Origin of the sequence: Paraburkholderia sp. J7 (assembly GCF_905220155.1) — a bacterium.
Lineage (GTDB): Bacteria > Pseudomonadota > Gammaproteobacteria > Burkholderiales > Burkholderiaceae > Paraburkholderia.
On sequence record NZ_CAJMYZ010000016.1, the window covers coordinates 115,343 to 170,443 of the forward strand.

Annotated in this window: 59 protein-coding genes and 2 pseudogenes (2 of these 61 only partly in view); 34 read left to right on the top strand and 27 right to left on the bottom strand. The window is 61.4% G+C overall.

The genetic code is table 11. The features are described from left to right. The 10 genes from U5A58_RS25085 to arsH all read left to right on the top strand — a co-directional run. Positions 1-3,235: the end of a hemagglutinin repeat-containing protein gene (locus U5A58_RS25085; RefSeq protein ID WP_321963495.1), read on the top strand. It extends 6,353 nt beyond the left edge of the window; the window shows 3,235 of its 9,588 coding nt (coding positions 6,354-9,588); the start codon falls outside the window, past its left edge; its stop codon occupies positions 3,233-3,235. Next, the gene (locus U5A58_RS25090; RefSeq protein ID WP_321963496.1) at positions 3,232-3,504 is read left to right on the top strand and encodes a hypothetical protein; all 273 of its coding nucleotides are present in this window, start codon (positions 3,232-3,234) and stop codon (positions 3,502-3,504) included. Before U5A58_RS25085 ends, U5A58_RS25090 begins: the two co-directional genes overlap by 4 nt. Positions 3,505-3,571: 67 nt before the next feature. Further along, on the top strand, positions 3,572-3,787 hold the full coding sequence (locus U5A58_RS25095) for a hypothetical protein (RefSeq protein ID WP_321945783.1): 216 nt from the start codon (positions 3,572-3,574) through the stop codon (positions 3,785-3,787). A gap of 455 nt (positions 3,788-4,242) precedes the next feature. Then, positions 4,243-4,482 carry a hypothetical protein gene (locus U5A58_RS25100; RefSeq protein ID WP_321963497.1) on the top strand — a complete coding sequence of 80 codons (240 nt, stop codon included), beginning with the start codon at positions 4,243-4,245 and terminating at the stop codon, positions 4,480-4,482. Positions 4,483-4,494: 12 nt separating this feature from the next. Next, the gene (locus U5A58_RS25105) at positions 4,495-6,222 is read left to right on the top strand and encodes a ShlB/FhaC/HecB family hemolysin secretion/activation protein (protein WP_321963498.1); all 1,728 of its coding nucleotides are present in this window, start codon (positions 4,495-4,497) and stop codon (positions 6,220-6,222) included. A 266-nt stretch (positions 6,223-6,488) separates the two neighbouring features. Beyond that, entirely contained in the window at positions 6,489-6,812 is a 324-nt protein-coding gene (locus tag U5A58_RS25110) for a metalloregulator ArsR/SmtB family transcription factor (protein WP_321910977.1), read from the top strand. Positions 6,813-6,824: 12 nt separating this feature from the next. Further along, positions 6,825-7,301, top strand: coding sequence for an ArsI/CadI family heavy metal resistance metalloenzyme (locus U5A58_RS25115; protein WP_321963499.1), 477 nt, complete (start codon positions 6,825-6,827; stop codon positions 7,299-7,301). Between the two features lie 59 nt (positions 7,302-7,360). Further along, positions 7,361-7,855, top strand: coding sequence for an arsenate reductase ArsC (locus tag U5A58_RS25120; RefSeq protein ID WP_321935868.1), 495 nt, complete (start codon positions 7,361-7,363; stop codon positions 7,853-7,855). A gap of 23 nt (positions 7,856-7,878) precedes the next feature. Further along, positions 7,879-8,949: an ACR3 family arsenite efflux transporter gene (arsB, locus tag U5A58_RS25125; RefSeq protein ID WP_321963500.1), complete on the top strand. Its 1,071-nt coding sequence runs from the start codon at positions 7,879-7,881 to the stop codon at positions 8,947-8,949. A gap of 19 nt (positions 8,950-8,968) precedes the next feature. Next, the gene (gene arsH, locus U5A58_RS25130; protein ID WP_321963501.1) at positions 8,969-9,703 is read left to right on the top strand and encodes an arsenical resistance protein ArsH; all 735 of its coding nucleotides are present in this window, start codon (positions 8,969-8,971) and stop codon (positions 9,701-9,703) included. A gap of 45 nt (positions 9,704-9,748) precedes the next feature. Here arsH and U5A58_RS25135 read toward each other — a convergent pair whose 3' ends face one another. Then, positions 9,749-10,780: an NAD(P)H-quinone oxidoreductase gene (locus U5A58_RS25135; RefSeq protein WP_321963502.1), complete on the bottom strand. Its 1,032-nt coding sequence runs from the start codon at positions 10,778-10,780 to the stop codon at positions 9,749-9,751. Between the two features lie 151 nt (positions 10,781-10,931). On the opposite strand from U5A58_RS25135, the gene U5A58_RS25140 reads away from it, so the two are divergent. Both U5A58_RS25140 and U5A58_RS25145 read left to right on the top strand, forming a co-directional pair. After that, positions 10,932-11,816, top strand: a complete 885-nt coding sequence (locus U5A58_RS25140; RefSeq protein ID WP_321963503.1) for a LysR family transcriptional regulator — start codon at positions 10,932-10,934, stop codon at positions 11,814-11,816. Between the two features lie 605 nt (positions 11,817-12,421). Beyond that, positions 12,422-13,612: a succinylglutamate desuccinylase/aspartoacylase family protein gene (locus U5A58_RS25145; protein ID WP_321963504.1), complete on the top strand. Its 1,191-nt coding sequence runs from the start codon at positions 12,422-12,424 to the stop codon at positions 13,610-13,612. A gap of 10 nt (positions 13,613-13,622) precedes the next feature. Here the strand turns inward: U5A58_RS25145 and U5A58_RS25150 are convergent, their stop codons facing one another. Both U5A58_RS25150 and U5A58_RS25155 read right to left on the bottom strand, forming a co-directional pair. Next, positions 13,623-14,066, bottom strand: coding sequence for a VOC family protein (locus U5A58_RS25150; protein ID WP_321963505.1), 444 nt, complete (start codon positions 14,064-14,066; stop codon positions 13,623-13,625). Positions 14,067-14,127: 61 nt separating this feature from the next. Then, entirely contained in the window at positions 14,128-14,799 is a 672-nt protein-coding gene (locus U5A58_RS25155; RefSeq protein WP_321963506.1) for a glutathione S-transferase family protein, read from the bottom strand. A gap of 475 nt (positions 14,800-15,274) precedes the next feature. Here U5A58_RS25155 and U5A58_RS25160 point away from each other — a divergent pair, with 475 nt between their 5' ends. The 4 genes from U5A58_RS25160 to U5A58_RS25175 all read left to right on the top strand — a co-directional run bounded on the left by U5A58_RS25160 (position 15,275) and on the right by U5A58_RS25175 (position 18,283). Beyond that, positions 15,275-15,604, top strand: a complete 330-nt coding sequence (locus tag U5A58_RS25160) for a hypothetical protein (protein ID WP_321910962.1) — start codon at positions 15,275-15,277, stop codon at positions 15,602-15,604. Positions 15,605-15,823: 219 nt separating this feature from the next. Next, positions 15,824-16,879 (top strand): aromatic ring-hydroxylating dioxygenase subunit alpha, encoded by a 1,056-nt coding sequence (locus U5A58_RS25165; protein WP_321963507.1) that lies wholly within the window; start codon positions 15,824-15,826, stop codon positions 16,877-16,879. Between the two features lie 34 nt (positions 16,880-16,913). Then, entirely contained in the window at positions 16,914-17,084 is a 171-nt protein-coding gene (locus tag U5A58_RS25170) for a rubredoxin (protein ID WP_321963508.1), read from the top strand. Continuing rightward, entirely contained in the window at positions 17,081-18,283 is a 1,203-nt protein-coding gene (locus U5A58_RS25175) for an NAD(P)/FAD-dependent oxidoreductase (RefSeq protein ID WP_321963509.1), read from the top strand. Before U5A58_RS25170 ends, U5A58_RS25175 begins: the two co-directional genes overlap by 4 nt. Before the next feature lie 177 nt (positions 18,284-18,460). Here the strand turns inward: U5A58_RS25175 and U5A58_RS25180 are convergent, their stop codons facing one another. Together U5A58_RS25180 and U5A58_RS25185 are read right to left on the bottom strand one after the other, a co-directional pair. Then, a complete protein-coding gene (locus U5A58_RS25180; protein ID WP_321963510.1) occupies positions 18,461-19,381 on the bottom strand; it encodes a LysR family transcriptional regulator in 921 nt (306 codons plus the stop codon). A 170-nt stretch (positions 19,382-19,551) separates the two neighbouring features. Beyond that, positions 19,552-20,481 carry a hypothetical protein gene (locus U5A58_RS25185; RefSeq protein WP_321963511.1) on the bottom strand — a complete coding sequence of 310 codons (930 nt, stop codon included), beginning with the start codon at positions 20,479-20,481 and terminating at the stop codon, positions 19,552-19,554. A 311-nt stretch (positions 20,482-20,792) separates the two neighbouring features. Between U5A58_RS25185 and modA the strand changes: the two genes are divergently transcribed. From modA to U5A58_RS25200, 3 genes are read left to right on the top strand one after another with little or no spacing between them, the layout of a single operon-like run. Continuing rightward, entirely contained in the window at positions 20,793-21,521 is a 729-nt protein-coding gene (gene modA / locus U5A58_RS25190; RefSeq protein ID WP_321963512.1) for a molybdate ABC transporter substrate-binding protein, read from the top strand. A gap of 27 nt (positions 21,522-21,548) precedes the next feature. Further along, on the top strand, positions 21,549-22,223 hold the full coding sequence (gene modB / locus U5A58_RS25195) for a molybdate ABC transporter permease subunit (protein ID WP_321910949.1): 675 nt from the start codon (positions 21,549-21,551) through the stop codon (positions 22,221-22,223). Positions 22,224-22,239: 16 nt separating this feature from the next. Further along, a complete protein-coding gene (locus U5A58_RS25200) occupies positions 22,240-22,950 on the top strand; it encodes a sulfate/molybdate ABC transporter ATP-binding protein (RefSeq protein WP_321963513.1) in 711 nt (236 codons plus the stop codon). On the opposite strand, the gene U5A58_RS25205 is transcribed toward U5A58_RS25200, so the two are convergent. Both U5A58_RS25205 and adh read right to left on the bottom strand, forming a co-directional pair. Further along, positions 22,947-23,336 (bottom strand): DUF779 domain-containing protein, encoded by a 390-nt coding sequence (locus tag U5A58_RS25205; RefSeq protein WP_321963514.1) that lies wholly within the window; start codon positions 23,334-23,336, stop codon positions 22,947-22,949. The genes U5A58_RS25200 and U5A58_RS25205 overlap by 4 nt on opposite strands. A gap of 58 nt (positions 23,337-23,394) precedes the next feature. Beyond that, on the bottom strand, positions 23,395-24,915 hold the full coding sequence (gene adh / locus U5A58_RS25210) for an aldehyde dehydrogenase (RefSeq protein ID WP_321963515.1): 1,521 nt from the start codon (positions 24,913-24,915) through the stop codon (positions 23,395-23,397). A 201-nt stretch (positions 24,916-25,116) separates the two neighbouring features. Between adh and U5A58_RS25215 the strand changes: the two genes are divergently transcribed. The 3 genes from U5A58_RS25215 (at position 25,117) to U5A58_RS25225 (ending at position 27,941) form a co-directional block, all read left to right on the top strand. Further along, entirely contained in the window at positions 25,117-26,064 is a 948-nt protein-coding gene (locus U5A58_RS25215) for a LysR family transcriptional regulator (RefSeq protein ID WP_321963516.1), read from the top strand. 156 nt (positions 26,065-26,220) lie between these two features. Further along, a complete protein-coding gene (locus U5A58_RS25220) occupies positions 26,221-27,423 on the top strand; it encodes an NAD-dependent formate dehydrogenase (RefSeq protein ID WP_321910941.1) in 1,203 nt (400 codons plus the stop codon). Next, positions 27,423-27,941, top strand: coding sequence for an HPP family protein (locus U5A58_RS25225; protein ID WP_321963517.1), 519 nt, complete (start codon positions 27,423-27,425; stop codon positions 27,939-27,941). Before U5A58_RS25220 ends, U5A58_RS25225 begins: the two co-directional genes overlap by 1 nt. Positions 27,942-28,048: 107 nt before the next feature. Here the strand turns inward: U5A58_RS25225 and rpsU are convergent, their stop codons facing one another. From rpsU to U5A58_RS25250, 5 genes are all read right to left on the bottom strand, one after another. After that, positions 28,049-28,261, bottom strand: coding sequence for a 30S ribosomal protein S21 (gene rpsU, locus U5A58_RS25230; protein WP_321910937.1), 213 nt, complete (start codon positions 28,259-28,261; stop codon positions 28,049-28,051). Positions 28,262-28,368: 107 nt separating this feature from the next. Further along, a complete protein-coding gene (gene infA, locus U5A58_RS25235) occupies positions 28,369-28,635 on the bottom strand; it encodes a translation initiation factor IF-1 (RefSeq protein WP_321910935.1) in 267 nt (88 codons plus the stop codon). Between the two features lie 519 nt (positions 28,636-29,154). Continuing rightward, entirely contained in the window at positions 29,155-29,379 is a 225-nt protein-coding gene (locus tag U5A58_RS25240) for a hypothetical protein (protein WP_321963573.1), read from the bottom strand. Positions 29,380-29,657: 278 nt separating this feature from the next. Beyond that, positions 29,658-29,861, bottom strand: coding sequence for a cold-shock protein (locus U5A58_RS25245; protein WP_065065051.1), 204 nt, complete (start codon positions 29,859-29,861; stop codon positions 29,658-29,660). A gap of 257 nt (positions 29,862-30,118) precedes the next feature. Then, on the bottom strand, positions 30,119-31,030 hold the full coding sequence (locus U5A58_RS25250) for a LysR family transcriptional regulator (protein WP_321963518.1): 912 nt from the start codon (positions 31,028-31,030) through the stop codon (positions 30,119-30,121). Between the two features lie 207 nt (positions 31,031-31,237). Between U5A58_RS25250 and U5A58_RS25255 the strand changes: the two genes are divergently transcribed. Beyond that, positions 31,238-31,987: an SDR family NAD(P)-dependent oxidoreductase gene (locus tag U5A58_RS25255; protein WP_321935851.1), complete on the top strand. Its 750-nt coding sequence runs from the start codon at positions 31,238-31,240 to the stop codon at positions 31,985-31,987. Positions 31,988-32,174: 187 nt separating this feature from the next. Here U5A58_RS25255 and U5A58_RS25260 read toward each other — a convergent pair whose 3' ends face one another. The 5 genes and pseudogenes from U5A58_RS25260 to U5A58_RS25280 all read right to left on the bottom strand — a co-directional run bounded on the left by U5A58_RS25260 (position 32,175) and on the right by U5A58_RS25280 (position 36,396). Next, entirely contained in the window at positions 32,175-33,152 is a 978-nt protein-coding gene (locus tag U5A58_RS25260; protein ID WP_321963519.1) for a dienelactone hydrolase family protein, read from the bottom strand. Positions 33,153-33,307: 155 nt separating this feature from the next. After that, positions 33,308-33,511 (bottom strand): annotated as a pseudogene (locus U5A58_RS25265) (aldehyde dehydrogenase family protein); the annotation flags it as partial. 22 nt (positions 33,512-33,533) lie between these two features. Continuing rightward, a complete protein-coding gene (locus U5A58_RS25270) occupies positions 33,534-34,412 on the bottom strand; it encodes a PhzF family phenazine biosynthesis protein (RefSeq protein WP_321963520.1) in 879 nt (292 codons plus the stop codon). Positions 34,413-34,447: 35 nt separating this feature from the next. Continuing rightward, positions 34,448-35,164: a transporter substrate-binding domain-containing protein gene (locus U5A58_RS25275; protein WP_321963521.1), complete on the bottom strand. Its 717-nt coding sequence runs from the start codon at positions 35,162-35,164 to the stop codon at positions 34,448-34,450. A gap of 32 nt (positions 35,165-35,196) precedes the next feature. Further along, a complete protein-coding gene (locus U5A58_RS25280) occupies positions 35,197-36,396 on the bottom strand; it encodes a pyridoxal phosphate-dependent aminotransferase (protein ID WP_321963522.1) in 1,200 nt (399 codons plus the stop codon). Positions 36,397-36,678: 282 nt separating this feature from the next. Here U5A58_RS25280 and U5A58_RS25285 point away from each other — a divergent pair, with 282 nt between their 5' ends. Further along, a complete protein-coding gene (locus tag U5A58_RS25285; RefSeq protein WP_321963523.1) occupies positions 36,679-38,202 on the top strand; it encodes a PLP-dependent aminotransferase family protein in 1,524 nt (507 codons plus the stop codon). A 97-nt stretch (positions 38,203-38,299) separates the two neighbouring features. Here U5A58_RS25285 and U5A58_RS25290 read toward each other — a convergent pair whose 3' ends face one another. Beyond that, positions 38,300-38,857, bottom strand: a complete 558-nt coding sequence (locus U5A58_RS25290) for a helix-turn-helix domain-containing protein (protein WP_321963524.1) — start codon at positions 38,855-38,857, stop codon at positions 38,300-38,302. Between the two features lie 149 nt (positions 38,858-39,006). On the opposite strand from U5A58_RS25290, the gene U5A58_RS25295 reads away from it, so the two are divergent. The 7 genes and pseudogenes from U5A58_RS25295 (at position 39,007) to U5A58_RS25325 (ending at position 43,846) form a co-directional block, all read left to right on the top strand. Beyond that, positions 39,007-39,648: an isochorismatase family cysteine hydrolase gene (locus U5A58_RS25295; protein ID WP_321963525.1), complete on the top strand. Its 642-nt coding sequence runs from the start codon at positions 39,007-39,009 to the stop codon at positions 39,646-39,648. A 71-nt stretch (positions 39,649-39,719) separates the two neighbouring features. After that, positions 39,720-40,037: pseudogene (locus U5A58_RS25300) on the top strand (winged helix-turn-helix domain-containing protein); the annotation flags it as partial. A 527-nt stretch (positions 40,038-40,564) separates the two neighbouring features. Beyond that, a complete protein-coding gene (locus U5A58_RS25305) occupies positions 40,565-41,260 on the top strand; it encodes a dienelactone hydrolase family protein (protein WP_321963526.1) in 696 nt (231 codons plus the stop codon). Positions 41,261-41,486: 226 nt separating this feature from the next. Continuing rightward, positions 41,487-41,777, top strand: coding sequence for a hypothetical protein (locus tag U5A58_RS25310; protein WP_321910914.1), 291 nt, complete (start codon positions 41,487-41,489; stop codon positions 41,775-41,777). A gap of 80 nt (positions 41,778-41,857) precedes the next feature. Continuing rightward, positions 41,858-42,496, top strand: a complete 639-nt coding sequence (locus U5A58_RS25315) for a Type 1 glutamine amidotransferase-like domain-containing protein (RefSeq protein ID WP_321963527.1) — start codon at positions 41,858-41,860, stop codon at positions 42,494-42,496. 69 nt (positions 42,497-42,565) lie between these two features. Beyond that, positions 42,566-43,270 (top strand): hypothetical protein, encoded by a 705-nt coding sequence (locus U5A58_RS25320; protein WP_321963528.1) that lies wholly within the window; start codon positions 42,566-42,568, stop codon positions 43,268-43,270. A gap of 51 nt (positions 43,271-43,321) precedes the next feature. Further along, positions 43,322-43,846, top strand: coding sequence for a GNAT family N-acetyltransferase (locus U5A58_RS25325; protein WP_321945808.1), 525 nt, complete (start codon positions 43,322-43,324; stop codon positions 43,844-43,846). 7 nt (positions 43,847-43,853) lie between these two features. Here the strand turns inward: U5A58_RS25325 and U5A58_RS25330 are convergent, their stop codons facing one another. Continuing rightward, positions 43,854-44,639 (bottom strand): IclR family transcriptional regulator, encoded by a 786-nt coding sequence (locus U5A58_RS25330; protein WP_321963574.1) that lies wholly within the window; start codon positions 44,637-44,639, stop codon positions 43,854-43,856. Positions 44,640-44,765: 126 nt separating this feature from the next. Here U5A58_RS25330 and U5A58_RS25335 point away from each other — a divergent pair, with 126 nt between their 5' ends. After that, on the top strand, positions 44,766-46,109 hold the full coding sequence (locus U5A58_RS25335; RefSeq protein WP_415774289.1) for an MFS transporter: 1,344 nt from the start codon (positions 44,766-44,768) through the stop codon (positions 46,107-46,109). 4 nt (positions 46,110-46,113) lie between these two features. Then, positions 46,114-46,581, top strand: a complete 468-nt coding sequence (locus U5A58_RS25340; protein WP_321963529.1) for a type II 3-dehydroquinate dehydratase — start codon at positions 46,114-46,116, stop codon at positions 46,579-46,581. A gap of 27 nt (positions 46,582-46,608) precedes the next feature. On the opposite strand, the gene U5A58_RS25345 is transcribed toward U5A58_RS25340, so the two are convergent. From U5A58_RS25345 to U5A58_RS25360, 4 genes are all read right to left on the bottom strand, one after another. Continuing rightward, the gene (locus U5A58_RS25345) at positions 46,609-46,992 is read right to left on the bottom strand and encodes a VOC family protein (RefSeq protein ID WP_321963530.1); all 384 of its coding nucleotides are present in this window, start codon (positions 46,990-46,992) and stop codon (positions 46,609-46,611) included. Between the two features lie 214 nt (positions 46,993-47,206). Continuing rightward, a complete protein-coding gene (locus tag U5A58_RS25350) occupies positions 47,207-47,533 on the bottom strand; it encodes a hypothetical protein (RefSeq protein ID WP_321910903.1) in 327 nt (108 codons plus the stop codon). Positions 47,534-47,733: 200 nt separating this feature from the next. Further along, complete coding sequence (locus U5A58_RS25355) at positions 47,734-49,263, bottom strand: SulP family inorganic anion transporter (protein WP_321910902.1); 1,530 nt, start codon at positions 49,261-49,263, stop codon at positions 47,734-47,736. A 112-nt stretch (positions 49,264-49,375) separates the two neighbouring features. Further along, entirely contained in the window at positions 49,376-49,996 is a 621-nt protein-coding gene (locus U5A58_RS25360) for a carbonic anhydrase (RefSeq protein ID WP_321910901.1), read from the bottom strand. Between the two features lie 193 nt (positions 49,997-50,189). On the opposite strand from U5A58_RS25360, the gene U5A58_RS25365 reads away from it, so the two are divergent. Then, complete coding sequence (locus tag U5A58_RS25365) at positions 50,190-51,176, top strand: alpha/beta hydrolase (RefSeq protein WP_321963531.1); 987 nt, start codon at positions 50,190-50,192, stop codon at positions 51,174-51,176. Positions 51,177-51,238: 62 nt separating this feature from the next. On the opposite strand, the gene U5A58_RS25370 is transcribed toward U5A58_RS25365, so the two are convergent. The 4 genes from U5A58_RS25370 to U5A58_RS25385 all read right to left on the bottom strand — a co-directional run. Next, positions 51,239-51,427 carry a hypothetical protein gene (locus U5A58_RS25370; protein ID WP_321910899.1) on the bottom strand — a complete coding sequence of 63 codons (189 nt, stop codon included), beginning with the start codon at positions 51,425-51,427 and terminating at the stop codon, positions 51,239-51,241. 366 nt (positions 51,428-51,793) lie between these two features. Continuing rightward, complete coding sequence (tssG, locus tag U5A58_RS25375; protein ID WP_321963532.1) at positions 51,794-52,852, bottom strand: type VI secretion system baseplate subunit TssG; 1,059 nt, start codon at positions 52,850-52,852, stop codon at positions 51,794-51,796. After that, on the bottom strand, positions 52,852-54,726 hold the full coding sequence (gene tssF, locus U5A58_RS25380; RefSeq protein ID WP_321963533.1) for a type VI secretion system baseplate subunit TssF: 1,875 nt from the start codon (positions 54,724-54,726) through the stop codon (positions 52,852-52,854). The genes tssG and tssF overlap by 1 nt, the downstream gene beginning before the upstream one ends. A 106-nt stretch (positions 54,727-54,832) precedes the next feature. Then, on the bottom strand, positions 54,833-55,101 hold the 3' portion of the coding sequence (locus tag U5A58_RS25385) for a hypothetical protein (protein ID WP_321963534.1). Its footprint extends 226 nt past the window's final position; only the last 269 of its 495 coding nucleotides appear in the window; the start codon falls outside the window, past its right edge — the gene reads right to left on this strand; the stop codon is at positions 54,833-54,835.

Here is a 55,101-nt window from a genome sequence, read left to right on the forward strand (position 1 = left end):
TCTTGGCGGTGGCGGCGTGGTCGCAGCGAACGGCAACGTGACGCTTCAGGCCGCGAAGGCGACTTCGACTGTTGATAGCAACAGTTCGGGCAGCGACAGTCACGGCAGCTATTCGGAGTCGAAGCACACAGCCGACGACTCGCTCACGGCGACGACGCTCAATGCGGGCAATTCCCTGACCGTTGCATCGGGCAAGAACATCAACGTCACGGGCAGCGCGATCAGTCTCGACAAAGGCACGGCGACGCTTGCTGCAACGGGCGACGTGAACATCGGCGCGGCAACCGAAACGCACGTCGACAATTCACAGGAGCAGCACCAGCACAGCAGCGTTGTGAGCGGCAAGGAAGTACAGAGTTCGCGTGACACAACGACGACGCTTGCACAGGGCAGCATGGTTTCTGCTGACGCAGTACAGATCGCAAGTGGCAAGGACATCAACGTTGCGGGCAGTACCATCGTCGGCACGAACGACGTTGCGCTCAGTGCCGCGCATGACGTGAACATCACCACGACGCAGAACACGATGCAATCGTCGGGCACGTATCAGGAGAAGAATACGGGCCTCGGGACGAGTGGCCTGACCGTCACGGTCGGCACGAACAAGCTCGCGACGACCGACCAGGAATCAAGCGTCACGAACAATGCAAGTACGGTCGGCTCGATCAACGGCGACCTGTCGATCCAGGCGGGTAACACGCTGCACGTTACCGGCAGCGACCTCGTCGCAGGTGGCAACGTCTCGGGCACGGCAGCGAACGTCATCATCGACGCCGCGACCGACACCCTGCACCAGGCGCAGACGCAAAAGACCAGCAGCAGCGGTCTCGCGATTGGTCTGGCGGGCTCGGTGGGCGATGCGATCAACAACGCTTATTCGGAGTCTCAGGCTGCAAAGAACTCGTCGGGCAACGGCGACAGCCGCGCGGCCGCGCTACATGGCATCGCGGCCGCAAGCGACGCCTTTACAGCAGCGAGTGGCGCGATGACCGCAGCCGGTGGCGGCAAACCTGACATCGGCATCAAGGTCAGCATTGGTTCAAGCAAGAGCGAAAGCCAGTCGTCGGAGGATCAGGCGACACAGCGCGGTTCGAGCGTTACGGCAGGCGGTACGGCAGCGTTTGTCGCAACGAACGGCGACCTGACCATCGCCGGCTCGAACGTGAACGCAAATGATGTCCTGCTTGCCGCCAGGGACAAGGTCAACGTCATCAATACGACCGACACCGATTCGACGCGCGGCTCGAACAGTTCCAGCAGCGCGAGCGTGGGCGTTCAATACACGCTTGGCGGCGGCTTTGGCGTCTCGGCGGCGATGGCGAATGCACACGGCGACGCGAACAGCGACGCGTCGATCCAGAACGCTTCACACGTCACGGGTGCGAACAGCGTCACGGTCATTTCGGGCGGCGATACGAACATCACCGGATCGCAGATCAGCGGCAAGCTGATTGCGGCCGACGTGGGCGGTAACCTGAACATCGCGAGCGTGCAGGACGTGACGAACAGCGCTGCGCACCAGAGCAGCGCGGGCGGCGGCTTCACGATCAGCCAGGGCGGCGGCAACGCGAGTCTTAGCGCGCAGAACGGCCATGCGGATTCGAACTATGCGGGCGTGAACGAACAGGCAGGAATCTACGCGGGCGACGGTGGATTCAACGTCAACGTCAAGGGCAACACGGGCCTGACTGGCGCAGTCATCGCGAGCACCGCAGACGCTTCAAGGAACAGCCTGACAACTGGCACGCTCACCTATAGCGACATCCAGAACCAGTCGCACTACGACGCGAACAGCAACGGCATCAGCGCGGGCGTGGGCGTCGCGAATACGGGCAAGTCAGTCGGCCCTGGTTCGGTCAGCAATGGCGGCGGCGTGTCGCCGATGCTTCCGCAGAACGATAGCGGCGACCAGAGCGGGACAACGCGCAGCGCGGTCAGCGCGGGCACGATTACGGTCACGGATACGACCCACCAGACACAGGAAATTGCAGGTCTGAGCCGCGATACAACGGACACGAACGGCAAGGTCGCGAACACGCCTGATGTGAATGCACTGCTGAACCAGCAGGCCGACCGGATGAACGCGGCACAGGCTGCGGGTCAGGCCGTCGCGCAGCGTATCGGCGATTACGCGAATGCACAGGAAAAGGCAACGGGCGATCCTGAGTGGGCGGAAGGCGGAAGCAAGCGCGCAGCGATGCAGGCGGCAGGCGCGGCGGTGGTCGCGGGACTTGGCGGCGGCGTGGCGAGTGCTGTCGAAGGCGCAGCCGGTGGAGCTATCGGCTCGAAGATGGCCGGCTCGCTCAACGGACTGAGTAATTCGATTGCCGCGTCGAACCCGACCGGCGACGCGGACATCAACCAGGCGCTCGGGAACATCGTCGCGAATGTGATCGCGACCGGTGCGGGCGCTGCTGCGGGTGGCGCAGGAGCATTCTCCAGTTCGGACGTGGACCGCTATAACCGGCAATTGCACCCAGAAGAAAAGACACTCGCGAAGCAACTCGCCGACAAGAGCGGCGGCAAATATACGCAAGCGCAAATCGAAGACCAGATGCGTATCATGGGCGTCAGCGACAACGGCACGAGCGAATCTGGCGCGCCGACAACGCTGATTGGGCAGGCACCTACGGATTCGGGCGCGAAGTGGATATCTGGCGGCACGACAGCGAACGGTCAACCGATCCTGACGCAAGTGACCGCGCAGGCCGATCCGGCGTTGCAGTCCTATATTCTCTCGAACTACAACAGCGCATCGTCAGGACAAGTGCCGAGTCGGTTCACGTATCAACAGACGGGCAGCGGCTCGATGAATGTCACCGGGCCGTTTACGAAATTCGACCAGTCAGATGCGCAGTTCGTGCGAAGCACGGCTGGATCCGTCGCGGGCTTCGGTGCTACTCAACTAGACCGCACCGCTGCATTTGCGACGGCGTTTGAGGCTGCGGGCTCACCAATTCCCTACGTCTCTGTGTCGGCCGGAACCATTGCAGTCGGTGCCACTTTCGGTTCATGGCTCTTGAATGGCGTCCAACAGGCGGCTACCCCAAACACAGGAAACTACGCAGTTTCAACGGCAATCGGCCAAATGACCGGAGCACTTAGCAATCGTTATCCAGTAGCCGCACCGGTAATCAATGAATTTGGCAACATAACGAGCAACAGCGGGCAAGCTCAGAATGCGCAGGAATGGGTGAACAAAAATTGGTCGAAGCTAATAGGACATTTCCAGTGAGCAAGATTAAATTCATTGTGGACGGAAACATCTCAGAGTGGGGCCGAATCGGTCTAATCATCTTGGGGACCGGAATGTTTGGCTGCGGTCTTGGGCTTGACTTTTTGCCGCGGCCAATAGCCCTCGCATTCGCGATCTTGGGCTTGCCCATCGCCGGGATTGGCGGGTATGCCTCACGCGCGGGCGCACTCGGACTGAAGCCCTTCGACAACAGCTACAAAAAAGCGCGCAAGAGTTACGAAACGAAGGACGACGAGGACAAGAAGTGAGCGGCGGGCTAGTAGCAGCAACGGTGTGCCTCATATTTCTAGGCGTTGCATTTTTAATCAAATGACCATGCTCAAGCTGCTTGCGACGTACCTAAAGTTGTTTTTGATAGCGATAGCTGGCGTCGCCTCGATACGGGTGGTAGTCATCCTTTTCGTGACGCTGCTCTACGGCGGACATTGGCCTTGGGGACTGGGCGACGTTTGGTTCGTACTGAAGCAAGGAACTTTGTTAGCCGGTGTTTTCTGGGTCTTCGCGACGGTTTCCTACCTTAAGAACAAGTGACGGGTCTTTGGTTCATGGGTCAGATTCAATTGTCCTGCGTAAACCGGGCCTCAACCCGTCGAATTGGGCCTCGACAGGCGTATGGTCCGGTAGTGGATGGAATCTCTTCAATCCGAACTCTGCGGCTTTGGTTCTCGGTACGCTCGCGGGTGGTAGTGGTCAGGAAGTCGCGGGGGCCGCTGCCCAAAAACTTCCAAATATAAATGGGCAGTCAAAATGATACGTTGGCTCTTAGTGTTTGCAGGCTTGGTGATCGTGTGTGTCGCCGGCTTCTATGTCATTTGGCTCGGCGGGCTTCTTCTGAACTGTGCCTTCATGTCGGGCTGTTTCGAACGGCTTGATTTTTTTACGCTACTGGCCGCCGTGAATCAAAAGAGCATAGCTGTAAAAGGTACTCTGGCAGCAAACGTGGTCATGGCAATTGTGTGGTCAAGGAGGCGCCGTTAGAACAAGTCATGAACCGAACGACTATCGCTTACGGCATCTGGCGGTTGATAGAGTGCGGCATCACGCAGTGCCAGCGCGAGCATGGGCGCAAGCCTCTCTCGCTCATCCTGCATCCCGCACATACAGATGAATATAACCGCAGCTCCGAAAGCAATCCGGCCGTGCTCGACGACGTTGCTGTGATCGTGGGCCCGCTATTTTCGACGGCTGCTATCTCGGACGAAGACGGCAATACACACGAGCTGTAACCCTGGAACATCATGAAAATTCGAAAGAGGCTGGCGGCTCTGCCGCTTACAGCCCTGGTCACTCTCGCGCCCAATGTGCCGGCGCAAAGCCTGGGCGGTATCGAAACCGAACAAAATCAGCAGCAACGACGGGACGCGCAGCAGCGTGAGGCGGCCGTGTCGGCGCCCGTTGTGCGCTCCGATCTGCCGAAGATCGACGCGTATCCCGCACTTCCGCACGAGTCTCCTTGCTTTCGCGTCGACACATTCTCGCTAAAGGTGCTTGAATCCCTGCCGGCCGCGACGCAAAAGAAAGGCGCGTCGGCTTTGCCGCTCGACCCGTTCGCATTCGCCCGCGAATGGCTCGACCACTATCAAGGTCAGTGTGTCGGAAAGGAAGGTATCGACGTGCTCACAAAAGGATTGCAGCAGGCAATCTTGAGCCGTGGCTACGTGACCACGCGCGTACTCGTGCAGCCGCAAGACCTGACAGGCGGAACGCTTACGCTCGCGCTCGTGCCCGGTATCGTGCGCAATATCGCCTTCGCAGACTCGTCAATGTGGGGCACATGGAAGACCGCCTACCCGACGAGTAGCGGCGACGTGCTGAACCTTCGCGACCTTGAGCAAGGGCTTGAGCAGATGAAGCGCGTCAGCAGCCAGGACGTGAACATGGAAATCCGGCCGACCGACGTACCGGGTGAAAGTGACGTTGTCCTCACGGTCAAGCGCTCGAAGCCGTGGACCTTCGTCGCTTCGGTCGATAACTCGGGTACGGAGTCGACGGGCAAGTGGCAAGGCAACGTCAATCTTGGACTGAACAATCCGCTTGGCCTGAACGACATCCTATCGCTCGGCGCGAATCAGGACTTGTCATTCAGGAACAAGGCGCTTGGCTCTCACGGCTTCAACGGCTCGTATTCTGTGCCGTGGGGCTACTGGACCGCAACGCTTTCGGGCAACACCAACACGTACTACCAGAACATCGCGGGCGTGAATCAGACCTTCGTTTCGAGCGGCAACTCGCAGACTGCGGCGCTGCGCATCGCTCGCGTTATCTCACGCAGCCAGAACGACGTGCTCGGCGGCTATGTCCAGCTTTCGAAGCGCTTCGGCGACAGCTTCATCGACGCCACGGTGATTCCCACACAGGCGCGCAACAACACCTTCCTGGAGTTAGGCGCGACGGACCGCCATTACTTCGGTGCCACGCAGTTCGACGGCACGCTCGCCTACCGCCAGGGTATCGGCGGGTTCGGCGCGACTGCGGACCCGTATCCTGACGGCCCTACGTACCGCTTCCATATGGCCGTGCTCGATGCAAACCTGTCGATTCCGTTTGCGGTGGGGAGCCAGCGCTTTGCCTATGTGGGAACCGTACACGGGCAGTTCACGAACGACACGCTGTTCTATATCGACGACCTGACTATCGGCAGCCGCTACACAGTGCGCGGCTTCGACGGCGAAACGATGCTCGCGGCAGAGAAAGGTTTTTACTGGCGCAACGAACTGCAATGGCCTGTGTTCAACACGGGGCAGACGCTGTATGCAGGGTTGGACTACGGGCGCGTGTTCGGACCGAACACGGCGGCACTGGTGGGAACGCAACTGGCGGGCGCGGTGATTGGCATACGCGGCGGCTTGCCGGCGAAGTTTGTCGGCGTATCGTATGACCTGTTTGCGGGAACACCGATCTACAAGCCATCAGGATTCCCGACTGCCCGCGTGACAGTCGGGTTCCAGTTGACCGCGGCGTTCTAGGCGCGTGCTCCTCGCTGGACGTATGAGCGGCGTGAAACGGCCTGCGCCTCATCCATCAGCTTGAACGCCTCGTCGGGGCTCAGGCTGTCATCTGGCAGGCGGCGCGCATTTCGAGCGCAATAGCGGTATTACGGGGTATCTCCGCGTCAAGAAGTAAGACGGCGCGAACCTGCGCGATGGAAACGCCGCATCGTTCGAGAATCAGGTCGGCGTCGCATCGGAAGAGGGCGCTTGCGTCGCCTCATCATTTCGAATATATTGGAAATATGGAAGAAAAAGATATCATCCGTGCCCTCGCGGCGCTCGCCCACGAACTGCGCCTGCGCGTGTTCCGCATGCTGGTCGTCGCCGGCCCGGGCGGATTGACGCCGGGCGTGATCGCGGCGCAGCTCGATATTCCCAACGCGACGCTCTCCTTTCACCTGAAGGAGTTGATGCACGCCGGGCTGGTCACGCAGGAGCGCGAGGGGCGCAGCCTGATCTACCGGGCTGCCTATGAGCAGATGAACGCAGTCCTCGGCTTTCTGACCGAGAACTGCTGCCAGGGGCAGCCTTGTCTGGATCAGGGCGCCGGTTCATGCCAATGCTGACGGAGAACCCTCATGAAGCGGTTTCATATCCACGTCCACGTTGACGATATCGCAGCCAGTGTCATGTTCTATTCGAAGCTGTTCGGTGCTGAGCCCACGCGCGTCGAGGCGGATTACGCGAAATGGATGCTGGACGATCCCCGCGTGAACTTTGCGATTTCCACGCGCGGCGCGCAAACCGGCGTGGACCACCTGGGCTTCCAGGTCGATGACCCAGCCGAGCTGGCCGAACTCGCCCAGCGTGCGCAGGCCGCGGACATGGCGCTGCTCGACCAGGGCGAAACCACCTGCTGCTATGCGCGCAGCGACAAGCACTGGATCGTCGATCCGCAAGGGATCGCCTGGGAGCACTTTCATACGCTCGACAGCGCCGCGGTCTACGGCGAGAGCCGCCAGGGCGCGCAGCCGCAAAGCGCGCCGGCGTGCTGCGGCCCGCGCGGCAAGCCCGTTGGTGTTCCCGTGAAGCCCGCTGGTTCGGCCTGTTGTTAAGACAGCATGGCAGCCGGCACGATTTACGACCTCCTGTTGATTTGCACAGGCAATTCGCCATGACCACGAACGTACTCATTCTCTGCACGCACAATTCGGCGCGCAGCGTGCTCTCGGAGGGCATGCTGAACCACTGGGCGCGCAAACTCGGCAAGGACGTGCGTGCGTTCAGCGCAGGCAGCGCGCCGAGCGGCCGCATCAATCCGTTCGCGCTCGAAGCATTGACGCGCGCGGGCATCGATACACAGGGCTATCGCAGCAAGAGCTGGGACGAGTTCGCGCAGGACGGCGCGCCGCCCATGCGTATCGTCATTACGGTGTGCGACAGCGCGGCCGCCGAGGCGTGCCCGTTCTGGCCCGGCAGCCCGGTCAAGGTGCACTGGGGCTACGCCGATCCGTCGAATGCACCGGGCGGCGATGAAGGCAAGCGCCAGGCGTTCGAGCTTACGCGCCAGGCCATCGGCTATCGCATGTTGCAGTTGCTCGAGCTTCCCCTCGCGCGCCTGGACAATGTCGAGCTTCAGCAGGCGCTCGACGACATCCTGCAGAGCTAATCTCTTCTTTATCGAGTTGCCCCATGAGCGCCCCCAACGTCGCCGCTTCGCGCAAGACGGCTCCGAAGCCGGCCATCAGTTTCTTCGAGCGTTACCTGAGCGTATGGGTCGCGCTGTGCATTGTCGCGGGCATTCTGCTCGGCCAGGTGCTGCCCGGCGTCTTCCAGACGATCGGCCGGATGGAGTATGCGCATGTCAATCTGCCGGTCGGCCTGCTGATCTGGGTGATGATCATCCCAATGCTCGTCAAGGTCGATTTCGGCGCGCTGCATGAAGTGCGTCAGCACGTGAAGGGCATTGGCGTCACGCTTTTCGTGAACTGGCTGGTCAAGCCATTCACGATGGCGCTGCTCGCATGGCTCTTCATCAAGCACTTGTTCGCGCCGCTGCTGCCCGCCGGGCAGCTCGACAGTTACGTCGCCGGTCTGATCCTGCTTGCGGCGGCCCCGTGTACGGCGATGGTCTTCGTCTGGAGCCGGCTCACCGGCGGCGACCCGCTCTTCACGCTCTCGCAGGTGGCGCTGAACGACAGCATCATGGTCGTCGCGTTTGCGCCGCTCGTCGGCCTGCTGCTCGGCATGTCGGCGATCACGGTGCCGTGGGCGACACTGCTCACCTCGGTCGTGCTTTACATCGTCATTCCCGTGATCCTCGCGCAGATCGTGCGCCACGCGCTGCTCGCCAAAGGGCAGGCGGCCTTCGATGCCGCCATGGCGAAGATCGGTCCGTGGTCGATCTCCGCGCTGCTCGCAACGCTCGTGCTGCTGTTCGCGTTCCAGGGCGAGGCCATTCTGAAGCAGCCGCTCGTCATCGTGCTTCTCGCGGTGCCGATCCTGATCCAGGTGTTCTTCAATTCGGCGCTGGCGTACGGGCTCAATCGCGCGGTTGGCGAAAAGCACAACATTGCCTGCCCGTCTGCACTGATCGGCGCGTCGAACTTCTTCGAACTGGCCGTCGCCACGGCAATCGGCCTGTTTGGTTTCAACTCGGGCGCCGCGCTCGCGACCGTCGTGGGCGTGCTGATCGAAGTGCCGGTCATGCTGCTCGTTGTGCGCATCGTCAACCGGTCGAAGCACTGGTACGAGTGCGCCTGAAGATTCAAGGAGAACAAGTGTGCCTGAGCTGGCGAGTGACCTGACGACCGACCTCCCGCAGGTCGACCCGGTGCTGTTCCGCGTACCCGATATCAAGCGGCTGCAGGCCGCGAAAGCCTCTGTGCATGCGCCGCGCATCCTGCTGCTCTACGGCTCGCTGCGCGAGCGCTCGTTCAGTCGCCTGCTGAGCGAGGAGGCCGCACGACTGCTCACGGCGATGGGCGCCGAAGTCCGCACGTTCAATCCGAGCGGCCTGCCGCTGCCGGACGATGCACCGGACACGCACCCCAAGGTGGCCGAACTGCGAGACCTGGTGCTGTGGTCGGAAGGCATGGTCTGGTGCTCGCCGGAGCGTCACGGCGCGATGACCGGCATCATGAAGTCGCAGATCGACTGGATTCCGCTGTCTGTCGGGGCAGTGCGGCCGACGCAGGGCAAGACGCTCGCGGTGATGCAGGTCAGCGGCGGCTCGCAGTCGTTCAACGCGGTCAACCAGATGCGCGTGCTCGGGCGCTGGATGCGCATGCTGACCATTCCGAACCAGTCGTCGGTGGCGAAGGCATTCACGGAATTCGACGACGCCGGCCGCATGAAACCCTCGGCGTATTTCGACCGCGTCGTGGACGTCATGGAAGAGCTGGTGAAGTTCACGCTGCTGACGCGCGATATCGGTCCGTATCTGGTTGACCGCTACAGCGAGCGCAAGGAAAGCGCCGAGGAGCTGATGAAGCGAGTCAACCAGGCCAGTATCTGAAGTCAATTGGCTCGAAGCGCGTCCGGTTCGCCGGTCATCGAGGTTTCAACCGATGAGGTCGGCGCCTGTCGTGAGCACGATCTTGCCAAAGTGCGTGCCGGAGTCGATCAGCTCGTGCGCACCGCGAGCATCGGCAAGCGCGAACGTCTTGTAGACGACCGGCTTGACGGTGCCGCTCTCGATGAGCGGCCAGACGTGCCGTTCCAGTTCGCTGATGATGGTCGCCTTGTCCTCCGCTGTGCGCGAGCGTAATGTCGAGCCCATATGCGTGAGGCGCTTTGTCAGCATTGGGACGAGGTTGAGTTCCTTCGCCGGCCCTTTGATCACGCCCACCTGGACGATCCGGCCGTCCATGGCGGCGGCTTCATAGTTCCTGCCCACGTAGTCGCCCGCAATGATGTCGAGGATCACGTCGGCGCCTCGCTCGTCGGTCGATCGCTTCGTCTCTGCCACGAAATCGTTCTCGCGATAGTCAATCGCGACGTCCGCCCCCAGCGCGAGGCTGGCCTCGCGATGCGCCTGCGAGCCCACGGTCGTGATGATTTTCGAAGCGCCAAACGCTTTGGCCAACATGGTCGCCGTCGTACCGATTCCTGAAGCGCCGCCGTGGATCAGCACGGTTTCGCCAGCGGCGAACTTGCCGCGCTGGAACAGGTTCAGCCATACCGTCATGAACGTTTCCGGCATGGCTCCCGCTTCCACCAGCGTCAGACCGTTAGGAATGCGCATGGTATTGCAGGCGTGCGCGACTGCGTACTCCGCATAGCCCCCGCCAGGAATCAGCGCACAGACCAGTTCGCCGATGCGCAATTCAGTCACGTCCGCGCCAATGGCAACCACTTGACCCGCCACTTCGAGCCCCGGAATGTCCGACGCGCCGGGGGGCGGATCATACAGCCCCTTGCGCTGGAACACGTCCGGACCGTTGACGGCTGCGGCATGGATGCGAATGAGAACCTCGTCGGCGGCCGGCACCGGCACCGGGCGCGTAGTCGGCACCAGCACCTCAGGGCCGCCGGGTTGTTTGATCTCGATGGCCGTCATCGACGACGGGACGCGAAAAGTTGACGCAGACATGGATACGACCCCTTCTATGGATGAGGCTCGTTTGATCCGGGCGGACCAGTGAACGAGCAACTCTTGAAGCCAGTATAGGGCTCGACTTTGATGAATTCGCGCAGCATTATTCGCATCGTGGGATGCAAATTTGCATCAGGAGGGTGAGGCGATGAACTGGGACGACGCGCGCGTGTTTCTTGCGGTCGAGCGCGAAAAAACGCTTCGTGGGGCGGCCAGAACGCTCAATCTCGATCAGGCGACGGTCGGCAGACGCATCGCGGCACTGGAGCACGCACTGCGCGCCACGCTCTTTCTGCGCACCTCCGACGGATATGCGTTGACCACGGCCGGCGAGGCCGCGCTGAAATCGGCGGAAAAAATGGAGCACGCCGCGCACGAACTCGTCAGACGAACTCAAGGCACCGATACGCGGCTTGCGGGAGACGTACGCGTCACGAGCACCGACTCGATCGCGCTGGAATTTTTGCTTCCCGCCATCGAGCGGTTGCACGCTGCGCATCCGGAAGTGCGCGTGCTGCTGGACACGTCCACGCGCATGCTTAGCCTGGCAAAGCGTGAAGCCGATATCGCGGTCCGCTCAGTGCGCCCGGATAACCCCGATCTGGTCGCGCGGCGCCTCGCCCGGTGGCCGATGGCGCTCTTTGCCTCGCATGCGTACATCGAGCAGCGCGGCACGCCTGTTGCGGGCTCCGCATTCGCGGGTCACGATCTCGTCGTCTATCAGGGAAGCTGGACGGGCCATCGATCGCAGACACTGGCAGGCGAACCGATACACGCGGGGCGCATCGTCTCGACCTTCAATACGAGCCTCATGCTGCGCAGCGCGGTCAAGGCCGGCATCGGCATTGGCGAGCTTCCGATCCATCTGGCCGAACATGACGGACTCGTGCAGCTATGGCCGGAGCCCCCACGTGGGGCTGTCTATGAAATCTGGCTCGTCACGCATCAAGACCTTCGGCATACCGCGCGCATCACAGCGATGATCGAGCATATCGTCGCCGCGTTCGAAGATCACACGATTCACACGAAATAGGCACGCATGGCATCGCGACGGCTGCCATGCGTCTAACGCGACGCTGCGACACTCGCCAATGACCCATCAGCCTCGCACGCCTTCACAGGAGCGTTGCCGACCGCGTTTGCTGCGGGAGCACACGACTCTGTTTCGACAGGCTCGATGGCAGCGGCAAGCCCCGTCGCTGCCCGGACATGGCGTTCAAACAAGGCCCTGAGTTCAGGGCGCAGTCCATCGCCGCGCTGAGCCGCCAGTGCGTGAAGCGAGAGAAACGGCAACATGATAGGACTCCAGTCAATGAGGCGATTCGAGCGCACCCTGCTTCGTCCCGCGATCTCGTCTACGGTGCGCTTGCGTGGACACGATATGGCGTCGCCCCGACGCCGGCACTCCGATTCTTGCTGCCTGATTGCTGTGAGCACGAGAGAACGCTGAGCGCGTACGGCAGGCATCCAGTCCAGCCGTCAGTGCAAGTCTTCGCGGACTGGATTACGCTGATGTTGGGAACAGCGTAGTTGCGACAAGAGCCACTTCAGAACGTTTGGATTCGTCATGTCCAGGAAGCGCAATCGACAAGAGATGGATTGCGCTTCTCTCCACTTGCAATGTACGGAGTCCATGCCATGCAGAGTGAATCGAAGGATGGGATTGCCCGGCGCGATTTCATCAAGACAGCGGTTGCGCTGGTTGGCGCAACGACTGCACTAGCCGGGCATAGCGGTGCCGTGAACGCCCAGGGCACGACGTCGCCACCCGGCCACAGCGGAGGGACGCGCTACACCGGCGATGTGATTCAGGGAAAGAAGGTCATCAGCGCGCTCGACGTCAGTGACCTGGAACGCGGCAAGAAGCATATGTTCTATTTCCAGGGCGTGCAGATGCCGACCGGGCAGGACTGGTATGTGTCGGTCATCGTCGTCTGCGGCGCGAAGCCGGGCAAGCGCGTCGCGCTGATCAGCGGCGTGCATGGCGACGAAATGAGTCCGGTGCATATGATACAAACCGTGATTGGCCAGCTCGATCCGGCGCAAATGTCCGGGACCGTACTGGCTGTGCTCGACGTATCGCGCCCCGCGCTAGAAGCGATGGAGCGCAGATGGCCCAATTCGGGCAGAGGCGTCGACCTCATCGACATCAACCGCGAATGGCCTGGCAATGAGAATGGCGCCAGCGCGCCGAGCCGTCACGCGGGCCTGCTGTTCAACCGGCTCCTGCGGCCGAACGCCGACTACGCATTGGACTTTCATACTGGCACGACGGGCATGGACCTGACGTCATTCAATCTGGCCAGAATGGAGCTCGCCGAGCCGCGCGCGATGGCGGAGCTTTTTCCCATCGCCCAGATTTTCGACAATCCGGCGTATCCCACGTTGCTGGCCAACGCGCTGATCGATGTGGGCATCCCGGCCATTACGCCCGAGATTGGCGCTGCGCGCGTGTTCGATTTCGACCTGATTCCATTGTTTGTCGAAGGCACGATGAACGTGCTCAAGCGTTATGGCGTCGTTCCCGGCGCAATGGGACGCACCGGGCGCGATTCCGGGATTTTTGTTGGCAATAGCGCTCATACGATCCTGACGACGCACGGCGGCTTCGTCGAACTGCTGGTCAAGCTCAACGAGAAGGTCAAGGTGGGGCAGAAGGTGGCGATTCAGCGCAACACGTTTGGCGAAGTGGTTGCGGAGTACACGACTTCGGTTGCAGGCGAGGTGACAGGGCGGCGCAACGATGCAACGGCCGAGCCCCGCATTCCGATCGTGATGATTCTCTATCAGAGCCCGGCCAGAGAAAATCCTGAGGACTACTCCGAGTAATCATGGTGCGCTATTGAATTTGGCCCAGAATGTGAATGAGGTTCCCTTCGGGGTCCCGGATCATCGTCGAGGAAATGGCGGGCGTGAGTGGCGCGTGCGCCCAGACGATTTCCACGTCACGCTTCGCGAGTGTGGCAGTCGTACCCGCAAGATCGGCGCTCTCCAGCACCAGCGCCTTCCAACCCGTTTCGTCCAGGTGCTGCGGCGGCGGTGTGCGCTTTGCCGCGACCTTGGGCGTGCCAATTCGCGAAACGAGTTCGAGCCGGAAGCCCATGCCGTCGAGCATGGCGTAGTCCGCGCCTACGGCATCGAAGTGCCCCTTCGCTGCGATGGCGAGGCCAAGTACGTCGACATACCAGGCAACCATGGCGTCGAGATTCGCAACGGCGAGCGCGAAATTGTGTAGACGTAGTGCGGGTGCAGCCGTTGGCTGCGGCGAATGTGCGGTACTCATGGGCCGGGCTCCTCGTTAGAGAGGCGCATTGCGGACAGTGCCGCGAAGCGCCTGGAAAGCATTAGACGTTTTGGGGGAAGAGGGCGCGACGCGTTTCTTCGTCGAAGTCGGTCTTCAGCGTGAGCCGTTCCTTCAGTGCGAGCGCACGTGCGGCGGCGGGGCGGTTGCCGATCTCGTCTACGAGGCGTTTGACGTTGGCGTAGTCACTCAGACCTTTTTCGCCAAGAATGTAGCCGGCGAACATGGCCCAGCCCCACAACGCCATATCCGCGATCGAATAGTGCTCACCTGCCAGATACCGTGTTTTGGCAAGCCGTTCGTCGAGCACGCGATAGTGACGTTCGACTTCCTTCAGGTAGCGGTTGCGCGCATAGGGCAAGGGCTCCGGCGTGTGGTGCTGGAAATGCACGGCCTGACCGGAGAACGGCGAGAGCCCCGTTGCCACGAACATCAGCCACGAGAGCATTTCGGCGCGCCCGGCAGCATCGGCGGGAACGAACTTGCCGTGCTTCGTGGCGAGGTGCAGCAAGATGGCATGCGAATCGAAAACGGTCGCGTCTTCGTCGGTGATGGCGGGCACCTTGCCGTTCGGATTGACGTCGCGGAATGCCGGCAGATGTTGCTCGCCCTTGAACGTGTCGACGGCGATCAGATCGAACGGCAATTCCAGCTCTTCGAGCAGAAGGGCCGCCTTCATGGGATTCGGCGATGGGTGGAAGTAAAACTTGATCATTGAGGTTTCCTTTGTAAAACAGGGGAGAAGGTCATCGGAGATGAAGCAGTAGTTCAAACCCGCGTGGGTCGCGCGCACTGCGAGACTGAGCGCGTCTCACTGACGTAATGGTGGGCGAGCAACGCGCGATTGCCGTTCGAACTGGCGGATGAAATCGTTCGACAGCGTCGAACATGTTGCTGCGTGGGTGTGTCGTGGTGGGGGAGTGGATTGACGGCGGCGACTGGACATGCCGCGCGCCTTTCGTGAAGCCTTCTCGGATAACTTCCGATTCCTCTACGCAATCACCGCTTGCGGACCGTTGATGGATTTTGCGACTAACGGTCTGCGTTTTTGCCACGCTGCGAAATGACATTGACGCCGTGGAGGGTGTGCCGCCCGCAAGACGCTATCCAGAGAACGAAGGGCCCAACATTCAGGCACGAGGAATGCGGATTTTGATTCGTGACGATCTACGCGATTGGGGGAGGCCCTCATGCAAATTCAATCGACCCGATGGTTTCCGTTGGCCCGGTATGCGCCGGTTCGCGAGGGATGGTATGAGGTCCGCCTTGTAAGCGGGGATACGGCGTTTGCGAATTTCGCCGCCGGCGAATGGACCGAAAAGCCGCTACTCGTCTTCACGCACTGGCGCGGCCTGAGTTCAGATCCGGCCAGGTCTGCCGACGTCGAGACGATTGACGCGGCAGCGACGGCAGCGGTCGGCGTACGCGCGGTGTGGAATGCGTTCTTTCCTGGCGTTGGCGACGAGCAGCATAAGCCGCTCGAGGCGATTCACGACGCACCGGTGAAAGACGGCAAGTGACAAGTGACGCCGCGCCTTTACGAGCCTTACATCGGTACGTACGCTTCGGCTGCGGTCCCGGCAGTCTGGATGGCGGTGAGTCCATGTTGATCGGAGCATGGACTACATCGCCGGCGAGGGATGGGAGAGACGCTCTCAACTGAATATCGTTGTGTACACGGCGTGACCGGCAGAGCGGTCAGCACGCCGCGACGAATTCACACGATTCAGGAGACACGCATGAGCGAACCCCAAGTGGTGGCGCTGACCCGTGCAGGGTCGGCCGTCATGCCCCGCAACTGCACTTTCGATTCCCGCGACTGGGAAATCTTGCACCGCTACTGGCACCCCGTTGCCTTCGCGCACGACCTGAGCGATAAGCCGCTCGGTGTCACGTTGCTCGACGAAGCGCTCGTTTTGTTCCGCTCGGAAGGGCGGATCGTCGCGGCGCGCGATGTGTGTCCTCACCGGGGCGCGCCACTGAGCCACGGTTGGATGAACGGCGCGAATCTCGTTTGTCCCTATCATGGGCTCGAATATGGCGCGAGCGGCAAATGCAGCTTCATTCCCTCGCAGCCGGAAGGCCCGATTCCCGAGCGCCTGTGCCTGACGACGTATGCCGCGCAAGAAGCGTATGGGCTCGTGTGGGTGTCGCTTGGTGGCGGCGAGCTGCCGTTGCCCGAGTTCCCTGCGTGGAACACGGAGGGGTATCAGCAAATCCTTCCGCCATCTATCGATATCCACGCCTCCGCCGGGCGGCAAACCGAAGGCTTTATCGACGTTGCGCATTTTGCGTGGATTCATCACGACAGCTTTGCAGAACGCAGAAATCCCGTTGTTCCGCAGTACTCTGTGGAGCGGCGCCCGAACGGCTTGCGTGCGGAATACGTGAGCACCGTGAGCAATTTCCCGAAGTCGATGCAGCATCGTGCGCCTGAGGGTTTTCTGTGGCGCAGGGTGTTCGAGGTCGATGTGCCGTTCTTCGCGCGGCTGACGGTGCACTTTCCCGAGAATGGACGATTGGCAATCCTCAATGCCGCAAGCCCGGTGTCCGCACGACTCACGCGCCTGTTTGTGCCGATCGCCCGTAACTTCGACAAGGACTTGCCGCTCGACGACGTCTATGCGTTCAACCGTCAGGTATTCGAGGAGGATCGCGCGATTGTCGAGTTGCAGTGTCCCGAAGAACTGCCCGTCGACCGCTCCCAGGAGGCGCCGATTCTCGCCGATCGCTCGTCCGGTGCGTACCGGCGCGCGCTCGCGGAGATCGGGCTGGGGCAGCGCTATGTACGTTGACTCTGTGCGTTGATGTGGCGGGAGAGGAAAGACCATGAAGATCTGGGAGTGCGTGATTTGCGGGTTTCGCTACGACGAGGCCAAAGGGCTGCCCGAAGCGGGCATCGCGCCCGGTACACGCTGGGAAGATGTACCTGAGGACTGGACGTGCCCGGACTGCGCGACGGGCAAGCACGACTTCGAAATGCAGGTGGTGACCGTATGAGCGAGCATGTCTTTGGCGGGGCGCAAGGCGATCCACTCGTGATCGTCGGCACGGGCCTCGCGGGCTATACGGTGGCGCGCGAGTTTCGCAAGCTCGACGCCCACACGCCTATCGTTATCGTGACCCGCGACGACGGCAGGTTCTATTCGAAGCCCACATTGTCGAATGCGCTCGCGATGAAGAAGGCGCCGCACGAACTCGCGAGCTTCGACGCGCAGGCGATGGCCGCGCAACTGGATGCACGTATCTGGACCCATCGCCATGTCGAACGCATCGCGCCAGACGAGCGCGTTGTTGTCGTCGATGGGCAGCGGTTGCGCTATCGCGCGCTGGTGCTCGCGCTGGGTGCGGACCCGCGGCGCGTGCCGATCGAGGGCGATGGCGCGGCAGACGTGCTGTCGATCAACGATCTCGGCGACTACGCACGTTTTCGCGAGGCGCTTGCGTCGCGTCATTCGGTGGCCATACTCGGCGCGGGTCTGATCGGGTGCGAGTTCGCGAACGATCTTGTCGCAGCGGGGCACCCGGTGTGCCTGATCGATCCGGCCAGCGCACCGCTCTCGCGGCTGCTGCCGGAGCTGGCGGGTGCAGTATTCGCCAGTGCGTTGTCCCGCGCAGGCGTCGACGTTCGGCTCGGCATCGGGGTCGCTGCCGTTTCGAGGCGCGATCCGGGATATCGTCTAACGCTTACGGATGGCGCCACGGTCGAGGCCGATATCGTGATCTCGGCGGTCGGCCTCGTGCCGCGAACGGCGCTAGCGAGCGCGGCCGGCTTGCGCGTCGATGGCGGCATCAACGCGGATGCGTGGTGCCGCACCAGCGCGCCGGACGTCTATGCACTCGGCGACTGCGCGGCCATCGACGGCCGGGTGCAGCCCTATGTGTTGCCGATCATGCATGCAGCGCGTGCGCTCGCGCGCACCTTGTCGGGAACGCTCACGCGCGTCGATTTTCCGGTGATGCCCGTTGTCGTGAAGACGCCGGCGGCGCCGGCCGTTGTCGCGACACCGGGCATGCCGGGCGGACGCTGGAGCGTCGAAGTGGCCACGTCCGAGTCGCCTGAGTCGGTACGCGCGATATGTGAAGACGCGGAGACGAAGCGTGTCACCGGCTTTGCTCTCATTGGCGGCGCCACCGCGCACAAGGCCGCGCTATTGAAGCAGATGGCGTCCGTCTCGAACGGGGTGGAACGGGCATAGCATCACGACAACCGGACGCGGTCACGCGCGTCCGACGACAGGCAGCTTCCACTGACCGACCCCTGTTGCGCTCTGGCGTTCGTATCCGGTTACCAGTCTGCCGGGCACGAGCGCCGGACGTTTGCCGCCGCGAGCCATGCTCGCGGCTCTTTTTTAAAATGATTCGGATTCCGAAATTTATCGCGCGAGTCCCTTGGCGATTTGGGCCACGAGATGGCGCAGCCAGATTGCGGCCGCACCGCGATGCGTGCGGTCGTGCCAGAGCTGGTAGTAGGTGAGCGCCTGGCGCTCGCCGGGAATGGGCTCCATGCGCAGATCGAGCAGGTCGCAGTAGTGCGTGGCCAGCGCGCGCGTGGTCGTGAAAAGCAGGTTCGATCGCATCAGCACATACGGCGCCATGCCAAAGTACGGCAGGCTGGTCGTCACGTTGCGTGACAGGCCGCTGCGGCCCAGTTCGATATCGATGGTGCCGAGGCCCGCCGCATGATGCGTGGTGACGGCCAGGTGCGCGGCCTCCTGATACCTCTCCCGGGTCAGCCTGCCGGGCTTGATCGGGTGTTGCGCGCGCATCAGGCAGACGAGTTCGTCCTTGCACAGCGGCTGGAGGTGCAGGTGCTCGGGCGGTGTGCGCCAGTTGCCGATCACGAGGTCGAGCGCGCCGCTTTCCAGACCGTGCTCGTAGCCGCCATTCACCATCATCAGATGCTGAAACTCGATACGTGCGCGCGGCGCTTCGGTATGGAACGCATCGACGATCGCGGGCAGGAAAAACACGTCCAGATAGTCGGGCGAACCGATGTGAAAAGTCCTGCGTGTCGTGGCCGGATCGAATGCCGTGGTGGGATGCAGCACGGCGGCGATGCCCGCCAGCGCCTGCGCCGTGGGCTCGATCAGCGTGAGCGCGTGCGTCGTGGGCACCATATGGCTGCCGCTGCGCACGAGGAGCGGATCACCCGTCATCGCGCGCAGTCTGCGCAGTGCGACGCTGATTGCCGGCTGCGTTTGGCCGAGCAGCGCGGCAGTGCGCGAGACACTGGCTTCGCAGATGAGCGTATGGAGAACCTTCAGCAGATAGGAGTCGATGACTTCCCGGGACATGCAGACCACCGTTTCGATTGACGCCGTTCCTAGCTATATACGGTTCGATATAACGGTGCGTCAATTCCGGGGAAATGCCTGGCCACGCGTGTGTGCCTTGCAGATTCGGGCTTATAACGGAAGGTGCATCTGCACTATTTGCGAGGCCGCATGCGCTCGCGCACGACCGCTTAGTGATTTGCGCTTGCCTCGCTGCTCGCGAGCGCGAACGCGCGAATGGCGCTGGTCGTCGCATTTGCGCCTTTCGCCCGGTCGACGACAAGGACACGATGGTGCGGCTCGTCGACGGCGACGCCACGCGCGTCCTGGAAGTCGTCGGCGAGGCTCGACACCGTGCCGTCCGGCGCGATGCGGCAGAATCCGTGCGCGCCGCATTTTGTGTAGAGCGCTCCGGATGCATCGGCGGCGAGCAGGTCCGGGCTTTCGATTTTCGCGAACGCCGTGCCGCTGTGGGAGGGCTCTGGTTTGGCCATCAATCCGGCGAGGTCGTAGCGCAGAATCTCACCCGCGCCCTGGTCCGCGACAAACAGCGCGCCGCCGTGGACCGCGATTCCCACAGGCTTCGCAAGACCACTGACGAGATCGCGCTCGGTAGCGGCGTACGTCGTCAGGTCGTAGCTCACGAGGCTGACGCCGCCCGTTGGCGGCTCGTTTTCCCGCTTGATGAACCAGCTCGACAGCGCGCGCCCGGGACCGATCGATACGAGTCCCAGTCTGCGTCGCCCGGAAGCCGGACCGCTCAGGGCATGGACCTCACCGGCGGCGGAAACGACGAAGAGGGCGCCTGACTTGCCGAAGCCAAATCGTTGGGCGAGCAGTGCGTCAGGCCGCAGGAACGCGAACTGGCTGAGGCTGTTGGGCTGACCCGCGATAGCGGGCAGGCTGGCATACGGGCGGAAGTCCGACTGGTTCGAAGACCACAGGATGCTGTTGCTCCGGTCGTCGGTGATGAATAGCGCGCCGTCACCGGGACGCACGGCGATTGCGTTCGGCTGGGCATTCAGCTCGATGCGCGCGGGCGCGGAAAGTGGCGCGCTGTGACAGCCCGCGACGGCGAGGAGCGTTGCTGCCAGCGCGTGCCATTTGAGCCGCCGCGCCATTCGACCTGCACTAAAGGCTCTCGCTAATCTAATTCCCGGCATGACGGCTCCTGACATGGCGTTCGGGTGAGGGCGCATCGCAACTCCGGAGCGCAGAAAAGCGGATTCTACGTTGATAGTGCGTTCGTCATGCAACGGCTAGATATTCTGAATCAGCGCGCCAAGCTCGACTATCGCTATATACAGTGTAATATTTCGATTCCGGAACATTACATTGCTTTCACGTTGATCCATTCTTCCTGAGATAACAGACCATGCGGGTATCGTTCCCACGTTCTCTGAAGCAGACATTGTTTGTCATCGGCGTCGGCATGATGGCCGTTTGCGCGAACGCACGCGCCGACGAACTCATCGTCTCCGCCGCGGCGAGCCTGACCAATGCGTTCAAGGCGATTAGCGCGGCATACGAGCAGCAGCACCGGGGCACGAAGGTACTGCTGAACTTCGGCGCCTCCGACGTGCTCATGCAGCAGATCGTGAAGGGCGCGCCCGCCGACGTGTACGCGTCGGCAGACCAGAAGGCGATGGACAAGGCCGTCGCCGAGAAGGTGGTCGATCCCGCCACGCGCCAGGATTTCGCGGCCAATGCGCTGGTGCTGATCGTGCCGAAGGACAGTTCGTTCATGCCGACGTCGCTCGACGCACTCGCGCAACCGGGCGTGAAGCGTGTGGCGTATTGCGATCCGGCGTCGGTGCCGATCGGCCGCTACGCGAAAGGCGCGCTCGAAGCGGCGGGCCTGTGGGACGCGGTGAACGCGAAAAGCGTGCTGGCGGGCGACGTGCGCCAGAGTCTCGACTACGTCTCGCGTGGCGAGGTCGACGCGGGCTTCGTGTTCGCCACCGACGCCGCGATCATGCCCGAGCGCGTGAAGGTCGCACTGACCGTGCCGACGCAAACCCCCGTGACTTATCCGATTGCGCTCGTGGAGGGCAGCCGCCATGCAGCGGATGCGAAGGCCTTCATCGCCTACGTGCTGTCGCCCGCCGGGCAGACCATACTCGCGAAGTATGGCTTCAAGCCGGCCGGCGCGGCGCACTGATCCGCCCGCGCAAGAGGAGCGCCCCTCATGGGACAGGTCTGGGTTCCGCTGCTGCTCTCGCTGAAGGTCGCCGGCTGGGCCACGGCGTTGAACGTCGTGTTCGGCGTGGCCGCCGGCTACGGTCTCGCGCGCTGGCATTCCGGCGCGCGAGACCTGCTCGATTCGCTGCTGACGCTGCCGCTCGTCATGCCGCCCACGGTTCTCGGGTACTACCTGCTCGTGCTCGTCGGGCGGCGCGGCGTATTTGGCCGCTGGCTCGACAGCCTCGGCATCCAGCTCGTGTTCACGTGGCAAGGCGCCGTCCTGGCGTCGATGGTGGTGGCGTTCCCGCTCGTGCTGAAGTCGGCGCGCGCCGCGTTCGAATCGGTCGATCCGCAACTGGAGCGTGCTGCTCGCACGCTCGGCATCAGCGAGGCCGCGATCTTCTTTCGCGTGACGCTGCCGCTCGCCATGCGCGGCATCGTGGCAGGCACGCTGCTCGCGTTTGCGCGCGCGCTCGGCGAGTTTGGCGCGACGCTGATGATCGCGGGCAATCTGCCGGGCCGCACGCAAACGCTTTCCGTTGCGATCTATTCGGCTGTGCAGGCCGGCGACGACAGCACGGCGAATTTCCTCGTGGTCGTCACCTCGGTCACGTGCGTCGTGATTCTCGTGCTCGCGGGCAGGCTGGTGCCGCAGCACTCGCTGTTGACCTCGCGTTGATCTCACGCTTAGCGCCATGTCCCTGACCGTCGCTGTCCGTAAAACGCTCGAATCCGCCGGACGCCGTTTTCTGCTCGACGTCGCGTTCGAAACGCACGCACAGCGCGTCGTGCTGTTCGGTCCATCGGGTTCTGGGAAGACGCTGACCCTGCAGGCGGTCGCGGGCCTGCTGAGGCCCGACGAAGGCGTGATTCGTCTGGGCGAGCAAGCGCTGTTCGACAGCGCGAGCGGCATCGACCTGAAGCCGCAGATGCGCCGGATCGCGTATCTGTTCCAGGACTACGCGTTGTTTCCCCATCTGAATGTGCAGCAGAACATTGCGTTCGGGCTGCACAAGGGATGGTTCAATCCGGCGCGCCGCGATGCGCATGCCGACGTCGAATACTGGCTCGATGCGCTCGAGTTGCGCGGCGTGGCGGGCAGCCATCCCGTGCACCTTTCGGGCGGCCAGAAACAGCGCGTGGCGCTCGCGCGGGCGCTGGTCTCGAAGCCGCAGCTGCTGCTGCTCGACGAGCCATTCTCGGCGCTTGATCACGCGCTGCGCGAACGTATGCGCCGCGAACTGCTGGCGCTGCAGACGCGCCTGGACATTCCCATGCTGCTCATCACGCACGACCCCGAAGATGTCGCCGCGTTTGGCGACGAGGTGGTGCCGCTCATCGACGGGCACGTCGACACCGAGGCGCTTCCGGGTGCTCTCACGCATCGCATTCGCGCGATACCCTAACTCCGTACGTGCTCGACAGGATGGTGGTCGAGCCACGCCGATTCCGCGTCGTCGTACAGCCGCGAGCGCGTGAGAAAGCGCAGCCCGGTTGGGCGCTCCAGCGAGAACATGCCGCCATTGCCTGGCACGCAGTCGATAATGAGCTGCGTGTGCTGCCAGTATTCGAACTGCGATTCGCTCATGTAGAACGGTGCGCCCGCGATCACGCCGAGCTTCACATCGGCATTGCCGACCATGAACTCGCCCGCGGGAAAGCACATGGGCGCGCTGCCGTCGCAGCAGCCGCCCGACTGGTGGAAAAGCACTGGGCCGTGCTGTGCCACAAGCTTTTGGATCAGCGCGACGGCCGCCGGCGTTGCAACGACGCGGGACACCTCTTCGGCCATGGTCAGCTCTCCCAACCGTTCCGCGCCCCGCCTCACGCGGCGAGGCGCGCAGCACACATCAGAAAAAGCCGAGCGGCTTGTCGCTATAGCTCACCAGCAGGTTTTTCGTCTGCTGATAATGGTCGAGCATCATCTTGTGGTTCTCGCGCCCGATGCCCGATTGCTTGTAGCCGCCAAACGCCGCGTGCGCCGGGTAGGCGTGATAGCAGTTCGTCCACACACGCCCAGCCTGGATCGCGCGGCCGAAGCGGTAGGCACGCGTGCCGTCGCGCGTCCAGATGCCGGCGCCAAGCCCGTAGAGCGTGTCGTTGGCGATTTGCAGCGCTTCTTCCTCGGTCTTGAACGTCGTGACCGAGACGACTGGCCCGAAGATTTCCTCCTGGAAAATGCGCATCTTGTTGTGGCCGCGGAACACGGTTGGCTTGATGTAGTAGCCATTCTTCAGCTCGCCATCGAGCGGGTTGCGCTCTCCGCCCGTGAGGCATTGCGCGCCTTCCTGCTTGCCGAGATCGAGGTACGAGAGGATTTTCTCGAGCTGCTCCTGCGAGGCCTGCGCGCCGATCATCGTTTTCGGATCGAGCGGATGCCCCTGAACGATCGCGCCCACGCGCTTGAGCGCGCGTTCCATGAACCGGTCGTAGATTTTTTCGTCGACGAGCGCCCGCGACGGGCACGTGCACACTTCGCCCTGATTGAGCGCGAACATCGTGAAGCCTTCCAGCGCCTTGTCGAGGAAGCTGTCGTCGTGATCCATCACGTCGGCAAAGAAGATATTGGGGCTCTTGCCGCCCAGCTCCAGCGTGACGGGAATGATGTTCTGGCTCGCATACTGCATGATGAGCCGGCCCGTCGTGGTTTCGCCCGTGAAGGCGATCTTCGCGATGCGCTTGTTCGAGGCGAGCGGCTTGCCCGCTTCGAGCCCAAAGCCGTTCACCACATTGACCACGCCGGCGGGCAGCAGATCCTGGATCAGCTCGATCAGCACGAGGATCGAGGCCGGCGTTTGCTCGGCGGGCTTGAGCACGACGCAGTTGCCGGCGGCGAGTGCCGGCGCGAGCTTCCAGGTGGCCATCAGGATCGGGAAATTCCACGGAATGATCTGGCCCACCACGCCGAGCGGCTCGTGAAAGTGATAGGCGACCGTGCTGTCGTCGATCTGCGAAATGGCGCCTTCCTGCGCGCGGATCGCGCTCGCGAAATAGCGGAAGTGATCGATCGCGAGCGGAATATCGGCGGCCATGCTCTCGCGCAGGGGCTTGCCGTTGTCGATGGTTTCCGCCACCGCGAGCCGCGTGAGATTGGCCTCGATGCGCTCGGCGATCTTGTTCAGCAGATTCGCGCGGTCGGCCGGGGCGGTGCGGCCCCAGGCGTCCTTCGCCTTGTGGGCGGCGTCGAGCGCCAGCTCGATATCGGCTTCGCGTGAACGCGGGATCGACGTGAACGGCTCGCCTGTGACCGGCGAGATGTTGTCGAAGTACTCATTGCCGACGGGCTTGACCCACTGCCCGCCGATGAAATTGTCGTATTGCTTGCGGAAGGGAAATTCCGTGGTGAGATATTGCAGTTCTGCGTGGTTCATGGGCGTGCTCCTCGCATATCGGCCGAACAGGGGTTGGACCGCTTCGTTATATCGCAAGGAATACTACGCCCCTATTCGGACAATTTCCGAAGTTTTGGTTTTGCGCCGCACAAGCCGGGAGCGACAGCGCCGGCGCCAGGTCGGCACCGGGGAAGAATTCGCGTAATATATCACCGAATATATCGAGGGGCGAAACGCGCGATGTTCATCCGGCAACTCAACTACCTGGTTACGTTGGCAAAGGAGCAGCATTTCGCGCGCGCTGCGGAGCTTTGCAACGTGACGCAACCGGCACTTTCGTCCGCGATACGCAGTCTCGAGAACGAACTGGGGCTCGTGATCGTGAGGCGCGGCCGCCGCTTTCTCGGGTTCACCGAGGAAGGCGAGCGCGTGCTAGGTTGGGCACGGCAGACGATCGCGGCGCTCGACCATATGAGGCAGGACGTCTGCGCTTCGAACCTGTTGACCGGCACCGTGAGGATCGGGGTGATTCCCACGACGATGCCAGTCGTGAGCCTCATCATCGCGAGCTGTCGTGAAGCGCATCCCATGCTCCGCTATGCGGTGCGCTCGTTGAGTTCGGACGCCATATTGCGGCAGCTCGACGAATATGAGCTCGACGTTGGCTTCACCTATCTCGACGATCACACACAGGCCGGATTCGAGGTGCTGCCGCTCTACCGCGAACGCTATGTCCTGGTCTCGCCATCCGGATCGGGTGAACGTGCGCGCACCGGTGCCGCGCGTTGGGACGCACTGGGCGATTTGCAGTTTGGTCTTCTGGACTCCTCAATGCAGAATCGCCAGGTCATCAACGCCGCATTTCGTCGCGCGGGCGTTCAGCCCAAAGTCGTTGTCGAGGCTGACTCGTTGCTCACCTTGATGTCGAATGTCCTGCATGCAGGGCTTCACACGGTATTGCCTCATAGCGTGCTGTGCGTCAACGACAGTACCGGGCGGGACACGGTCACTCCGCTCGAGCCCGAACTCACCCGGGAGATCGGCCTGATAGCCCGCGATCTTCCGTCCCGCCCGCCGCTCGTGGCAGCCCTGTGGCGGGCCGCGAAACACCTCGATCTGCAGACGAGGTTCGACGCATTTCTGGATCGGCCGCACGCGATTGGCGAAGTGCCGGCTGGCGTTTCATAAGCCGCACTTATCAGGTGATACGTCGAAAAGATTGGATCTGCATTCCGCTTCTCGTTGACACTCTGTCCGTCGATCAGTCGCAGGTAGCGCGATCGCACAGCCGGCTGCGTCAAAGGCGCTTCCGGTTCCTCGCCCATCAGAGTGGAGACAGATATCGTGGCAAAAATTGTTTGTGTGCTGTATGACGACCCGGTCAACGGTATGCCGAAGCAGTACGCCCGTGACACCCTTCCTGAAATCACGCGCTATCCCGACGGGCAGACCACGCCGACGCCCCGCGCAATCGACTTCACGCCGGGGCATTTGCTGGGCTGTGTCTCCGGCGAGCTGGGCCTGCGCAAGTATCTGGAGTCGAACGACCACCAGCTGGTGGTGACCTCCAGCAAAGACGGTGCCGACAGCGTGCTCGACCGCGAATTGCACGACGCCGAGATCGTGATCTCGCAGCCGTTCTGGCCGGCGTACATGACGGCCGAGCGCATTGCGAAGGCCCCGAAGCTCAAGATGATCGTCACCGCCGGGATTGGTTCGGATCACACCGATTTGCAGGCAGCGATGGACCGCGGGATCACCGTGGCGGAAGTCACCTATTGCAACAGCAACAGCGTGGCCGAGCACGTCGTGATGACGACGCTCGCTCTCGTGCGCAACTATATTCCGTCGCACAACTGGGCCAATGAAGGCGGCTGGAACATTGCCGATTGCGTCGAGCGCTCGTATGACGTCGAGGGCATGCACGTCGGCACGGTGGCGGCAGGACGTATCGGTTTGCGCGTGCTGCGCCTGCTCAAGCCGTTCGACATGAAGCTGCATTACCTCGATCGTCACCGCCTGCCCGAATCGGTGGAGAAGGAGCTCAATCTCACCCATCACACGAGCCTCGAAAGCTTGACCCGCGTGTGCGACGTGGTCACGCTGAACTGCCCGCTGCATCCGGAAACCGAACACATGATCAACGCGGCGACGTTGAAGAACTTCAAGCGCGGCGCTTATCTGATCAATACGGCTCGAGGCAAGCTGTGCGACCGCGACGCGATCGTCGATGCGCTGAAAAGCGGTCAGCTGGCGGGCTACGGCGGCGATGTATGGTTCCCTCAGCCGGCACCGGCGGATCATCCGTGGCGCAGCATGCCGCATCAGGGGATGACGCCTCACATCTCCGGCACCAGCCTCTCCGCACAGGCCCGCTACGCAGCGGGAACGCGCGAGATCCTCGAGTGCTACTTCGAAGGCCGCCCGATCCGCGACGAATATCTGATCGTGCAGGGTGGCAAGCTCGCCGGTGTGGGGGCGCACTCGTACAGCGCGGGCAACGCGACGAAGGGATCGGAAGAAGCGGCCCGCTTCAAGGTGGCCTGATGTCGATGACGACCCCGTCTGCCGCACCCGCCGGCACCAACGGGGCCTCTACGTGGCGCGCCCAGGCGGTGAGAATACTGCTTGCTGGCCTGGGTGCGTTCGTGGCGTTGGCTCTCGTGGGCATGCTGGCGCAGACGACCTCGGAACCGTGGATTCTCGGTTCATTCGGGGCCACCTGCGTTCTGCTGTTCGGCTTTCCGTCAAGCCCGTTCTCTCAGCCGCGAAACGTCGTCGGAGGACATGTTCTGACGTCGTTGACGGGCTTGGTCTGTTTGCATCTGTTTGGTCCGGGATACGTGCCGATGGCAGGCGCCGCAGCGTGCGCATTGATGTTGATGATGATGACGCGCACAGTTCATCCACCGGCTGGCAGCAATCCGATCATTATCTTCGCGGCGCAGCCTGGATGGTCTTTCCTGGCACTCCCAACGATGGCTGGCGCGGTGTCGCTGGTATTGATCGGCTGGCTGTATTGGGCAATCGTCAAGCGCGGCACGTGGCCAAACCGGGAAGGGTGATTCTCGAGCGTGCCTGGATCAGGGCCGCTTGGCCCACACGCAGGTGATGCGTGGCACCGGCTGGGCGCTGGACGGCCGTTTCAGCACGGCTGCCCAGCCATTCCCGGTCAGTAGCGCTTTTTCGGCGGCAACGACCGTTTGATCTGCTTGCGCAGGCGTGCCACCGCGGCAGCCTTCTTGCGTTTGCGTACTGCGGTCGGTTTTTCATAGGCTGTCCGGGCGCGAAGCTCCGGAATCAAGCCAGTGCGCTCGATTGCGCGACGGAAACGACGCAATGCAACTTCCACGGGCTCGTCAGGTTTCAGAATTACGGTAGTCAATTGTTTTCCTGGTTGAAATCCAGCAGCAATAGTGGATGGTGATCGGGATGTGCACGCAGCGTAGTGGCACCGGTAAGGGTCACAGTCGACGCTCGCGTACCGCGCCATCAACGACGGCGAAATGCAGGTCTTTGCGTTGCGCCGCCGCTGCGGTCATCCTTATGACGAAAATTGATTCGTCCTTTCGTGAGATCGTACACCGAGAGTTCCAGCGTTACCCGGTCGCCTGCAATGATGCGAATGTGATTCTTGCGCATACGACCAGAAGCGTACGCCGCTACCATCACACCATTGTCGAGCGTGACGCGGTAGCGGTTGTCTGGCAGTACTTCGTCGACGATACCGTCGAGTTCCAGCAGTTCTTCTTTGGCCATTCAAGGTTCCTGATCAATTGGCGGGACATGGGGTCGGTGCTGCATTGAGGTAGACGCCTCGAGCGCTGATCGACACGCGCTCGCGCGGTAGTGAGAAGCAAGGAACTGCTGGGCAGCCCTTGCGTCCGGGAAGTCACTGACACCGCCGTGTCCGGGCGGCGAATCAGATACGCGAGGGGATGGGGTCAGACGCGGCGGCTCGCAATACAGCTCCGATGCGAGTCGGGGCGTGCAGTCCAGCGAGCACTGTTATCGCCGGCCTCACTGAACTATCGATCAAAGGAAAGTTCGCCGCTAACCAACACGTGTCGCTTAAGTGCTGTGCGAAGCAAACGAACCCTGCATTGTAACCGAAGGCAGCCGTCTGCCTGGCACTATCGGCGGGGCCAGAAGGAAAGATTGTCGGCCATGTGTGGCGACGAGGCGCGGTGCGGGATCGCGCGCGATGCTTGGGCGCGTTTGCTTGCGCGCGCCCTGGTGCCTCAGATGCGTTGGGTGATTCGAATCGTGGCGTTGCCTTTAGCCGCGCGTGTCGACCCAATTGCGTGCCCAGCGTGCCGAGTGCTGCAGCGCCTGCTCTTCGTTCGCGAAGTAATCGAGCGAATAGAACTGGTAGCAGCGTTCGGCTCGCGCGCTATCGGTGCGTTCGAGCAACAGGTTTGATGAAAAACTACCGTCGGGCAAACGATGCGCCGAGGGTTGGACGGCATAGCCGTTGTATTGTTGAACTTGTTTGTTTTGCATTTTAATTTTATTGATGTTCGATAGGCGTGTGCCGTGCGAAATGTGCACGGATGCGCCGATCCAAAGCCATTGCAAGCCGAATCTGAAACAGTCGGAGAGCGAAAAAGAGGCGTTGAAGCCAGAGGGGAGAATGAGGTGCAACGAGGCGTGTGGCGCGTGGCACGCTGCTGAACGAGCAGGTGCAGCAAAAAGCAATTGCGCCAACGATGGGAGACAAAGCTCCGCGAGGGTGTCGCTGCAGCCCGGCGTCCGTTGTCGGATGCCGGGCCCTTCAAACTTTACAGCGGCTTGATGTTAGCCGCTTGCAGACCCTTCGGGCCTTGCTTCGTTTCGAAGCTCACCTTCTGATTTTCAGCCAGCGTCTTGAAGCCGTCGGTCTTGATCTCGGAGAAGTGAGCGAACAGGTCGTCGCCGCCCTTGTCCGGGGTAATGAAGCCAAAGCCTTTGCTGTCGTTGAACCACTTAACGGTACCGGTTTCCATGAAGAATCCTTGAGAAAAAAAACGAAAATTTGCTCTTAAAGAGCGCGTGAAGCGACAAGGAGGGAGAGGACCACGAATACCGCCGGGAGGCGAGCAATTGATGAACAGCAATCGAACTTCCTGACCTTCGACCGGCACATTACCCGACGGCTGGGCCGGCGTCAATAAGTATCTTGTAACTGCCCCCATGCGGCCCGTTTTGCAGACGAAGCGATCCGGCCCTTGCCCGGTTGGGCGTGAACCTGTTATAGCGACGGCTACTCAATACCTCGGACCCTGGCGGGAAAACATTCGAGAAGCCAGTCGATGAAGACCCGCAAACGATGTGTGACGTACCGGTTCTGCGGATACACGACATGAAACGGATACGACGGCGGCCGCCATTTTTTCAGTATCTCCACGAGCGAACCTTCCCGAAGCGCCGAATTGGCCGCGTGCGCGAAAGTTTGGACAATACCGAGTCCCGCGATGCCGGCGGCCAGATGCGCATTGCTTTCGTTAATGCCGAGTCGGTGTTCGATTTTTATCTCGGTGCGCTCGCCTTTGTGCTCGAATCGAAATGGCATGGCCCTGCCGGTCTGGGTGGAGATGTAGCCGATCAACCGGTGTCCATTTCTCAACTCATCCGGATACGCGGGAACGCCATAGTGCTTCAGATAGGCGGGCGTGGCGCATGTCACCATCGTCGCTTCGCCGATGCTGCGCGCGACGAGCGATGAGTTGTCGAGCGGGCCGCCCCGGATGACGCAATCGACGTTGTCGCCGATCAGATCGACCGAGCGGTCGGCGACGCCCAGATCGATTCGGATGTCCGGGTAACGGGCCATGAAGTCCGGAAGCAGGGGAATCAGTACGTCGCGTGCCGTCAAGCCGCCAACGTCGATGCGCAAATTGCCGCGCGGATTGCTCCGTGCCACGCTGAACGACGAATCGATGTCTTCGAGGTCCCGAAGCACGCGCGTGACCTTGGCGTAGTAGTCCTGACCTTCTGGTGTTACGGTGACTTTGCGTGTTGTGCGCTGGAGCAGCTTTACGCCGAGGTGCGCCTCGAGCTCCTGAACCAGCTTGCTCATCGTGGTGTTGGGTATGTCGAGCGACTCCGCCGCCCGCGTAAAGCTGCCCGCTTCCACCACGCGGCTGAAAGCCCGCATTGCCAGCAACTGATCCATCGCGAAGGGACTCCCGAAAGCCCGACCGGATGTCAGGTGCTTCGATTATACATGGCAGTGGATAGTCATTTAATTATCTCCATATTTATCAAAAAAGCGCTTTTCCCTAAAGTGCTTTCCATGCAGTGCGCGACGGACTCAGGCAGCGACCAAAACACGGTCGAACGCATTTGCAGATCCCTTTTACACCACGAAACGGAGCACATCATGAGCAAGCAACTGAACGGCAAGATCGCACTCGTCACGGGCGGCAGCACCGGCATCGGCCTCGCCGCAGCGCAGGAACTGGCTGAGCAGGGCGCGCGCGTGTTCATCACCGGCCGCCGGCAGGCCGAACTCGACGCCGCGGTGGCGGCCATCGGCCCGGCGGCCACGGCCATCCGGGCGGACGCCTCGGTGCTGTCGGATCTGGACGAGGTCTACGCCCAGATCGCCAAAACGGCCGGCAAGCTCGACATCCTCTTTGCGAATGCCGGCGGCGGGGACATGCTGCCGCTCGGCGCCATCACCGAAGAGCATTTCGACCGGATCTTCGGGACGAATGTGCGCGGCGTGCTGTTCACCGTGCAGAAGGCATTGCCGCTGCTGGTCGACGGCGCATCGGTCATCCTGACATCGTCCATCACGTCGGTAACGGGGACGGCCAACTTCAGCGTGTATAGCGCGAGCAAGGCGGCGGTGCGCAATTTCGTCCGCTCGTGGGCGCTGGACCTGAAGGAACGTGGCATTCGCGTGAACGTCGTCAGCCCGGGCCCGATCCGCACGCCTGGCCTGGGCGGCCTAGTGCCCGATGAAGCCCGTCAGGGGCTGTACGACGCGCTGGCTGCGCAAGTGCCGCTCGGCCGCCTGGGTGAGCCTGAAGAAATCGGCAAGGCGGTTGCCTTCCTCGCTTCGGACTCGGCCAGCTTCATCAACGGAACCGAGCTCTTTGTGGACGGCGGCATGGCCCAGGTCTGATAGGGCCGAGGCAGGGCGGATATCCGCTTTCGATCGATTCCGCCCATGTCTGTGATAACACGAGGATGGCCGGCTGGTGCCAGGCGCAGTCGGCCGTAGCTGAACCAGGTTCGCGAACCCATTGCCGCGTTTCGAGTTGCCTTGTGACTACGCGAGGCGCCAGACCTTGGACGTGGCCAACGTGAACCTAGGGCTTCAGCACGGTTTTGACGATCTCGCTGACTGCTTCCCTGGCCTTGGCCGCCGCATTCTCGTCGTACGCGATGGTTGTCCCGCGCTCGACGCACGAATCGCTGTAACTAAACGGTTGCCTCGTTTTGGCGTTGACGACCAGCCCGTTTTCAATCTCGACAGCCGCGCAATTGCGTGTGGTCTGTGCTTGCGGTAACTGCAGCGGTTGCTTGAGTGCTCGCGCGTCGAAGAAATGGCTGGCGCCGGCGTACTCAGTCAACTGGACATCGCTCACTTTCGTTTTCAGACGATCCACATAGGCGCGGCAGGGCGCGACTGGATTGTAGTTGTCTGCCGTCCCCTGGAAAATGCGAACAGGTCTGGAAACGACATCCTCGTCTTCGAGATAGGTGTAGGTACAGTCAGGATAGAACGCGATAAACGCCGCGAACTGGGTGCCGGGTTGGGCGTGCATCTTCTGGAACCGCTTCAGGCTTGCATAAAGCGCGTTCTGCCCGCCACGCGAGAATCCCATGAGCACGATCCGGTTCGGGTCGATTCTCGGGTGCTTCGCAAGCGCCGCCATCGCGCGATAGGCATCTTCGGTCTGTGCAAGGCGGCCGAGTTGCGATTGATCGTTGATCGTGCTGACGATCCCGCGGCCCGAGAAGCTGTCGATCACAAAGGTCGCAACACCGAGCGAAAGAAAGTACTCCTCCCAGTCTGTGACGCTGCTGCCGACTCCGCCAGAAGCATGCAGCATGATGACAAGCGGCAGCCGGTCCGTGCCGGGTCGGGGAATCCGAAGCTCGCCTGCCACCGTGACAGGTTTGCCATCCTCGCGGCCGCTCAGGAATTCCTGGTCAGTGAGCGTCACGGACGGAATCGGGATGACCTCCATTCGCGTGACCTGCGCGTGCACGGCGTTCGCGAGGCAGCTGCCAATGCAGATCAAGGCGATCTGGATGAGCGCAGTGATGTTTGTTTTCGACATGGCGTCCCTCTTCTTCGGTGCTGGATCACGCAATGACTTACGAAGTCCAGTATAGGAAGACGTGGAGAGAGCGGTCGATTGTCTTGGTGTTCTGCTGCGAGAATCGCTATCAGACAGTTGCAATAGCCACTAACGCGAGACTTGCCGGCTCGTCCTTATCGGGCCGTTGCTGCATGCTTCTGGTTTCCATCTGTCGTTCTCCTGATACACACGACTTTCGGTTGAGTCATTTCCTCGTAGGCAAACCTGACACCTTCGCGGCCTAGGCTGCCGTACTTGAAGCCGCCGAACGGCATGGCATCGATTCGGTAATCCGATGAGTCGTTGATCATGACCCCGCCGGCTTCCAGTTCGTTGGCCTGTCTTGCGCACGGTTGGCGTCTAAAGCGTAAGCGAGCCTTCCACGGAAATGACGCAGGAACCGCCGACGCTCACGGTTCCGTTCGCGTCCACGCTTATCCTGACTTTGCCATCCCGGCCGACGCAGCGTCCCTGTGCTGCCACGTAATCGGTTCCGCTGGCCGACAACAGGCCGCGCTGCCACTGGAAGGCCGCGACGCTGCCGTTGCCGCTTCCGCATACAGGGTCCTCGTCAACACCACAGGAGGGCGCAAAGGTCCGCACTTCTATAGCCGCGTCGTCGCCGTGCTCGTGAGCGCCGAATACGGTCAAACCCGTCACACCCAGGCGGCGCTCGAGCTCTGCCAGTCTCGCGAGATCAGGCCGAAGCGCAAGTACGGAAGCCGCGTCGCTCAATTGCGCAACGATCCAGATGGGACCGACGTTCACGATGCGCGGCGCAGTCTTCAGGTCCACTTTGCAGCAGAGAATACGCTCCAGTTCCACTACTTCCGCCGTGTGCACTGGCTCCAGCTTCGCAGGCGGCAGACGGAAGTAGAGTTCGCGATCTGTGGCACGCAATCCGGTCGTCAATTCGACCAGCCCGATTCCACATTGCTGAATCAATCGGTCGGTTCGGTGTGGCGCGATACGCCCGGCTTCCAGTAGGGCGTACGCACTGCCTAGCGTTGGATGCCCTGCGAAAGGAAGCTCGCTACGGGGCGTGAAAATCTTCAAGCAATAGTCGGCGTCGGCTGTCGTGGGGGGAAGGACGAACGTCGTTTCCGAGAGGTTCGTCCATCTTGCGATAGCCTGCATCGCTTCGACCGTGAGGCCCTGCGCGTCCATGACTACGGCAACTGGATTGCCTAGCAGCGGTTGGGAGGAAAAGACGTCGACAACGCTATAGGATCGCTTCATGTTCTCCTCATCTGAATTGCGCTGACTCGTCTAGCTCAGGCTGCGCTCACGCCGTCGAGTTCGGTCCGGGTGAGACCGTACTTCGCCATGCGGGCACGATGGTCCGCCGAGCCAAGGTACTTACGCAGCTGTTCGTTCACCGCCTGTAGAAGCGCATGATTGTTCTGGCTGAACGAAAAGGCGCCGACAGGCGCTCCGCCTTCCTTGTTCGTTTCGAGCGCAACTACTTCAAGTGCCTGATTGGCGCCAGCGAGGGCACGGCTTCCCACCGCCGTGCTCGCGTAGGCGTCGATCTCTCCTGCGAGCAGTGCGTCGATCGCGAGCGGCTGGTCCTTGAAGGCTACGATCTGGCTATCGCTCACGCCCGCCGAGATGGCCGCATCGTACTGCACCGTCCCAGCAACGAGCCCGAGCCGCGCGTCGTTGTGCGCGGCGACGGCCCGGTAGCTTGCAAGCGCTTTCGGATTGCCATGGCGAAGCAAAAAGCCATCGGCGAGCGACCATACGGGCGCGCTGAATGCAACGCGCAGGGCGCGCTCGGCCGTCACGAAAATGGGCACGTTCATGTCCCAGCGACCATCCTGCACGCCAGGCAGCAGTTCATCGAACGAGGTCAAATGATGTTCGATCGTGGACACACCGATCGCGCGTAGCACCACGTCGGCTAGCTCGATGTCGGCGCCCGTCGCGCGATGATCTTCACCCGTCCAGTAGAAGGGGGGCTCCTCGAGATAGGCGACGCTTACTTTCATAGTAGTACTCCACATGTTAAGGAAATGGCGTGTCAGGCAGCAGCAGCGTCCAGAACCAACGAGAGCGCAGACAACGCGGGTTGCAGGCGCGCAGGCGGCAGATAGCCGAAGCCCAGCCGGAATACGCGGCTGCTTTCGCCAAACCATGCGCCGGATGCCAGTTGCAGATCGCGACCTGGCAACAGATCCCAGAAGCGCGAGACGGCAGCCTCGTCGAATGCCTCGGCGCGCAGGCGCACGCAGCACAGCGCGCCTGCGTCTGGCCGGACCCATTCGATGCGTTCGCGCTCGCTCTCGCACCATTGCGCCAGTTCCTTGAGCGCGTGGGCGAGCAACTGGCGGCGCGGCGCGAACACTCCTTCCCTGTGACGCAAAAGGACGGTGGCGAGCGTCTCGTCGAGCACGGAACCCGAGATCACGGTGTTCATTTTGGCAACAGTCAAACGCGCCCGAAGATCGCCGTCTGCCACTGTGAGCCAGCCGGTGCGCAAGCCCGGCGCGCCGAGCGCCTTCGATACCGACGCGCCGGTGACGATGCGCGCGTCGAGCGCCGCAAAGCTGTTAGCCACTGCGTTGTCGCCATAGGCGGCTTCCCGATAGGTCTCGTCGACGAAAAGTATCGCTTCCGGAGAGTGCCTTTCCATCAGCACAAGCAGCTTCTCGATGTCGGCGCGAGACGTCTGGACGCCAGCGGGATTTTGCGGCGAGGCGAGGCTGACGAGCTTCGTTTTCGAGGACAGGCTTGCCTCGATGTGTTGCAGATCCAGCCGATAGCCCTGCTCAAACGAGAGCTTGATGTCGCGGACGTCGACGCCGGCTCCGAGCAGGCAGTCGCGGCTTGGCGGAAAGCACGGCGTTGCGAGGACCGCCTCGTCGCCGGGCCGGCAGACTTCGAAAGCGAGCAGGAAGAGCCCGAGCGCGGTGCCTTGTGTCGTGATGATCTGCTCGGCCGGCACGCCGCAGCCTTCTGCGATGGCTTCGCGCAGCGCCAACGAACCTGCCGAGGTTCCATAGCCGAGTTTCAGATTGCGTATGCCGTCCAGACCCGCCAGGTCCAGCAATGCACCGACCGTCAAGTCTTGCGACGTGCTCTCCGCCAGATTGAATGGCCGATTCACATCGAGCAGCGAGATGATCTCGTTGCGCGGAAATCTCCCGCGCCATGCGTGGGCATGCGCTTCGTCGACGCCAGTCCCGCGCTTTTCATCGAAAGTATGTTGGAGTGCGTTCATGCTTGTACCTTGCCTTTGCCGTGAGTCATTCGTCAGACGACGCATTGAGAGCCTCCGGGCGGCCGCTCCCCCCCATGCCGTGACGGAACTCCCAGCCGTGCGCAGGGCCTTGCTGCGCTACGGCATCGGGTTCCATCGGACGCGATTGCATTGCACGCATCGTAGCGTTCTCTCGCGGACCATAACAGTCACAATTTTCCGGAGAATAGACCAACACAATTTCCCTTGGCGAGTCGCGGCGCGACGTCGATAATCTGGGTTGATTCCGCTACGAGCGCTTACATGGACACGCACACGCCGTTTCGTTACGAGCAACTGGCCGAACTCATCGTTGGCATGATCAACAACGGCGCGCTCGCACCGGGCATGCGGCTGCCCTCGGTGCGCGCGATCAGCGAGCAGCACCGCATGAGCGTTTCCACGGCGTTGCAGGCGTATCGCATGCTCGAAGATCGGGGCGTTCTTGTCTCGCGTCCGCAGTCGGGCTTCTACGTCGCGGCCGCACGCCGTGGCGCCCTCGCATTGCCGTCGGCCTCGCGGCCGCGCGCGAAGGCGTCGACGGTGTCGATCAGCGCTGCGGTCGCGGCGCTGCTCGAGCACGCATCGAATTCGACGCTCATTCCTCTTGGCTGTGCCGTGCCCGACGCCGCGCTGCTGCAATCGAAGCGGCTCGACCTCGGGCTCGCGCGCGCTGCACGACAGCACGGTATGCGCTACAACACCTATAGCTCGCCGCACGGCGAACCGCGCCTGCGGCGCGAGATCGCAAGGCGCGCAATGCGCGTCGGGCACGCGCTGTCGCCCGACGACGTGCTCGTGACCTGCGGCTGCACCGAGGCGCTCGCGCTCGCGCTTTCGGCTGTCGCCAGTCGCGGCGATACGATCGCAATCGAATCTCCCACCTATTTCGGATTCCTTCACACTATTGAGATGCTCGGCCTGAAGGCATTCGAGCTGCCGACTCACCCGACGCACGGCATCGACGTGGGTGCGCTCGCACGCTTGCTGGAGACCGAACCCGTGGCGGCCTGTTTGCTGTCATCGAGCTTCAACAATCCGCTTGGCTCCGCGATGGCCGAAGCCGACAAACTTGCGCTTCTCGCCGTGCTGACGCGGCACGCCGTACCGCTCATCGAAGACGACGTCTACGGTGACATTCACTTCGGTCGCGATCGGCCGAAGCCGTTCATCGCACTCGATGGCGGCGCCAATACGATTTACTGCAGCTCGTTTTCGAAATCGCTTGCCCCCGGTTACCGGGTCGGGTGGATTGCGGCCGGCGCCTACACGCAGCAAGTAATGGAGCGCAAGCTCGCGTTCAGTCTCTGCTGCCCGGTTTTGCCTCAGATCGCACTCGCAGACTTCCTCGAGAGTGGCGCCTACGATTCGCACTTGCGCAGCATCCGCCGAATCTTCGAAGAGAACCTGGCGCGCATGACCCGCACAATCGAGGCAAGCTTCCCCGCCGAAACGAAAGTGAGCCGGCCAGCAGGCGGCTTTGTACTATGGCTCGAATTGCCAAGACGCTTCGATTCGCGCGCGCTTTTCGACGAGGCGCTCGAGCAAGGCATTTGCTTCGCACCCGGCGATGTTTTTTCGGCGAGCCGGCGCTTTCGCAATTGCCTTCGCCTGAGCGCCGGGCACGACTGGGACGAACGTATGGAAGACGGCGTCCGCCGCCTTGGCCGGCTCGCATGCGCACAGCTCGCGCGCCAGTCGGCGTTGGCGAATGAGTCTGGCGTAACGAAGTTGAGCAGATTGCCGTCTGGAGTCCGAAACAGTCGCGCACGAATTCCCGATGGGTGACAGACCGGAAGCAAGCGCGCGGGGGCGACCTCTCATCGCATTCAACTCACGCCTGCAAGGCCGCTATGATTCCGTGCATGCAGTCAGACATGGACGCTCAATTCGCGACAGAGGCGGTTTTGCGTTTTCGTGGGGCACGTCTGGAAACCTGATTTTTCCGCTCGACAGCAAAGGCCTCTGCGCGAGCGGCGCGTTCGGCCGCCCATGACGGATTGATCCGGCTCTCAACCTGGCTGAAGGTGAAAGGCAGGTCGGCTTGCTCGGGTTGCCAGTCAGCGTCGATGATCGCGCCAGTCCGGCGATGCGTCATCGTCAATGCGCTTTCAGCTTCTGGATCGAGCCCGCAGTGCCGCATTCCCCACAAGCGAAGGGTCAGCATCATCCCGTCGAGCTCGCGCGTCTTGTCAGTGATGCAGTAGGCGTACCGCTTGGGTCGATCCTGATAGAGCCGACGCTCGATCAGCTCGTTGTCCTCCATTGTCTTGAGGCGCTGGGCAAGCAGATTGGGCGACATCCCGGTCTGTGCCTGAATACCATCGAAGCGATCATTACCCATTCGAAGTTCGCGCAGGATCAGGATAGTCCATCGATCCGCAATGACGGCAGCCGCACGGGCGAGGGGACAAAGCGTCTCGCCAGTATCCTGTTGTTTCATCTCGATCCCTCACTAAACCCTGCATTGTGAACCTGTCGGCGCAGCGAACCAAGATCGCTAACGTTCATCGACGCCGTCTTTGTGCTTTACAAGTTGTGTCGCTTCAAATATTGTAGTCACACATTTGGCGCACCAGAAGGGTTCTCAACATGGCAAATCGATCTGCACCTGGGCTGACGTATGAACCCGATTTGACGGGGCTGCTCATCGTCGATCCCTATAATGATTTCTTGTCGGAGGGCGGCAAACTCTACGAACTCTGCCGCACGACCCTGGAGGCGAACAACGTCGTTGAGCATATGCGGCAGATCCTCGCTGCCGTGCGGACGGCCGGTGTGCAAGTCTTCATCGCCCCTCATCATCGTTGGCGCGAATCCGATCAGCACAATCATTGGAAGACCATACCGCCCATCGGGGCCGCCGCCGACAAGGGACGTGTCTTTGCTGACGGGACCTGGGGAGGCAGTTTTCACCCTGATTTCGAACCGCGCCCCGGCGAGATCGTCGCTCAGGAACATTGGCTATCAAGCGGGTTCGCCAACACGGATCTCGACTTTCAGCTCAAGAAGCATGGTCTGCGGAAAGTCATCGTGATTGGCATGCGCGCTAACACGTGCATCGAATCCACCGTTCGTTATGCGGCAGAGCTGGGTTATGAAGTCACGCTCGTGAAAGATGCGATTGGCAGCTTTGGGCCGGCCGAGATGGACGCCTCGCTACAGTTCAACATGCCGGCTTACGCATGCGCTATTGTCTCGACTGACGAAATCATCGAGAAGCTGTCGGCTTGAGGCGCGCGAGGTGCGCGGCGCGCCCTTCGTCTGCGCAAGTTTCATGGGCGACAGTGGTGTCTTCCGCAGCCATGGAGGAGTTCGACGTGCACTCAAATGCTCTCTCCTCGAATGACGGCATCGCGTTCGGTCCGTTCTTGTTGCTTCCGGCAAGGCGCGAACTATTGAAGGGGGGCAAAGCTGTTGCAATAGGCAGTCGCGCGCTCGACTTTCTGATCGCGCTTGTCGAGCGCCACGGCGAAACGGTGGACAAGCGCGATTTGATTGGCCGGATCTGGCCGCGTACTGTCGTCGAAGAGTGCAATCTGAAAACCCACGTGGCGGCGCTGCGCAAAGCCTTGCAGGACGATGGGCGCGAGCATCGCTACGTGGTGAACGTGCCGGGCCGAGGCTATTGCTTTGTTGCCGCCGTCAACGACATCGGGCGCGCGCCAACGTCTACGCCACCCACAAACGAACTGCTGCCCGCTTCGCGCATCCCGCCCCGCCTCAGGCGCCTCGTCGGGCGCGAGAACGCGATCGAGTCGATTTTCTCGAAGCTTCTCGACGGGCGTGTCGTGACGATCGTCGGACCCGGTGGCATCGGCAAGACGACCGTCGCGGTGGCCGTTGCACACAAACGCCGGGCCGAAGCGAGCGGGCAGGTGAGCTTTGTCGATCTCGCACCGCTAACGGGAGCGGCGCTGGTACCCAGCGCTCTCGCCACGGCGCTTGGCAGCGGCGTCCGGTCGGACAATCCGATTCCGGGCCTCGTCGAGTGGCTCGTCGGCAAGCGCATGCTGATCGTTCTCGATAGTTGCGAGCACCTGATCGAGAGCGAGGCGCTCCCGGGCAAGGCTCGCACCGACGCTCGGCGTGGGGCGTTCCGCGGACATCGGCTGGGATCTGTCAAACGTGGTCGTCGAAGGAGAAAGCGATGGAAAGTCGTATCGTCATCGAGGGCCGGGACGGCGCCTTCGGAGCCTATATTGCACGGCCGGCCGATCTCCCTGCGCCGGCTGTCGTCGTCCTGCAGGAAGTGTTCGGGGTCAACGCCGATATCCGCAAGCATTGCGATGACCTGGCCGGATTGGGCTTCATCGCGGTGGCGCCCGATCTTTACTGGCGGCAAGCGCCTGGCGTCGACCTCGACGTCAGATCAGAACCTGACTGGCAGCATGGGCTGCGTCTGTACGAGGCTTACGATCGGGACGCCGGCGTGAGGGACATCGAGGACACTGTTGCGGCCACGGCCGAGCTATCGGGGTGCACCGGAAAGGTCGCCGTGCTGGGTTATTGTCTTGGCGCCCTGATGGCCTTTTTGACCGCGGTCCGCTCTGAGGTCGATGCCGCCGTGGCTTACCACGGCAGCGACACCGAAAGCTACCTTGACGAGGTAGCGGGCCTTCATGCGCCCCTGTTGATGCACTTGGGGGAGGAGGACGAGTTCATCTCCAGGCCAGCGCAAGAAGCAATCAAGGCGGCTCTCGCTGGCAAACCGAATGTCTCGGTGTACAGCTACCCCGGCCAGCGTCACGCGTTCTCGCGCAACAATGGCGCCCACTACGATCCCGCCGCCGCCGCCCTGGCCAACGGTCGAACCCGCGATTTCCTGAATCGGGCGCTACGATGATCCTTGCGGACGCTGGCTGCTCGGCCTTGCTGGCGAGCAGCCCAGAATGCGCCAGAGCGCTTTTTTGACCCGCGATGATTTCTCGTCGAGAGTCGGCCACCGCTCACGACGCGTTTCTCGAATTCCGTTGTTAGAGCCCGAATGTCATCGAAAAGAGCCGCTTCATGTGCTACCGTGTGTACTCAGTGCCAGCCGGACGTTTCAGCCGACCACCAGAAGGATGCCCATGGAATTCAACAATGGCGCTGTACTTGAAGCTCTTCGACTTGCGTTGTATCGACAAATTCCGTGGCACAAGCGACCGGCAATATTCACGTGGCTTCGCTCGCAGGGTCTGATCCAGACCATTGACCAGAAACCTCCTCCCAGTACGAAGTATCTCCCGCCGCTCCAGATTGCCATGCTGACCGATAAAGGCCAGAAAGAGATTCAGCGCATCGAGGCGTCGAAGCATGTTTCCGGGTGGCTGGACGATGACTACTTCGCAACGTATCTTGCACAGGTTGCCTTTGCCTGATTGCGCATCGTTGCGTGCGCGCTGTTTCGATATTGTAAGAAAAAGCGGGGCTCAGAGCAGGGCCTCCTTTTTAGCAAGCCATGCGCATCTACCTCTCATCATTCGATGTGGGCGCCAGACCAGAGCAACTGGTACGGCTAGTCGGCGGTGAAATGCGCGCAGCGGTCATCGTCAATGCGCTTGACCATCGTGAAGCAGCGCGAGCGCAGTGGCTGGAAAGTCAGTCGACAAAGCTCCGGGCATTGGGATTGGCCGTGCAAGAACTCGATCTCCGGCAGTTCTTTGGTGCGACAGATCGACTGCGTGAGGCACTACAGCAGGTCGACGTGGTATGGGTCAACGGCGGCAACGCATTCATCCTGCGCAGGGCAATGAAGCAAAGCGGATTTGATGTCGCGATCGCCGATTTGCTGGAGCGCGACAGAATCGTCTACGCAGGATTTAGTGCGGCGGCGGTGATTGCCTCGAGCACGCTGCGCGCACTGGTTCGCGTGAGCGATCCTGCTGAGATTCCGCCGGGTTACGATTCAGCGGTAGTATGGGACGGGCTTCGACTGTTGCCGTTTTCGTTCGTAGTGCACTTCGAATCTGATCATCCCGAATCGGCTGCAGTGGGCGAAGAAGTGGAATTCTACGAGCGCCACTGCATGCCATATCGAACGTTGAGAGACGGTGAGGCCTTTGTGATGGACGGCATGCGAAGCGAGGTTGTCGGTTGATCGCGCTCGGGCGTCGAATAGGGCTGTTGTCGGAGCTACCGGTCATCTTACAAGGTGTTATCAGCACAAATGGCGATCCCGCCAAATCCCTGTGGTGCAGAAACCGCCGCCCATCGGCTGGTTATCGTCGAAGGCATCATGGGTTCGGGCAAGTCAACGACGATGCGCCTGATTGCCAGGCGCCTGGAAGATTCGGGGCGCGCGGCATTGCCGATACATGAAAGGACGGAGCCCCACCCGGTGCGAGCGACGGACGAACTCGAACACTGGTTCGAGCCGTGGCGGGACGCGACACCTCGGGATCTAGCCGACCGTGCGCTGGCCAGATGGGCCGCTTTTGTCGAGGCAACACAGAGGGATTCCCCAATCCCGGTGATGGATGGTCAACTGTTTCATGGAGACCTGACTCATCTGCTGCTGATGGACGCCGATACAGCACTGATTGTTGACTACGTAAAGGCGTTGGCCGTAGTCATTGCGCCACTCAATCCGTTCGTTCTCTACCTTTGGCAGGAAGACGTCGAAAAAGCGGTTCGAACCGTCTGCACGGAGCGCGGCCCCGAGTGGATCGACTATCAGGTGAACTGGAAGCTTGCGAGTCCGTACTGTGTGCGCAAAGGTTACCAGGGGTTAGACGGGTTAATCTCCCTATATCGCGATTATCGGCAAATCACCGACGCTCTGTTTCAGCAACTACCGCTAGCCAAGCTCTCGATTGAGAATTCCCGAAGAGACTCGTCAGCCTACGAGCGCCAGATTCTGAATCGGCTGTGAACAGCGAGGCGTGATTCATCTCGCCGAGACTCTGCAACGGAGAAATGAGCGATGACATCGAAAAGCGTCCGCCGGGCAACGGCAGATGACGTGCCGATACTGACTCAGATTCGCAACGATGCGCACGCGAAGAAGGTGACGTACCGCGACTATGCGTGGGGCAGGGAAGGCGACGGGTTTTCCGAGAACTGGGTACGAAACAATGTCTCTGAAAAAGAAGTGTATGTCGTCGAGATGGAAGGGACGCTGGTCGGGGCGTTTTCGCTCGTGCTGGATGAGGACAATCACTGGGGGCCTCAAGCACCGGTTGCCGGTTATGTTCATGGGCTTTCTGTGCGCAAGGACTTTAACGGGCGCGGGCTCGGGAGCTTCATGCTTGATTGGTGCGCTAACCAGGTGAGCGGCTTGAACCGGCGTTTCGTTCGACTCGACTGCGCCATCCACAACGCGAAGCTATGCGCCTGGTACGAGTCGCTTGGCTTTATCCGCGCAGGGCTGTACACGGAGCCGGAACCCGGCGGGTATGTCTGGTCACTGTACGAGAGACCAGCCCACCCGGTTTCCACGAGATCATGAAGGCACTTCATCCTTTGCCGAGAGGCGGCCGACTGGGGAATCCCGCCATATTGCTCAATTGGGCCAGTTCATTGGCCGCCTCGCGCAGCAGTACCGAGTACTCGTGAATCTTCTCAGCAGTCAGTCGTACCCGCGGACCGGCCAGGCTGATGACGCCTACGCAGCGCGAGCCGCTAACCACGGGCGCCGCCACCGCAGACATGCGCGGAGCAAACACCTCGTCGATCATCGCGTAGCCACGCACGCGCGCAGCGTGCAGGAATCCCAATAGCGCCTTGAGCGTTGTCGGCGCGTTGGGTCCGAACTCATTCGGCTGTCCGAAACCCTGTTTTAACACCAATGCGACCGCCTGCTCGTCGGTCATCGTCATGAGCCACGCGTGCCCGGTCGACGTGCATGAGAGTCGTGCCGCGTGGCCCATGTCGGGATCGTAACGAAAGCCAACGCGCTGTCCGTCCGCCTTACCCACCCAGATAATCGCTTCGCCGTCGACGAGCGACAGCCGCGCCAGTTCACCGGTTTGCGCGGCAATGCGTTCGATGATCGGCTGGGCGATATCCGCAATGCCCGTCAGGCTCAGGAATTCGAGTCCGTTCGACGTCATGCGCATTGTCAGGATGTAACGGCTGTGATTGACCAGTTGCCGGACATACCCGCTTTCGACCAACTCGGTGAGTACGCGATGACACGTGCTGCGTGGCAGAGACAACGCGTCGGCAATGGCCACGAGGCCCGCGCCTTCGCCCTGCGACGCCAGAAAATCCAGAACTCTCAGGCCATTCTTTAGCGACATTTTTGCGCGCTTTTCACAATATAAAATGCAGTTCCGGTGCGGAACGGGCCTCCTTTGCAGCGCAAACAATAGCATCTGTTCGTCGCCAGAAACGAACGTTCAACATAAGGAAATTCAGGAGACAAAATGTCATCTTTCGCTCGGTCTGACCTTGCTGCGGACAAACAGTCTGCGCAAGCGCATTTGATGGCGCGTCGGGCAGTCGCCGGCGCGACCGTCGGTACGGCGCTCGAATGGTTCGATTTCGCGTTGTATGGCGTGGTCGCGGCCACGATTTTTCCCAAGCTGTTTTTCCCCTCGCTCGACCCAACGGCCTCGTTGCTCGCGTCGCTGGCGAGCTTCTGGGCAGGGCTGGCTGCACGGCCGCTCGGCGCGGTGATTTGCGGAATCCTCGGTGACCGTTGGGGGCGCCGCAAACTGATGCTGATCACCGTGTCGGTAATGGGCGCGTCGTCGTTCCTGATGGGGGTGCTGCCCACTTACCAGCAAGTTGGCATACTCGCACCGACGCTACTGGTGTCGTTGCGCATCATTCAGGGCTTCGCACTCGGCGGCGAATCGACGGGCGCGCAACTGATGGCGGTGGAGCATGCGTCTGCCAGCCGACGTGGCTGGTATTCGGGGCTGCTTGGCATTTGCTCGCCACTTAGCCAGATTCTCGCCAATTTCTCGCTCTTTACACTGGCCGCGCTGCTCTCGTCGGACGACTTTGATGCATGGGGATGGCGAGTCCCGTTCCTGGCAAGCTTTGTTCTCGTGTTATTGGGCATCTACATTCGCAGGAAGGTTAGCGAGACGCCTGCCTTCGAGTCGCTCAAGAAGGGCGGCACTTCCACACGCGCCGTCAATCCGCTTGGCGTCGTTTTCAAATATCACTGGCGCACCGCGCTGCGCCTCACGTTGTTCTTCTGTGGCCCGGCTGCGCTGTTCTACTTGATCGTGGTTTTCTCGCTCAGTTACCTGACGAAACACCTCGGTGTACCGAAGCAGACCGGTTTCATGCTGTTGATGGTTGCGAATGTCTGTGCCATTGTGGGCGCCCTGGTGGGCGGCTACCTGAGCGATCGGCTCGGACGCAAACGTGCATTGATGATTGGTTCGTTCTGCACACTAATATGCTGCCTGATCTATTTTCCGGTTCTCAACCAGAACTCGATCGCCATGACAATGGCCGTGATGGGCGCGTTCCTCGGCTTCACACAGTTCCAAAGCGGCATCCAGCCGGTCTGGTTCGCCGAGTCCTTTCCGACCGAGGCGCGCTACACGGGGTCGGCACTGGCGTACTCGGGCGCCAACCTGCTCACCGGCGGCCCAATGCCGATAGTCGCGGTGGCGCTGCTCAATGCCTTTCACGGTTCTCCGTGGGCCATCGTAGCCGTGTGCGGCTCGCTGAACCTGCTCTCCTTTGTCATGATCGCGGTATCCCGGGAAACCAAAGGCACCGCCCTGGAACATTCCTCTACGCATTGACACCATGAATCGAAAACTCTACATCCTCAATGGCTCCAATCTGAACATGCTGGGCGTTAGGGAGCCTCATATTTATGGCACGACCACGCTTAACGATATCGAACAGAACTGCCTGACGCTGGCCGATGCGCTCAAGTTCGACTGTGTGTTCCGCCAGACCAACAGTGAAAGCGAGCTGATCGACTGGATCCAGGAAGCATTCCTGCAGGACGCCGCGCTGATCATCAATCCGGCCGGTTTTTCGTTCGGCCGGATTTCGGTGCTCGATGCAGTCAAACTCGTCCGCCGGCCGGTGGTGGAATTGCATATCACCAATATCCACCGGCGTTCCGAAGAATATCGTCACTCGTCGATCTCGGTGGCGGCGACTGCCGTGATCTGTGGGGCTGGCGCGAACGGCTATTTGCTGGCGATTCGCGCGATCGACGATCTGTGGGGCAACAGGCTTGAGCCCGGCGCTGAAAACGGATGACACCCGGTGCGAACCACCCGGCCGCTGTCAGCCGCTGCTGCCGTAAGGCCGGGTGATCACTTCGAGGTAGTGGCCGTCAGGATCGCGAAAATAGACGCCGCGTCCGCCATCGTTGTGGTTGATCTCGCCTGCCCGGCTACCCATTGGGTCGGCCGAGTACTCAAGGCCGCGATCCTTGATGCGGCTGAAGACGGCGTCGAAGTCGGCTTCGCTGATGAGGAAAGCGTAGTGCTGCGGCTGGATCTGAGCGTTGGCGTCGGCGAAGTCGAGCGAGACGCCGTTGTCCAGTTCGACGACATCGAAGTGGCCGAAGTGGGTCGGCGCTGGCCGGCCCAGCATCTCGGTCAGGAATTTCGCTGAGGCGCTCCGGTTCGAGCACCAGACGATGGTGTGATTGAGTTGAGCGGCCATAATGCGGCCTCCGGCGACGGGGGATTCGAGTGTGGTGCGCCCGGTCCGGATATCCTGACAGACCTCCAGCACAACGGCTGCGTCACGGCGCATATCCGAAGTCTACATCCGGACCTGAGAGCAGACGCAACCCGTTCTCGACGTTCGCTCGGCGTTCGCTCGACGTTCGATTTCCCGCGCGCGAACGACCGTTTTCGTCACCAGCCACCCGGTTTCAAGCCAGATACCCCTGCGTTTCCAACGAATACGCTGCCGCTCCGTGTTCCACTTCCACAAGCATGGCGAAATCCGCAGTCTGAAGCGCAGCGGTGCCAGCGCCCGCAATCGGACGTTTTTGCATGGCGCGACTCAAGATGTGAGTCGTGTGTTGATAAAAGAGTTCGAGCTGTCGTGCATCCGATGCCTGAGGCGCCAGGCCGAAAGCCTCCTCAAGCGCCCGGCGCGAAATATGAAAGCGTTGGAGCCCGCGAATTACGCGAACCTGAAACACGACCCCATCGCTGTTGTGAGGGATTGCTGCCCAAACTAGCGCGCTGCCCATGAAATGCCCCCATTTACCTGCATAACGGATTCAAAGTTCGTTGCCCAATAATGATCCTCAAAAAATACATTTCAAAAATACGGCAGCGTGGTTTTGACGTTTTCACCACACGAGGTGTGCGAGCTTTTGCTGTTACGACGGCTGTGGCGGCCAACGAGGACTCCGGGCCTGGCTGCCGCCAGACGATCACGGGCGGCAGTTCAAGCGCCAGAACGTGTTGCAGGCGGAAGGATGCCTGCGGCATGCCGTATCTCCACCGCGATCGACCTTAGCGGCGCATCGGCAACGAAGCGCTCGAGCAGTTCGCGCACGTCGTGATCGATGAAGTCGGCGCGTGTGGTGTCGACAATGACTGTCGCGCGGTCCGGAATATCGGCGAGCATCTGCTTGAGCGGCACCTTGCCGAGAAACGACACGTCCTTGCGAAACGAGAGCAGGAAATGATCGTCATGGCACGCGAGGGCGATCGGCCGGTGCAGATTCGCCCACAGCGCGAGAGCGGCGCTGCACAGCACGCCGAGCACGATTCCTGTGAGCAGATCGGTGGCAAGCACGCCGGCGATCGTAACGACAAATGGCGCGAGAGGCGCCACGCCTTGTTTCGCGAGCGCGACGAACAACGAAGGCTTGGCGAGCTTGAAGCCGGTATGAATGAGAATGGCGGCAAGGCTTGCGAGCGGAATCAGATTGATCACGTCGGTGAGCGCGAATACGCTGACAAGCAGCAGCACGCCATGCACGATCGCAGAGAGCCGGCTTTGCGCGCCGGCGTGCACGTTTGCCGAACTGCGCACGATGACCGACGTGATGGGCAGCCCCCCAATGGCGCCCGCGACGATATTGCCGATACCTTGTGCCTTGAGTTCGCGATTCGGCGGCGCGGCGCGCCGCTGCGGATCGATCTGCTCGACCGCTTCGAGGCTCAGCAGCGTTTCGAGACTCGCGACGACGGCAAGCGTCATGGCCACGATCCAGATTTCCGGGTCGGCAAGCCGCGCGAAGCTCAATTCGAAGTCGCCGAATTGCAGTGCCTCGCCCAATGCCGCGAAGGATTCGATGGCGGGCAGCGCCACCCGCTGCTCGACCGGCAGCGCAAAACCAGAGCCAGGCGCGCCGCAAACCAGCGTTACGCTGATGCCTGCAATCACGACGACAAGCGGCGCGGGAACCAGTCGCACGAGCGCGAAGCGTCGCAATGCGCGCGTTTCCCAGCCCGCGAGAATGGCAAGCGAGAGCAAGGCAACCGCGCAGACGACAGGCGAGATCGACTGAAGCGCGCCCGTCAACGATTCGGCGTTGTTGCCCGACGTCAGTCCCAGTGCGAGCGGCACCTGCTTGATCACCAACAGCAGTCCGATTGCTGCCAGCATGCCCTTGATGACCGGCGTGGGCACATACGAGGCGAGCCGCCCGGCTTTGAGCATGCCAAATCCGAACTGCAGCACCCCTGAGAGCAATACAGCAATCAGGAATGCTGAGAAACTGCCGAGGCGTGCGATGCCATCCACGACGATCACGACGAGTCCGGCGGCGGGGCCGCTCACACTGAGGCGCGAGCCGCTGAGCGCGGCGACGACGATGCCGCCGACAATGCCGGACACGAGGCCGGTCAACGGCTCGGCGCCGGATGCTCTTGCAATACCGAGGCATAACGGCAGCGCGACGAGAAAGACGACGGTACCGGCGGCGAGGTCGCGCGCAAACGCAGACAGGGAAGCTCTCGAAGTCATGACGGAAGCAGGAAGAAAAGAAGAGTAGAGGAGTCGGCGAATTCCGCACGCGATTGGCGGGCGGCACGGACGGTCGGGCCGTGCCTGGATCACGCAATCCTGAGCGGATTGCTCAGGCTGCTGCGATGGCCATCGCGGTTTCAGCGTCGTAGCCCGACGCAAGTTCGCGTAGCTGCCCGTTGTTGAGCGAAAAGATCCACCCGTGTACAAGCGGCGCGGGCGCGCTCTCGCTCACGAGCGGATGTTCGCGCAGCAGGCGCACCTGCTCGATCACGTTCAGTTCGGCGAGACGGTCGATGCGTGCTTCTTCCGACGGCAAGTGCGCGAGCGTTGCGCGATGTGTCTGCGCGAGCGCGCAAAGCGGCTTGATGCGCCGGTTCACGTGGGGCAGCGCGTCGGCGGGTGGGAGCAGCGAAGCGCGCACGCCGCCGCATCCGTAGTGTCCACAGACAATGATGTGCTTGACCCGCAGCACGCGCACCGCGTACTCGAGCACGCTCATGTTGTTGTCGTCGTCGGAGTGAAAAAGGTTGGCGATGTTGCGGTGAACGAACAAATCGCCAGGTGCGCAGTGCGTGACGCTTTCCGCTGGCACGCGGCTATCGGAGCAGCCGATCCAGAGCACTTGCGGCTTCTGCCCGGTGGCTAGCGCGCTGAAGAATTGCGGGTCGCGAGAGGCAATTTCCTGCGCCCATGCGACATTGGCAACGAGCATACGTTTCGGAAGATTCATGCGTCGAGGCTCCATTCAGAGCGGTGGCTCCGCTCAATCCTTACGTATAGCTTTCTATCAGAAAATCGCGCGATGTTTTAAAAAAATAAATTGGAACAATGCAAGGCGAATATAAAAAAACAGTCCCGCAACGCACGCCCTGTCACATACTGATCGCCAGGCGTTTCCCATCGCTCAAAACGAGGTCGACTCCATGATGAACGGACTGCAACAGAAGTTCGCGTATGTCAACGGCATCCGGATGCACTATGTCGAAAAAGGCACGGGCCCACTCGTGCTGCTCTGCCATGGCTGGCCGGAATCCTGGTACGTGTGGCGTTGGCAGATAGAAGCGTTGGCGGCCGCAGGTTATCGCGCGGTCGCACCGGACCAGCGTGGTTACGGGCTCACCGATGCCCCGGAATCCGTCGAGGCTTACGATAGTCTGAATCTGGTCGGCGACCTGGTCGGCCTCGTCAAGTCTTTCGGCGAAGATCGCGCGATTCTGATCGGCCATGACTGGGGGGCTGCCGTCGCTGCTTACGCTGCGCTGCTGCGCCCCGACCTGTTTCCCGTTCTCGGCCTGCTGAGCGTGCCTTACATGCCTCGACGTCCGGTGCGTCCGTCGGTGCGCTTTGCGCAGATCACGCAGGAATGTCACTTCTATCAGGACTATTTTCAGTTGCCGGGACGCGCCGAACGCGAACTCGAAGAAGATATCCGCCGCTCGGTGCTCGGCATCCTGTACACGGCATCAGGCGATGCGGTGGCGAAAGGGCAGTTGGCCAATTTCGCGACCTTTCCCAAATCGACACGGCTCGTGGACAACCTCGCATTACCCGAGGAACTCCCGGCATGGTTGACCGAAACGGATTTGCAGTATCTCGTCGGTCAATTCGAGCGGAGCGGGTTTCGTGGACCCATTAACTGGTATCGAAATATCGATCGAAACTGGGCGCTGACCAGCTTCCTTGATGGCGCTCGCATTATGCAGCCAACGCTTTTCCTCGCGGGGGAATTGGACGGCGTCGTGAAGATGGCGGCGAAGGACTATGACGCGCTGGAACTCAACGTTCCCAACTTATGGAAGAAGCATCTCATTCCGAAGGCGGGTCATTGGGTGCAGCAAGAGCGTCCGGAAGAGGTGAACGAGATTATCTTGAACTTCCTTGCCGGGCAGGCGACAAGTGCCAGTAAGTAGATGCAAAACAGCCTGCGCCGCCAGTGCCCGTTTTCGCCGGGCGCCCAGCGGCGAACTCCGCGTTAGTGCACAGTCACGCTGACGGTGACGATTTCGTATCCGGGGTCGGCGTTTTCGTGCGCCGCCTTTTCCGCTTCTGCGTACGACGAAAAGGACTTGGCCCCTTCAATCTCCGGTGCCATGCCAATGTCGCCGTCCTCTGCGCAGCAGAGGTACTGTTCACCGGTCTTCACTACATAAACGGTCATCATGGCTCCCTCCATGGTTTTCGGGGGAACTCATAGTCTAGCAGGCCTGAAGTCGCCGCGTCAGGCGGTCTTCTGCGCCATAGGTTCGAGTACAAACACATGCATTGTGCTAAGAAGGAACGTCCTCAAGGAACGCGCACGGTGCGCTGTGTCGGTTTTGCTCGCCATCTGCACCGTGGTCGATCGGAACATTCGCGGGGTGCCTTCAGCAAGTGCCGAGCATCGTGTCGCGGCCTCCATCACTCACCCGATCATTCGAGCAGGAAGGTGTGTGTCCTTCCTCCATGCGTCGCGAGTGGTAGCGTGGCCCCCCTCTTGGTGGTCACCAGTGGCATGTGTTTGGCTTCTCTGTCGTGGCGGTCGAGAGGTTTACGCCTTGCGGTCGAACCGGTTGACGTCGCGTTCAGGCTCAAAGCACATGCCGGTGATCGACTCGCCCGCGTCCGGATCTTCACCCAGCCAGGTCGACCAGCCGAGCTGCTGCTCGCTGCCGAGCGTCGCGGGCGTCGCGCTCGAACTCCTGAGCCTGAGTTCCAGCTGCCAGTGCAGGCTCTTGCCCACAAAGCCACGCACGAGGTCGACCAGCAGGGGCAGGTCCTCGCCGTTCGGTGTGAAGCGCAGGTACTGCTCCAGTCCAACCGGCCCGATCGTGATCCTGAAGCGGTGCTGCCGGTCCGGGATGACCTCACCAAGCACCGCGCCCCCCATCGTGGAGGTCTCACCCGACACGCCGAGCCGGCTGATCTCATCCGGCGGCAACTCCATCCAGTGAAAGACAAACGGCTCAACTTCGACAGGGACCTGAAAGTACTGCGACAGGGTCTGGCAAATGCCGTCAGCATCGTGGTGTTCACGTACGGTGTGCGCGGATGCGGCAAGCTGTGCGTGGAAAGGCACGGTGACGCACTCAAGCAGCGCCGGATCCTTTCCTGCAAGCGCGCCGGCGTAAAACGAGAATGTTTCAGTCTCCGCTCCTGGCCGGTCCAGCCCCGCACTCGCCTGGGATGACAACCAGCCGAGATAGAACTGCGTCATGAAGCGGTGATGAAAGATGTCGAGAAAATCGACGAACGTGGTGTCGCGGCGATTGACTTCCCGCTCACGCGCGATTTCCGTGACATGCACGGGCAGGGGGCCGTTGGGTCCGAGCATGCCAAGGCCGAACAGACGCACGAACAGTCTGGCGTCGTCGCGCACGCGCGCTGCGGCGATCTCGCTGGGCGCGAAGCTCAGGCCCGGCGTCTGGCCAAGACGGAAGGGCTCGGCAAGTGGCCGCAATGCGGTGCCCACCGGATCAATCGTGCGATCGGCGCCGATGCGTCGCATGAGCGCAAGCCAGCCGAAGTCCCATGGCTCGCGCTGCAGGCGCTCGAGCATCTCCGTTGGCAGCGCCACACCGGTACGGGAAGCGGACAGTGAATGATCCATCAGGCTCCCCGGGTGCCCATGCGCACTGGCCAGCGCATGATGGGACCGCGCTGAAGTGAGCGCAGCCGTGTCTGCGTAAACGAGTGAACCGACTCGCTGCGCGCGATGTAGTGTTCCAGAACGAGTCCGAAGAGGTAGGGGCTCGTGCCGTCAAAGCCCGCCTCGTCGATCGTGAGTTCGCAGTCGATGCCCCGACCGTACACAATGTCACCGTTGCCAGGCAGCTTGCGCGTGACACCTGCTGTGCTCACATTGACGAGGCTATCGATCTGCTGGCGTAGCGTCACATCTTCAGAAAACAGGAACAGGCGCAGCATGTCGCGTAGTCCCTTGCCGCCATGCTCGAGCGCGAGGTAGTTAAAGCTCAGCTGACGAATCAGTTCCCAGGCCTTCCTGCCTTCAGCGTAGGGTGGTCGTGGAGCAGATGGCTCGCGGATCAGGCCCACAGTCGCCGACGGGATAGACCGACGTGGCTTGAGGTCATTGACACCATTACATTCAATCAGGCGCGGCAGGTCGCGGTTGGTGAGCCAGACGTTCACATCAAGATAACGCATCCCCTCGTGATATCTCTCGCCCTGGCCATCGAGCAGAGTCACGCGCACATCGGTGCCCGAGTACGACGTCCGTGTGCCATAGCGGCGATGCGAAGCGGTCTTCGCCTGCGGTAAGCGATGAATCGAGAAGTAGCGCTCTGCGCCATCCTCGTCATTGAAGAGCGGCTGGTAGCGCGGCAGGAATCGTAGTTTCCGCGATCGCTTTCCAACCTGTCCGGTCATCTCGTCGATCGAAAACACCTCATAGTCGAAGGGCGTCTGCGCGCGTGGTATGAGCGGGAACTCCGTACTGGCCACAGGCAGTTCGATACGTGAAATCCGTCGGGGAAAGAGATTGACGATCGGTGTACAGAACAGTGCGAAGCGCGAAGCGTCAATTAACCCGTTCAGGTTGTCCGGTGCGCGGTCGAGCAACAGAACGATCTCGGCTTCGTTGCCTTTCACCTTGCGCAAACCCGCGCCGAGCCCTTTGAGAGTAAAGAAAAAGAACCGGGCCGGGAACGCCACGAATTCATGAAGGAGGTTGTGTCCGAGAAACTTCGGCCACACCAGTGGCAGCATGGTCTGGTCCGGCCTCAGACCCTCATGAACGACAGGCTTCACGGAGACAGCCGAGAACGGTTGATCGGCGTCGGCAAGGCAACCCGGCTGACCGGTGATGGTCGCGAGCGTCCCCGCATGCACAAGTTCGAAGATCCGTGAAGCGATCGCTTCGTCACCCGTCAGGTAGACCGTGAGCTCATCGAGGTCGGCGAGGTCTGCGATCCGCGCGTTCATGGTCGTGCGGATACGCAGACGCAATGCACCCTTTACCGTGGCATGAGTTGGGACAAAGCGGTCGATGCCTGGCACATCAGGGGGAATGCCGGTGTTGCGGGCGCTGACAATAGCGAGCGGGTACAGCGTTACATCCTGCGTACTGCGAAATTCGCAGCGGGTGGCCTCGCCCGTGGATGGTTCGGGACTGACAAGCCGGGTTCCGCGCGGGATCCTGAAGCCGGCGACGAGGTCGCCCTGCTCGCCCTTCGGGTGGAACTGCACGACGGACATCGAAGGGGTTGGCGAGGTGTAGTTCGGGTAGACAGTCTCTAGCTGACGCAGCGTGAATTCAGGGAAGGCTGCATCAATGCGTCCACGTGTACCGGCCAGCACAAAGCTTGCTGACTGGATCAACCGCTGAACGTACATGTCCGTAGCTTCGCCCGCCTGCATGCCAAGACGTCGGCCGATCTTTGGATGCCGGCTGGCGAATTCCAGCGCGAGTTCTGTCAGATGCGTATGCTCGCGTAGATAAGAGTCCAGCAACTTCAGATCCATTGCCGATACTGTCCAGTGAATGGAGGATTACGAAACGATATCACTGCCGTCATCTCGTAAAAACACGTGAATGACGGTCAACTGATGTCGTCCTTCGGGAGTGGTGTCAGTCACCACGACGACACACGATGCATAGCAGCACAGCTGTGTAGGCAAAAACGCATAGTCCCGGGAGCAGGCCGAGCAGATAGAGCGGGACGTCGCTGAGCTGAAGTGCGCTGCTGATTCCTGCAGCACTCACGTTGTCATTGATTGCTGACACGCGTGCGCGCAGTGCGGCAAAGCACAACGCGACAGCTCCACCACCGACGAGCGCGAGTCCGGCATATCTGACAGTCAGACCAGCTGCCGTTCGCGCCCGGCTGGCGCACGCGA

Excerpts from the sequence above, each read along its gene's own strand:
- U5A58_RS25095 (WP_321945783.1), top strand. The coding sequence starts at position 3,572 with ATGCTCAAGCTGCTTGCGACGTACCTAAAGTTGTTTTTGATAGCGATA.
- U5A58_RS25100 (WP_321963497.1), top strand. The coding sequence starts at position 4,243 with ATGAACCGAACGACTATCGCTTACGGCATCTGGCGGTTGATAGAGTGC.
- U5A58_RS25105 (WP_321963498.1), top strand. The coding sequence starts at position 4,495 with ATGAAAATTCGAAAGAGGCTGGCGGCTCTGCCGCTTACAGCCCTGGTC.
- U5A58_RS25110 (WP_321910977.1), top strand. The coding sequence starts at position 6,489 with ATGGAAGAAAAAGATATCATCCGTGCCCTCGCGGCGCTCGCCCACGAA.
- U5A58_RS25115 (WP_321963499.1), top strand. The coding sequence starts at position 6,825 with ATGAAGCGGTTTCATATCCACGTCCACGTTGACGATATCGCAGCCAGT.
- U5A58_RS25120 (WP_321935868.1), top strand. The coding sequence starts at position 7,361 with ATGACCACGAACGTACTCATTCTCTGCACGCACAATTCGGCGCGCAGC.
- arsB (WP_321963500.1), top strand. The coding sequence starts at position 7,879 with ATGAGCGCCCCCAACGTCGCCGCTTCGCGCAAGACGGCTCCGAAGCCG.
- U5A58_RS25135 (WP_321963502.1), bottom strand. The coding sequence starts at position 10,780 with ATGTCTGCGTCAACTTTTCGCGTCCCGTCGTCGATGACGGCCATCGAG.
- U5A58_RS25140 (WP_321963503.1), top strand. The coding sequence starts at position 10,932 with ATGAACTGGGACGACGCGCGCGTGTTTCTTGCGGTCGAGCGCGAAAAA.
- U5A58_RS25145 (WP_321963504.1), top strand. The coding sequence starts at position 12,422 with ATGCAGAGTGAATCGAAGGATGGGATTGCCCGGCGCGATTTCATCAAG.
- U5A58_RS25150 (WP_321963505.1), bottom strand. The coding sequence starts at position 14,066 with ATGAGTACCGCACATTCGCCGCAGCCAACGGCTGCACCCGCACTACGT.
- U5A58_RS25155 (WP_321963506.1), bottom strand. The coding sequence starts at position 14,799 with ATGATCAAGTTTTACTTCCACCCATCGCCGAATCCCATGAAGGCGGCC.
- U5A58_RS25160 (WP_321910962.1), top strand. The coding sequence starts at position 15,275 with ATGCAAATTCAATCGACCCGATGGTTTCCGTTGGCCCGGTATGCGCCG.
- U5A58_RS25165 (WP_321963507.1), top strand. The coding sequence starts at position 15,824 with ATGAGCGAACCCCAAGTGGTGGCGCTGACCCGTGCAGGGTCGGCCGTC.
- U5A58_RS25170 (WP_321963508.1), top strand. The coding sequence starts at position 16,914 with ATGAAGATCTGGGAGTGCGTGATTTGCGGGTTTCGCTACGACGAGGCC.
- U5A58_RS25175 (WP_321963509.1), top strand. The coding sequence starts at position 17,081 with ATGAGCGAGCATGTCTTTGGCGGGGCGCAAGGCGATCCACTCGTGATC.
- U5A58_RS25180 (WP_321963510.1), bottom strand. The coding sequence starts at position 19,381 with ATGTCCCGGGAAGTCATCGACTCCTATCTGCTGAAGGTTCTCCATACG.
- U5A58_RS25185 (WP_321963511.1), bottom strand. The coding sequence starts at position 20,481 with ATGGCGCGGCGGCTCAAATGGCACGCGCTGGCAGCAACGCTCCTCGCC.
- modA (WP_321963512.1), top strand. The coding sequence starts at position 20,793 with ATGATGGCCGTTTGCGCGAACGCACGCGCCGACGAACTCATCGTCTCC.
- modB (WP_321910949.1), top strand. The coding sequence starts at position 21,549 with ATGGGACAGGTCTGGGTTCCGCTGCTGCTCTCGCTGAAGGTCGCCGGC.
- U5A58_RS25200 (WP_321963513.1), top strand. The coding sequence starts at position 22,240 with ATGTCCCTGACCGTCGCTGTCCGTAAAACGCTCGAATCCGCCGGACGC.
- U5A58_RS25205 (WP_321963514.1), bottom strand. The coding sequence starts at position 23,336 with ATGGCCGAAGAGGTGTCCCGCGTCGTTGCAACGCCGGCGGCCGTCGCG.
- adh (WP_321963515.1), bottom strand. The coding sequence starts at position 24,915 with ATGAACCACGCAGAACTGCAATATCTCACCACGGAATTTCCCTTCCGC.
- U5A58_RS25215 (WP_321963516.1), top strand. The coding sequence starts at position 25,117 with ATGTTCATCCGGCAACTCAACTACCTGGTTACGTTGGCAAAGGAGCAG.
- U5A58_RS25225 (WP_321963517.1), top strand. The coding sequence starts at position 27,423 with ATGTCGATGACGACCCCGTCTGCCGCACCCGCCGGCACCAACGGGGCC.
- infA (WP_321910935.1), bottom strand. The coding sequence starts at position 28,635 with ATGGCCAAAGAAGAACTGCTGGAACTCGACGGTATCGTCGACGAAGTA.
- U5A58_RS25240 (WP_321963573.1), bottom strand. The coding sequence starts at position 29,379 with ATGCAAAACAAACAAGTTCAACAATACAACGGCTATGCCGTCCAACCC.
- U5A58_RS25245 (WP_065065051.1), bottom strand. The coding sequence starts at position 29,861 with ATGGAAACCGGTACCGTTAAGTGGTTCAACGACAGCAAAGGCTTTGGC.
- U5A58_RS25250 (WP_321963518.1), bottom strand. The coding sequence starts at position 31,030 with ATGGATCAGTTGCTGGCAATGCGGGCTTTCAGCCGCGTGGTGGAAGCG.
- U5A58_RS25255 (WP_321935851.1), top strand. The coding sequence starts at position 31,238 with ATGAGCAAGCAACTGAACGGCAAGATCGCACTCGTCACGGGCGGCAGC.
- U5A58_RS25260 (WP_321963519.1), bottom strand. The coding sequence starts at position 33,152 with ATGTCGAAAACAAACATCACTGCGCTCATCCAGATCGCCTTGATCTGC.
- U5A58_RS25270 (WP_321963520.1), bottom strand. The coding sequence starts at position 34,412 with ATGAAGCGATCCTATAGCGTTGTCGACGTCTTTTCCTCCCAACCGCTG.
- U5A58_RS25275 (WP_321963521.1), bottom strand. The coding sequence starts at position 35,164 with ATGAAAGTAAGCGTCGCCTATCTCGAGGAGCCCCCCTTCTACTGGACG.
- U5A58_RS25280 (WP_321963522.1), bottom strand. The coding sequence starts at position 36,396 with ATGAACGCACTCCAACATACTTTCGATGAAAAGCGCGGGACTGGCGTC.
- U5A58_RS25285 (WP_321963523.1), top strand. The coding sequence starts at position 36,679 with ATGGACACGCACACGCCGTTTCGTTACGAGCAACTGGCCGAACTCATC.
- U5A58_RS25290 (WP_321963524.1), bottom strand. The coding sequence starts at position 38,857 with ATGAAACAACAGGATACTGGCGAGACGCTTTGTCCCCTCGCCCGTGCG.
- U5A58_RS25295 (WP_321963525.1), top strand. The coding sequence starts at position 39,007 with ATGGCAAATCGATCTGCACCTGGGCTGACGTATGAACCCGATTTGACG.
- U5A58_RS25305 (WP_321963526.1), top strand. The coding sequence starts at position 40,565 with ATGGAAAGTCGTATCGTCATCGAGGGCCGGGACGGCGCCTTCGGAGCC.
- U5A58_RS25310 (WP_321910914.1), top strand. The coding sequence starts at position 41,487 with ATGGAATTCAACAATGGCGCTGTACTTGAAGCTCTTCGACTTGCGTTG.
- U5A58_RS25315 (WP_321963527.1), top strand. The coding sequence starts at position 41,858 with ATGCGCATCTACCTCTCATCATTCGATGTGGGCGCCAGACCAGAGCAA.
- U5A58_RS25320 (WP_321963528.1), top strand. The coding sequence starts at position 42,566 with ATGGCGATCCCGCCAAATCCCTGTGGTGCAGAAACCGCCGCCCATCGG.
- U5A58_RS25325 (WP_321945808.1), top strand. The coding sequence starts at position 43,322 with ATGACATCGAAAAGCGTCCGCCGGGCAACGGCAGATGACGTGCCGATA.
- U5A58_RS25330 (WP_321963574.1), bottom strand. The coding sequence starts at position 44,639 with ATGTCGCTAAAGAATGGCCTGAGAGTTCTGGATTTTCTGGCGTCGCAG.
- U5A58_RS25335 (WP_415774289.1), top strand. The coding sequence starts at position 44,766 with ATGTCATCTTTCGCTCGGTCTGACCTTGCTGCGGACAAACAGTCTGCG.
- U5A58_RS25340 (WP_321963529.1), top strand. The coding sequence starts at position 46,114 with ATGAATCGAAAACTCTACATCCTCAATGGCTCCAATCTGAACATGCTG.
- U5A58_RS25345 (WP_321963530.1), bottom strand. The coding sequence starts at position 46,992 with ATGGCCGCTCAACTCAATCACACCATCGTCTGGTGCTCGAACCGGAGC.
- U5A58_RS25350 (WP_321910903.1), bottom strand. The coding sequence starts at position 47,533 with ATGGGCAGCGCGCTAGTTTGGGCAGCAATCCCTCACAACAGCGATGGG.
- U5A58_RS25355 (WP_321910902.1), bottom strand. The coding sequence starts at position 49,263 with ATGACTTCGAGAGCTTCCCTGTCTGCGTTTGCGCGCGACCTCGCCGCC.
- U5A58_RS25360 (WP_321910901.1), bottom strand. The coding sequence starts at position 49,996 with ATGAATCTTCCGAAACGTATGCTCGTTGCCAATGTCGCATGGGCGCAG.
- U5A58_RS25365 (WP_321963531.1), top strand. The coding sequence starts at position 50,190 with ATGATGAACGGACTGCAACAGAAGTTCGCGTATGTCAACGGCATCCGG.
- U5A58_RS25370 (WP_321910899.1), bottom strand. The coding sequence starts at position 51,427 with ATGATGACCGTTTATGTAGTGAAGACCGGTGAACAGTACCTCTGCTGC.
- tssG (WP_321963532.1), bottom strand. The coding sequence starts at position 52,852 with ATGGATCATTCACTGTCCGCTTCCCGTACCGGTGTGGCGCTGCCAACG.
- tssF (WP_321963533.1), bottom strand. The coding sequence starts at position 54,726 with ATGGATCTGAAGTTGCTGGACTCTTATCTACGCGAGCATACGCATCTG.